Origin of the sequence: Georgenia subflava (assembly GCF_009193155.1) — a bacterium.
Lineage (GTDB): Bacteria > Actinomycetota > Actinomycetes > Actinomycetales > Actinomycetaceae > Georgenia > Georgenia subflava.
The window spans coordinates 284,444-340,304 of sequence record NZ_VUKD01000003.1 but is presented as its reverse complement, the minus strand read 5'-3'; the positions used below and the strand labels follow the sequence as shown (position 1 = coordinate 340,304).

The following is a 55,861-nucleotide window of genomic DNA, read 5'->3' as shown; positions in this document are numbered from 1 at the left end:
GGGCACGCGGGCGGCCGCGTTCGCACCGGTCAACGACCTCGGCCTGCTGGTCTGCTTCGACGACGGTGACGACCGGCTCGCCGAGCCGCGCACGCCGTATCCGCATGCGCGGCAGGTGCTCGCTCTGCGCGCCGAGCAGGAGAGCGCAGCGTTCCTGCTGGGTGGCTTCGCACGCTCGTCGGAGGGACAGCTCCTCGTCGAGGAGGGTTGGGCGCAGCCCGTCCAGGCATCCCGCGAGGTCGTCCGTCGAGCGACCCCACGCGTGAGCGCCCCGACGGAGGTCGACCTCGCCCGTGAGGGCGCCGCGGCGGCGGCGCGCATCCCGCGCCCCGCCTGGGAGCTCGCCCGCCGCGGACTCGAGTCCGGCCCGGTGCTGGTGCAGGTGGCTCGCGGTGGCTACCTGCCCATGGTGGCGTGCGCCAGATGCCGTGAACCCGCACGCTGCACGGCCTGCCACGGTCCGCTGCGCCTGGACCGGCGGGGGACCGCGCCGACGTGCTCGTGGTGCGGGCGCCATGCCGTGGACTGGTCCTGCCAGGTCTGCCGCCACACCGCCCTGCGGGCCGTCCGGGTGGGGTCCGGGCGCACGGCCGAAGAGCTCGGCCGCGCATTCCCGTCCGTGCCCGTCGTCGTGTCCGGAACGACCGCGAGCCACGGCGTGGTCGAGACGGTCGACCACCGTCCCCGTCTCGTCGTGGCCACCCCAGGGGCGGAGCCCGTGGCGAACGGTGGCTACGCCGCTGCGCTGCTGCTCGACGGTGCCGCTGCGACCTCCCGCCCGGAGCTCTGGGCCTCGGCGGAGGCGTTGCGACGCTGGCTCGGCGCCGCCGCCCTGGTGCGCGGTGCCGCCGACGGCGGACAGGTCATGCTGCTGGGTCAGCCCGCGCCGGTGCCGGCGCAGGCGCTTGTCCGTTGGGACCCGGCAGGGTTCGCTGCCCGTGAGCTCGCCGAGCGTGCCGACCTCGCCTTCCCGCCCGCGGTCCGGATGGCGTCCGCGCAGGGCGCGCCGACTGCTGTCCGGTCCCTCCTTGCGCACCTGGAACCACTGGACGGGCTCGAGATCCTCGGGCCGGTCGACGTCGAGGACGGCGATGTGCGGGCGCTCCTGCGGGTGGAGCGACGGCTCGGCGGGCTGCTGTCCCAACGGCTCGCGCACGCCAACGCCGCCCGGACGGCCCGCAAGGAGGAGGGAACGCTGCGCCTCCAGGTCGACCCGCCCGACCTGTGGTGAGGTACCCAGCACCAGCACCACGGGGGCTGCGACCGCGCCGACTGCACCTGCTGGACGGGGCGGGCAGCGTTCCGCTCCAGCAGGCACGATGGGCCGGTGACCACTGATCTGACTCTCGTCCTCGATCTCGGTCAGGTCGTCGTGGGCTGGGACCCGTACGGCGCCCTTGCCGACCGGCTGACCCGCGCCGAGTGGCAGGAGTTCTCGGACGCCATCGACTTCCCGGCGATCAACCTCGAGATGGACCGCGGCCTCACGCACGCCGAGGCGGTCGCCCGCGTCTCGGCGGCGCACCCGGAGCGTCCCGGGCACGCACAGATCCTGGCCCGGTACTGCGAGAACTTCGCCGCGAGCCTGACCGGGCCGATGCCGGGCACCGCCGAGATCATCGACGAGCTGGCCGCCGCGGACGTACGGCTCCTCGGTCTGACCAACTGGTCTGCCGAGACCTTCCGGCACGCCGCACCGGCGGCCCCGGCGATCCAGCTGCTCGACGACGTCGTCGTCTCCGGCGTGGAGGGCTACGTCAAGCCCGATCCTGAGATCTTCCGGATTCTCCTTGACCGCCACGCGCTCAAGGCCGAGAGCACCGTCTTCGTCGATGACTCCCCGGCCAATGTCAGCGGCGCCTCCGACGCGGGCCTGACCGCGCTGCAGTTCACAGACGCTCGGCGTCTCCGGGCCGACCTGCACGACCTCGGCTTCCCGATCCGGAGGGCCTGAGCTCGATCTCGCAACCACGGTGGCGAACCGCGGCCGCCGTCCACGTCTGCTCGACCTGGCCAGGTCGTTGCACCACGGCAGCTCAACAGGACATCTGCTGTCGCTTGACAGGTGGGCAGCTTGACCGGCGGGCCCGAGGGCTTCCGCCTCACCGATCCTTGGAATGGCCACATTACAAACGAACCAGCGAGGGGGGTCGGTATTCGACCGCCGCACAAAGGTCAACTTTCGGCCGCCGCTGACACTCCGATGCGTCGATGAGCCATCGACGTCAGAACGGCGGCTCGGGGGACTGCTCGAGCAGGGAGTCGTCCCAGAGCGTCGCGGCGGGCTCGCGCGTGAAGAGTGCACCAGCGTCAGGCACGCGATTCACCTCTGGTAGCGGCTCTTGCGCTGCCATCCCAGGATCGGCAGGCGCTGACCCCGCACGCAGGCTGGCAGCCGGTGACCCCACAGACGCACCGGCAGGCGTTGACCCCGCACGCGGGCCCGCAGGCGCTGACCCCCCACGCGCGTCGGCAAGGGCTGACCCAACAGGCGGACTGGCAAGGGCTGCTCCAACAGGCGGGTCGGAGAGCGCGGGCCTATCGGGCGGATCGCCTACACGGTTGCTCGAAATGGGCAGGGCTGTGCCGTCGGACCGGGTTGGTGGTGGCGTTTCGGGTGGGTGCCGTCCGTTGCTACTCACGACCTGTTGCCAGTCGCGCAGTAGCTGCTCGTGCTCGCCGGTGCTCGGCGGGGTGAGCTCGTCGGTGGCGGGGGCCTGGCCGGCGGTGCTGCCTCGATGGGGTCGGCGGGGTCGGCGGTGTGTGGTCCCGACCATGGTTCCGTCCGGGCGGTAGAACGCGAAGCCGTCCGCGAGCGGTACCACGCGGATGTGGTCTCGGTGGATGACGTGGTGGTGGTACGTGCAGGCACACATGCCGTTCTCGAGCGAGGTGGGGCCGTTGTGGGAGTACCAGATGACGTGATGGACCTCGGTCCAGGACGCCTTGATGGTGCAGCCGGGCCACTGGCAGTGGCGATCCCGCGTGGTCACGGCGCGGCGCAGCTCCTTGGTGTAGGTGCGCTGGGTCATGCCGACGTCCAGGGGGACGGAGTCGGCGTCCAGCACGATCCGGGTCATCTCGCAGTCGCACATGATCCGCTGAAGCTCACCGAGCGGGACAAGGGTGCCGTCCTCGAGCTCAGCCGGAGCCACATCGGGCAGCCGCGGCACAGCGGCCCGCCCGAACGCGGTGACCTCGCAGCCGCCCATGCCGCCCCGGGTGGTCCTCCCCGCCACGACACCCGTCGGGGGCACGGTGGCTCCGTCGGCGCCCGCGCCGGCCGGTCCACCGCACGGCCCGGCCGTGCGGTCGGCCTCGAGGTCGGCGACCCGCAGCGGCTGCCCGTCCGGGCCGAGGCCGAAGGCGGCACCGGTGCCGTGGGTGGCCTCGACCGCCGCGGCGACGGTGTCATCGACCTCGCCGAGGTGGCGCCGGGCCGCGGCCCAGGTCTCCTGATCGACCAGCAGCGCCAGGTGCGGGCGGACCTGGGCACCGTTGAGGTCGGCGCCCACCGTCAGGACCCGCGAGGACATGGTCACCAGCGCGTCGGCCATGCGCTCCCCGCGCGTGCGCTCATCATCCAGCGCGGGCTTGCCCATGATCGTCTCGAGCGCCGTCTCCACGACCCGGCCGGAGATCTCGTCCAGGACCCACTGCCCGGACCGTCCCCCGGCCGTCTTGCCCGTGGTCAGCGAACGCCTCCGCCAGGTGGCCTCGAAGGAGTCCTGGGCGGCCTGCGTGTCGATCGTGGCCGCGACCTGCTTGGCGGCCTTGGCCAGCTCCGGAGCAGTGAGGTCCTTGGCCTTGGCCCGCTCGATCAGCTCACCCGCCGCGCCGTTCTCCAACGCCTCCTTCACCTCTGCGGACGCGCCGGCCCGCAGCCGGGACAACGCCTTGGCGTGCTCCAGCGTGAGCTCACCGGCATCGACCGCCTCCGCGACCTCGGGCATCGCCTCGAGACCCTCGGCGACCATCAGCTCACCCATCGCGGAACCCCGCCCCGTCCCGCTGGTCCGGGCCCGCCAGTCCGTGAAGTCCCTATCCCGCGCCGAACCCCACCGCCCGTCCTCACGGTGCGCGAGAAGCACACCACCGCGATACCGCGTCAGCTCCTGGATCAGGCCGTCGAGCACAGCGATCACGGCCTCACGCTCAGCGTGCTGCCAACCGTTCGCCTCTGAGTGCGGAGCCCGACCGCGCAACGCCGTCGACGCCGTCCGCACCTCCTCGACCAGGGCGAGCGGCGACGACTGTTCCGCAACGCCCGAACGAACCGGCTTGCTCGGCTGTGCCATCGCACCCACCCCCTCCAGCACCTCGTTGGACTGTTGTTCGGACACTATCCGAGGGGTACGACATCCACTTCGTCCGGCGTCAAGGCTGTGGGAATCTCGCTCATGGTCCTGGGCTGGGGGCCGAAGCGTCGTCGCCGTCCGCACCTCCACGACCAGGGCGATCGGCGACGACTGTTCCGCAACGCCCGAACGAACCGGCTTGCTCGGCTGTGCCATCGCACCCACCCCCTCCAGCACCTCGTTGGACTGTTGTTCGGACACTATCCGAGGGGTACGACATCCACTTCGTCCGGCGTCAAGGCTGTGGGAATCTCGCTCATGGTCCTGGGCTGGGGGCCGAAGCGTCGACGCCTGACGGGCGTGGCCATAACATCGCCTGGGGCGAGGCGCGGAGCTCTCCAGCGTGCGGGCCTGCCGCCCACGACGCATCCGGTAGTAGCTCCTGGGCTACGTAGCTCGCAGGCCACAGTTCCGGCACGGCCTCCGCGGCAGGCACCGCATAGACTCGAGCACCATGCGTCTGCTCTTCGCCGGGACCCCCGAGGTGGCCCTGCCCACCCTCCAGGCCCTGCTCGCCTCCCAGCACGAGGTCGTCGCCGTACTCACCCGGCCCGACGCCCGGAGGGGACGCGGTCGCACCCTTCACCCGAGCCCGGTGGCAGAGCTCGCCCGCACCGAGGGGATCGAGGTCCTGACGCCGCGCAGTCTCCGTGAGGACGGAGTCGCCGAGCAGCTGGCCGCGCTGGAGATCGACGTCGCCCCGATCGTCGCGTACGGCGGTCTGGTCCCTGCTCACCTGCTCGAGCTGCCGACCCACGGCTGGGTCAACCTCCACTTCTCCCTGCTGCCCGCGTGGCGCGGCGCAGCGCCGGTCCAGCGCGCGGTCATCGCCGGCGACGAGATCACCGGGGCGAGCGTCTTCCAGCTCGAGGCCGGGCTGGACACCGGGCCCGTCTACGGCACCCTCACCGAAGCCGTCCGTCCCCGCGACACCTCCGGCGATCTGCTGGGCCGCCTGTCCGAGTCGGGCGCCGGGCTGATGATCGCCGTGCTCGACGCCATCGCCGAGGGGAGCGCCAGACCCCAGCCACAGGCTACGGAGGGAGTCAGTCTGGCGCCGAAGCTCGAGGTGGTGGACGCCGCCGTGCGGTGGGCCGACCCTGCCCTCGCGATCGACCGGCTCGTTCGCGGCTGCACCCCCGCGCCCGGCGCCTGGACCACTCTTCCCGACGGCGCCCGGCTGAAGCTTCGCCCGGTGACCGTGCGCAGCGAGGTCACGGACCTCGCTCCCGGTCAGGTGCGAGCCAGCAAGCACGAGGTGCTCGTCGGCACCGGTTCACACGCCGTCGTTCTCGGCGAGGTCGCCCCGGCCGGGAAGAGCTGGATGCCGGCCGAGGCCTGGGCCCGCGGCGCACGGCTCGACGACACCACGGTCCTGGGCACACAGTCGTGAGAGCGGAGCGCGGAGACGCACGCGGCCGTTCAGGTGACGGACGAGGGGGCGACGGCGGACGAGGCACCCGCAGCGGCGCACCACGACGCCGGCCGGGCTACCGGCCCCGCCGCGAGAAGCCGGACGCGCCACGAGAGGCGGCCTACGAGGTGCTCCGGCAGGTCGCCGCCTCCGACGCCTACGCCAACCTCGTCCTGCCCCCGCTCCTGCGCGAGCGCGGCATCGTCGGCCGAGACGCCGCCTTCGCCACCGAGCTCACCTACGGCACCCTGCGCCTGCGTGGACGGTACGACGCCGTGATCGCCCGGTGCACCAACGGCCGCCCGCTCGACCAGCTCGACCCCGAGGTGCTCGATCTCCTGCGCCTGGGCACTCATCAGCTCCTCGGCATGCGGGTGCCCACCCACGCCGCCGTGTCCGAGACCGTGAGCCTCGCGCGCTCCGTCACCGGGCAGGGCCCCTCCGGACTCGTCAACGCCGTCCTGCGGGCGGTGGCCCGGCGATCGCCCGAGCAGTGGCTCGAGGAGGTCGGCGGATCTGGGGACGACGTCGCCCGCCTCGCGGCCACCGCGTCCCACCCCGAGTGGATCGTCCGCGCTTTCCGGCAGTCGCTGCTCGCGAACGACCGCCCGGCCGCCGAGCTGCCCGACGTGCTGGCCGCGAACAACCTCGCTCCGAGGGTGACGCTCGTGGCCCGACCGGGACTGGTAGAACCCGCACGTCTCGCCACCGAGATCGAGAACGAGTCGGGCGAGCCGCCTGCGCGCGGTCGTTGGTCGCCCTACGCGCTGCTCACGGTCGGGGGCGACCCGGCACGGCTGCCGTCGGTGCGGCGCGCCGCGGCAGGAGTCCAGGACGAGGGCTCCCAGCTCGTCGCCCTTGCGCTCGCCGCCGCACTGCTCGGTCCTAGCGCGTCACGGCTCGGCCCCGAAGACATCGAGTCGCGAGGCGTCGACGACGGCGCACCGCTCCGTCGTGACGACGCCGCGCCGCTCGGACCCCACGACGCCGCTTCGGCGTCCCCAGACGCACGGTGGCTCGACCTGTGCGCCGGGCCTGGCGGCAAGGCTGCCCTGCTGGGTGCGCTGGCACACGAACGCGGCGCGCACCTCCTCGCCAACGAGGTCGCTCCGCACCGGGCCCGGTTGGTGCGCAGCTCCGTGGCGGCCGTCCCGGCGGGAACGGTCGAGGTCCGCACCGGCGACGGACGGGAGATCGCCGACGCGGGCCAGGGACCCTTCGACCGCGTCATGGTCGACGCGCCGTGCACCGGGCTGGGGGCGCTACGACGCCGGCCGGAGTCTCGTTGGCGGCGCAGCCTCGCCGACCTGGCGCAGCTCGGCCCGCTCCAGCGCGACCTCCTCGACGCCGCGCTGAGCGCCACCCGTGTCGGGGGAGTGGTCGCCTATGTCACCTGCTCCCCGCACGTCGCCGAGACACGAGCCGTGGTCGAGGACACGCTCCGGCACCGGGACGACGTCGAGCTGATCGACGCCGTCGCCGTCGTGAGCTCGCTGGCACTCGAACCCCCGCCAGGTCTCGGTGACGGCCCGTTCGTCCAGCTCTGGCCGCACCTGCACGGCACCGACGCGATGTTCCTGGCGCTGCTGCGCCGGACCAGCTCCTGACCACATCGGGTGGAGGCCGGAGCTCCCCTCGAGCGGGGCGCCCTGCGCTCGCCCAGCAAGGCTGCCGCCTCGCGACCAGCATGGCGGCCCGCCCCGTCCGCGACCAGCAAGGCGCTGCCCGCCCCGTCCGCGACCAGCAAGGCGCTGCCCGCCCCGTCCGCGACCCGCGGGACAGCCCGCCCCGTCCGTGACCAGCGGGACAGGCCGCCCCATACCCGACGAGCGGGTGACCCGCCTCGTCAGGCGCCCAGCGGGCGGCCCACCACCTTCGGAAACCCCAGGTCGTTGCGCCACCGGTGAGCCGCCGTCCCCGGGCAGGCGCACGTCGTCCCAGTAGGCTGGCGTGCGTGAGCATCGTCATCTCGCCCAGCATCCTCAACTCCGACTTCTCCGACCTGCGCGGGGAGCTGGCGAAGATTGCCGGCGCGGACTACGCGCACGTGGACGTCATGGACAACCACTTCGTGCCCAACCTGTCACTGGGTCTGCCCGTGGTGGAGTCGATCCTGCGGGTCAGCCCCGTGCCGGTCGACGCACACCTCATGATCGAGGATCCCGACCGTTGGGCCCCGGCCTACGCCGAGGCCGGATGTGCCTCGGTCACCTTCCACGCCGAGGCCGCCACGGCACCGGTCAAGCTGGCGCGCGACCTCCGAGCCCAGGGCTCGCGCGCGGGCCTCGCCCTGCGCCCCGCGACCCCCATCGAGCCGTACCTGGACCTCCTCCCCGAGTTCGACATGATCTTGGTGATGACCGTCGAGCCCGGCTTCGGTGGCCAGTCCTTCATCGATGGGACCTTGCCGAAGATCACGCGCACCCGCGAGGCGATCTCGGCCGCCGGGCTGGACGTGTGGCTCCAGGTGGACGGCGGGGTCTCCCGCGACACCGTCGAACGCGCCGCCGACGCCGGCGCCAACGTCTTCGTCGCCGGGTCCGCCGTCTACAAGGCGGACGACGCCGCGGCGGAGGTCGACGCTCTGCGAAGTCTCGCGACCGAGGCCCACAGGCACTGATCCCACACAGCCCCCGAGTCTGCTCGGCCCGTTCCGCGCTACCTGGAGCGGACTGAGCGCCACGGCTCGGCCCGCCCCGTAACGGACGATCGCTGTGGCCTGACGTTGCCGCTCCCAGAGCGCAGACCGTCGTGGCATGACCTCGCCGCCCCCGTCGCGGCATGACCACGCGGTCCCCGTCGCGGCATGACCTCGCCGCCCCCGTCGCGGCCCGACCCCGCCGCCCCTGAAGCGGACAGATCAGGCCGTTCCGGACGCGTGGAGTACCGTGCTGAGGATCCAGGCACCCTAGAGAACGGCACTCCCGTGAGCGACCAGGCGTTTAACATCCTCGCTCTGATCATCTACTTCGCCGCCATGTTGGGCATCGGCTGGTACTTCGTCAGGAAGAACAACTCGCTCGACGAGTACATGCTGGGCGGTCGCGGCCTCCCGCCAGCGGTCGCCGCGCTGAGCGCCGGAGCGTCGGACATGTCCGGCTGGCTCCTCATGGGCCTTCCCGGTGCGATCTACGCGACAGGTCTCGTGGAGGCCTGGATCGCCGTCGGCCTGACGATCGGCGCGTGGCTGAACTGGCTGTTCATCGCGCCGCGACTACGCGTCTACACCCAGGTCTCGGCGAACTCGATCACCATCCCCAGCTTCTTCGAGAACCGGCTGCGCGACAGGTCCCGGCTCCTGCGCATCGCGGCCGGGATCATCATCCTCGTCTTCTTCACGTTCTACGTCTCCTCCGGGATGGTCGCCGGCGGGGTGTTCGCCGAGAGCTCATTCGGGATGGACTACCGCACGGGCATGCTGATCGTCGCCGGCGTCACCGTCCTGTACAGCCTCGGCGGCGGGTTCCTCGCCGCGAGCTACACCGACTTCGTCCAGGGCACGATGATGTTCCTCGCCCTGATCGCCGTCCCGCTGGTCGGGGTCTTCGCCGTCGGTGGTCCCGGTGAGGCCGCGGCCACGATCCGCGACGTCGACCCGGCCCTCCTCCGGATGCTCGGTGCCGGTACGAGCGCGATCGTCGTCGTCTCCGCCCTCGCGTGGGGCCTGGGCTACTTCGGCCAGCCGCACATCATCGTGCGGTTCATGGCGCTGCGGTCCGTGGAGGAGGCCAAGTCTGCCCGCCGCATCGGCATCGGCTGGATGATCCTCGCGGTCGGCGGTGCGATCGCCACCGCTCTCGTCGGCATCGCCTACGTCCAGCAGAACGGGATCGCGCTCGAGGACCCGGAGACGATCTTCCTCGTCCTCGGCGAGATCCTCTTCCACCCCCTGATCGCCGGCTTCATCCTCGCCGCCGTCCTGGCCGCGATCATGAGCACGATCTCGTCACAGCTCATCGTCAGCGCGTCGGCTCTCGTGGAGGACCTCTTCAAGGCTGTTCTGAAGCGACGCGCGACGGACCGCCAGGAGGTCATGCTCGGCCGTGCCGCCGTGCTCGTCATCTCCCTCGTCGCCGGCGCGATGGCCTGGACGCAGAACGACACCATCCTGGGGCTCGTCGCCTTCGCCTGGGCCGGTTTCGGCGCCGCGTTCGGCCCGACCGTCATCCTCTCGCTCTACTGGCGTGGACTCAGCGCCGCTGGCGCCCTGACCGGCATGGTCGCCGGCGCCATCACCGTCGGTGTGTGGGGCAACATCGACGGCGGCATCTTCGACCTCTACGAGATCCTCCCCGGCTTCGTGGTCAACCTGGTCCTCGCCATCATCATCAGCAAGCTGACGCACCGGGCCAGCTCGGACGTCACCGCCGAGTTCGACGAGACGATGCGGATCATGACCTCGGGCAGCAAGAGCACCGCGGACGTCCCGCGCGGCTGACCCGAGCACAGGCGGTGGCTGCCCCCTGAGCAGCCGCGGTGGCTCACTGACCACAGCCGGTGGCCGACCTCACCGCCGGCCGCCCCGCCTCCGCACGCGCCGCGCGTTATGATGCCCGGGTAGCAAGCACGTGCTCCGGGGTCGGTGAGAGTCCGAACCGGCGGTGACAGTCCGCGAGCCGCGCACCGCAAGGTGCCGGTTGACCTGGTGGAACTCCAGGACCGACGGTAATAGTCCGGATGGGAGGAAGCACGCGGCGCGCACCCCTGCGGTGCGTCGCCGAGCGCGAGCCACGGCTTTTCGGCCGTGCCCGTCGCCCCCGGTCAGCGTGCCGACCGGGAGGGACGAGATGAGCACCGACGTCGAGCATCGTGACGCGACCGCGACGATGCTGCCCACCCCTGCGCCCAGCCGGCTGGCCCGGCCCCACCGCGCGCCCCGCCGGGTCGCCGCACCGCTGCTGCTCGGCCTCGTCGGGCTGATCGTCTGGGAGGTGGTCGCCCGCTCCGGTGCCGTCCCGGCGTTCTTCCTCCCCGCGCCGACGGCGGTAGCCGTGCGCCTGGGCGAAGACCTGGCGACCGGCGGCCTGCTCGGCTTCGTCCTGCCGACCCTCGTCGAGGCGGCCCTGGGCTGCCTCGTGGGGGCCGTCGTCGCCCTGCCCCTGGGCTATCTCGTCTTCCGCAGCCACCGCGCGTCCGCGGCGCTCGAGCCCTACATCGCAGCCTCGCAGGCCGTCCCGGCGGTCGCGCTCGCCCCGCTGCTCATGCTCTGGATCGGGTACGGCCTCGTCCCGATCGTCGTGCTGTGCGCTCTGCTCGTCTTCTTCCCGATCCTGCTCGCCACGGTCCTCGGCCTGCGGACCCTGGACCCCGACGTCGTCGACGCCGCCCGGCTCGACGGCGCGAGCGGCTGGGACCTCCTGCGCCACATCGAGCTCCCGCTAGCCCTGCCGAGCCTGCTGACCGGCCTGCGCAACGGCTTCACCCTCTCGGTCACCGGCGCCGTCGTCGGCGAGTTCGTCATGGGCGGGCAGGGCCTCGGGATGCTCGTGGCGACGCGCGCCGACTCCGCCGACACCACCGGCCTGTTCTCCGCCCTGGTCGTCCTGTGCGTCCTGGCCATGACCGTCTACGGCGTCCTGAACCTCATCGAGCGCCGCCTCGAGCAGCGCTGACCCTCGAAGGAGCACCATGTCCTACCTCCGCCGCCTCGCCGTCCTCTCGGCCGGTGTCCTCACCCTTGCCGCCTGCGCCGCCGGGTCCGAGGGCACCCCCACCACGGGTGCCACCGCCCCGGCCCCGGGAGACGGCACGACTGGCTCGGACCCGGGTCCGGAGGCGCCCGCGGCCGAGCTGACCATCGGCCTGACCTACACACCCGACATCCAGTTCGCCCCCTTCTACGTGGCCCTCGAGAAGGGCTACTACGACGACGCGGGCGTCGACGTCACCCTGCGTCACCACGGCGCCAGCGAGGGCCTGTTCACGGCCGTCGCCGGCGGCGAGGAGGACGTGGTCGTCGCCGGCGGCGACGAGATGCTGCAGGCCCGCTCCCAGGACGTCCCGCTGAAGTCAATCGCCACCCTCTACCAGGAGTACCCGGTGGCCCTGATCGTGCCGGCAGACTCCGACATCGAGGCCGCCGAGGACCTTGCCGGCCGCACCGTCGGCATCCCGGGGCCGTTCGGGGAGACCTACTTCGGGCTGCTCGCCCTCCTCGGCGACGCCGGTCTCACCGAGGACGACGTCCAGGTCGAGCACATCGGCTACACCCAGCAGGCAGCACTGACCGCCGGGCACGTCGACGCGGTGATGGGCTTCGTCAACAACGACGCCGTCCGCTTCGACGCCGCCGGCCTCGAGGTGCGCAGCATCCCGGTCGCCGACGGCGACGCGCCGCTGGTCGGCATCAGCCTCGGGGTACTCGACGGCACCGCGGAGGAGCAGCCCGACGCCGTCGCCGCGATGGTCGAGGCGACCCTGCGCGGCGTCCAGGACGTCGTCGACGACCCGCAGGCCGCCGTCGAGCTCTCCGCGGCGCACGTGCCCGACCTCGGCCGCGCGGACGCCCAGGCCGCCGCGCTGGCGACGTTGGAGGCCACCGTCCCCCTGTACGGCAGCGGCGCCGAGCTCGGGACCCACAGCCCCGACACCTGGACGGCGATGGTCGAGCTGCTGGACGAGCACGGCCTGCTCGAGGGCGACGTCGACCCGGCCAGCGCCTGGACCGACCAGTTCCTGCCCGCCGGGAACAACTAGGCTGGCCCGCGTGAAGTCGTTCGAGGAGCTCTTCGCCGAGCTGCAGCACAAGGCCGCCACCCGTCCCGAGGGTTCGGGCACTGTCGCACAGCTCGACGCGGGGATCCACGCCATCGGCAAGAAGGTCGTGGAGGAGGCCGCCGAGGTCTGGATGGCCGCCGAGCACGAGTCCGACGAGGCCGCGGCGGAGGAGATCAGCCAGCTCCTCTACCACCTGCAGGTGATGATGGTCGCGCGCGGGCTCACGCTCGAGGACGTCTACCGCCACCTGTGACCACCGCCGCTGTAGTACGCCCCGTCCCGTCCGACCCTGCCCCGCGCCCCAGGAGCTAGCAGTGCTGCGTATCGCCGTGCCCAACAAGGGCTCCCTGTCCGAGCCCGCCTCCCAGCTCCTCACCGAGGCGGGCTACCGCCAGCGCCGGGACAACCGCGAGCTCGTGCTCCCGGACCCCGCCAACGACGTCGAGTTCTTCTTCCTGCGTCCGCGGGACATCGCCGTCTACGTCGGCTCCGGAACCGTGGACGTCGGCATCACCGGCCGTGACCTGCTGCTGGACTCCGGGGTGGAGGCCGTCGAGCACCGCGGGCTCGGGTTCGCCCGCTCCACCTTCAGGTTCGCCGCCCCGGCCGGCCAGATCACCTCCGTCGACCAGATCGCCGGCAAGCGGGTCGCTACGAGCTACGACGTCCTGGTGGGCAGCTACCTCGCCGACCGGGGCATCGACGCCGAGGTGGTCCACCTCGACGGGGCGGTGGAGTCCTCCGTCCGCCTCGGCATCGCGGACCTCGTGGCCGACGTCGTCGAGACCGGCACCACGCTCCGGGCCGCTGGCCTGGAGACCTTCGGCGACCCGATCCTGCGTTCCGAGGCCGTGCTCATCCACTCCGCCGGGCACGAGGTGTCCAACGGCCTGAACGTCCTCGACCGGCGCGTCCAGGGCGTGCTCGTGGCCCGGCAGTACGTCCTCATGGACTACGACGTCCCGGTCACCCACGCCGAGCGCGCGATCGCCATCACCCCGGGTCTGGAGTCGCCGACGGTCTCCCCGCTGCACGACGGCAACTGGGTGGCGGTCCGGGCGATGGTCCGCCGCGAGGTCACGAACAAGGTCATGGACGAGCTCTACGACGTCGGCGCGCGGGCCATCCTCGTCACCTCCATCCACGCCTGCCGCCTCTGATGAGCGACTACCAGGACCTGCACGCCCCGTTCCGGCCCCGGTCGGCCCGGGCGGTGACGCTGGTCCTGGGCGTCCTCACCGTCGTCGGGGCGATCGTGATCGTCATCGCCGTGCCGCGGATGGCCAACGTCACGTTCGGCGCGGCAGACCAGCTCGGAACGGTCCTGATCGCCGCCGGCATCTGCTGGGGCCTGTGGCGCCAGGGCGGCGTCCGTGCCGTGCCGGGGGAGCGGGGGCTCGTCGTCCGCAACCTCGTGCACACCCGCGAGGTGGAGTGGGCCGAGATCGTCTCGGTGAACTTCGGCGACGGCTCGCCCTGGGTCCAGCTGGACCTCTCCGACGGCGGCACGCTCGCCGTGATGGCCGTCCAGCGGGCCGACGGCGCACGCGCGGCTGCCGAGGCGAGCCGCCTCGCCACCCTGGTCGCCCTCCACGAGGGCCCGTCGGCCTGAACCGGCGGGCAAAGGCCGGTCCGGCACCGCCGGGGGACGAACACGCATGTCGTGGACGAAACCGCATGCGGCAGCAGGCCGTCTCGTCCACGACAGGCCGTCTCACCCACGGCAGGCCGTCTCGTCCACGCCAGCCCATCTCCACGGCAGGCGTCCCGTCCCCGGCACGTGACGTCACCTGCGGCATGCGGCGTCACCACGGCACGCGGCCGCGCCCGTAGGAAAGGGCCCGGCACGGCTCCGCTCCTCGAACCGGCCCGCGGCTAGGCCGGCACGTTGCCGACCGGGCGGCCTGCGAGGCGGGCCGCGTGGACGCCGGCGGCGGCGGCCGCGAGGAACGCCGCGGGGTCCTGCTCCAGCCCGCGCCCCATCGTCGACAGCCGTACCGGCGAGCCCGCGAGCGCCTGCCCGAGGCCGGCGGTCGAGACCTCCACCAGGCGGTGGATGCCCGCCGGGGCGGCGAGCGCCCTAGCCTGCTCGGCGACCCGGTCGCCGAACCCGGGCGGGAGCGACGCCTCGAGCGCGTCGCCCGTGTCGTAGCGGGGCACGACGACGTCCGCCGGTGCCAGCGCGACCCGTCCGTAGGCCGTCAGCGAGTGGTGCGAGACGCCTCGGTGACGCTCGCGAGGATCGGCACCGGAGACTCGCAGGGAGGCCACGGGAGCACCGCCGAGCGTGGCGGCGGCGTTGACCGCCTCGCCGCACGCGGTGCCGGAGAACCCCCAGCGGGTGCCCGTGCCGAGGTTGCCCGGGCCCTGCGCGACGACGACGGCGTCCGCTCCGACAACCAGGCGGGCGGCGAGCAGCCCGGTGTGGACGTTGACCGCCTCGAGGTCGCCGCCGAAGGCCTGCCCGACCGTGACGGAGCCGACCAGCCAGTGCGCGTCACGCAGCCCGGCGAGCGACCGGGAGAACCACGCGGGGAGCGCCCCGCCGTCGGTCATCACGTAGGCGACCCGCAGCTCGGGGTCGACGCTCCGTATCCCGGCGAGAACGGCCGGCAGGGCGGAGTGGAGATCGGCGACGACGACGGGCATGCCGCCGAGGTCGTCGGCCTCACGGAGCACCTCGTGGTGCGCGGACTCCTGCTCGTCCACGCCCAGCACCATCGTCTGGAGCGGTGTGTACCGGGCCTTGACGAGGTGGCCCGGACCGGCTCCGGGGTCGGGCGGCAGCGCGTCGGGCAGCGCGACGACCATCGCGTAGCCGCCGGTGCCCAGCCCGCGGGCGAGCGCCGCGGCGGAGAGCGTGACCCGGTCGCCGACCGCAGGCTCGCCGACCAGGTGCGGATAGGCGAGCGCGCGGACCGCCGTGCCCGGCGACAGGGGAGTCGGGCCGCTGACCGCAGTGCCGGGCGACAGGGGAGACGGGGCGCCTGCCGCGCCGGGCGCAGGACCCGTGATCTCCACCTCGAGCTCGACCGCACCGTCCCAGGCGGCCCGCACACCACGCACCACGCCGTCGCGCCAGATCATCACGCCCGTCACGGTACCGGGCACGACGGGAGCGCAGCGGTGTGGCACGATGGCCGTAGAGCAGCACGTGCTCCGGGGTCGGTGTAATTCCGAGCCGGCGGTGACAGTCCGCGACCCGTTCGTCCGCAATGGATGGACGGTTGACCTGGTGGAACTCCGGGACCGACGGTGAAAGTCCGGATGGGAGGAAGCACGTGGCGCCGCCTGCGGACACCCGTCCGTCGTGTGGCGCCACTCGTCGTCGCCCCCTCCCGCCCGGCCGCCCGTGCCGAGAGGCAGGAGCAGCGAGAGATGACGGCCACCACCGCGGCCCGGCGCACGGCCATCGAGAACGACGCCATGGCGCGCGCCGTCGAGCTCGCCGAGACAGGCCCGCTCGCGGGCGGCAACCCGCGGGTCGGGTGCGTGCTCCTGGACTCCGACGGCCGGGTGCTCGCCGTGGGCCGCCACCGCGGCGCGGGCACCGTCCACGCCGAGGCCGACGCGCTCGCAAGGGTCCCGCCGGAGAGTCGCGGCGCGCTCGTCGGTGGCACCGCCGTCGTCACGCTCGAGCCGTGCCACCACACCGGCCGCACCCCGCCGTGCTCGCACGCCCTGCACGCCGCCGGGCTCGCCCGGGTCGTCCACGCCGTCGCCGACCCGGACCCGCGTGCCGCCGGCGGCGCCCAGTGGTTGCGCGCGGCGGGCGTCGACGTCTCGACCGCCGAGGAGGCGGGACTGGACCCCGTCGTCGTCGCCCGGGCGCGCGACGTGGCGGCGAGCTGGGCGACCGCCGTACGGCGCGGGCGGCCGTGGCTGGTCGCGAAGACTGCCACGACCCTCGACGGCCGGGTCGCTGCGACCTACGGCACCAGCCGCTGGATCACCTCCACGGAGTCCCGCGCGCACGCGCACACCGTTCGCGCCGACGTCGACGCCATCGTCGTCGGCACCGGCACGCTGCTCGCCGACGACCCCGCCCTCACCGCCCGCACGGCCTCCGGCCCGGCCGATCACCAGCCCCTCCGCGTAGTCGTCGGCGAGCGCCCCGTACCGCCCGACGCCCGGATCCGGCGCGGCCCGGGGGAGTGGCTCCACCGCCCCACCCGCGACCTGGCGGCCGTCCTGGCCGAGCTCCACGACCGCGGCGCCCGGCACGTGCTGCTCGAGGGCGGCCCGACCGTGCTCACGGCGGCCCTGCAGGTCGGCCTGGTCGACGAGCTGCACGCCTACGTCGCCCCGGTCCTGCTCGGCGCCGGCCCCGGCGCCGTGGGGGATCTCGGCATCCGCACGATCGCCGACGCGCTGCGCTGGCGGACCGTGCGCACCCAACGGCTGGGGGACGACCTGTTCCTCGCGTTACGTCCAGAAGGAGAGAGCTGATGTTCACCGGACTCGTCGAGGAGGTGGGCACCGTGCGCGACCGGGAGCAGGTCGACGGCGCCGTGCTGCTCCACGTGGCCGCGACCGCCGTGACGGTCGATCTCAGCGACGGCGACTCGGTCGCCGTGGCAGGGGTCTGCCTGACGGTCGTGGACCACCACGCCGGCGGGTTCACCGCCGACGTCATGCCCGAGTCGCTCGCCCGCACGACCCTCGGCGCTCTCGGGCCCGGCGCACCGGTCAACCTCGAGCGCGCCGTGCGCGCCGACGGCCGGCTGGGCGGCCACCTCGTGCAGGGACACGTCGACGGCGTCGGCACCGTGCTGCGGCGCACCCCGGGACCTCGCTGGGACGAGGTCGAGATCGCCGTACCCGCCACCCTCGCCCGGTACGTGGCGGAGAAGGGCTCGATCGCCGTCGAGGGTGTGTCGCTGACGGTCACGCACGTCACGCAGGACAGCTTCGGCGTCGCCCTGATCCCGACGACGCTCGCCGTCACCACCCTGGGGACCCTCGTCACCGGCGGCCTGGTCAACCTCGAGGTCGACGTGGTGGCGAAGTACCTCGAGCGGCTCACGGCGGGGGCGGTGAGATGACGACGACAGCCACGGCCACGCCCCTCGCCGACGCGCTGGCGGCGCTGCGCACCGGTCGGCCGGTCCTCGTCGCGGACTCGCGCGACCGCGAGGACGAGGTGGACGTCGTGCTCGCGGCAGCGACCGCCGACCAGCGGTGGGTCGCGTGGACGGTCCGCCACACCTCCGGCTACCTGTGCGCGCCGTTGCCCGGCGCCCGGGCGGACGCGCTGGACCTGCCGCTGATGGTGGCCGAGTCCCAGGACCCGCGCCGGACCGCGTACACGGTCAGCGTGGATGCCGCCGGCGGTGTGACGACGGGCATCTCGGCCGCCGACCGCGCCACGACGCTGCGCGCCCTGGCGGACCCGGCGACCGGGCCCGCCGACCTCGTCCGGCCGGGGCACGTGCTCCCGCTGCGAGCCGTGCCCGGCGGCGTGCTCGAAAGGCCGGGACACACGGAGGCCGCGGTGGACCTGTGCCGCCTGGCAGGTGCGGGCGAGGTGGCCGCGATCGCGGAGCTCGTCCACGACGACGGCACGATGGTGCGCCTCGACGCCGCCCGCGAGCTCGCCGGCCGGGAGGGGCTCGTGCTGCTGACCATCGACGAGCTGCGTGCCTGGAGAAGCGCCCACGACCCCGCGACCGACGTCCACCGGCGTCCCACGCGGGGGGACCGGCTCCCGGGGCGGTCCTCGACGCCGGACACCGCCGGCGACACCCGGGCCGACTCGGAGGAGACCGACAGATGAGCGGAGCCGGAGCACCGGCGCTGACCGTGGACGGGACCGGCCTGCGGGTCGTAGTCGTGGCGGCGCAGTGGCACACCCAGGTGATGGACGGCCTGCTGGACGGCGCCGCACGCGCGCTGGCGCGCGCCAAGGTCACCCCGACGGTCGTGCGCGTCCCCGGCTCGTTCGAGCTGCCGGTCGTCGCGGCGGCGGCCGCACGGGGCGGGGCGGACGCGGTGGTCGCGCTCGGCGTCGTCGTCCGGGGTGGCACGCCGCACTTCGACTTCGTCTGCCAGGCCGCGACGGCGGGGCTCACCGACGTCGCGGTGACCACCGGCGTGCCGGTCGGGTTCGGCCTCCTCACGACCGACGACGAGGCGCAGGCGCTCGACCGCGCCGGGCTGCCGGGGTCCGCGGAGGACAAGGGCGCCGAGGCGGCGGAGGCCGCCGTCGCGACCGCGCTCGCGCTGCGACGCCTGCGTGGCGCCACGAGCAGCGCCTGACGCCCGGTAGCGTGGGGACGTGGCACAGCGCGTACAGGCGGCCGAGCGGCTGCTCGACCTGGTGATCGCGCTCTCGCACACCCGCCGGTGGATGACCAAGCAGCAGGTGCGCGAGCGGGTCAACGGCTACACCGACGCCACCAGCGACGCGGCCTTCGAGCGGATGTTCGAGCGCGACAAGGACCTGCTCCGCGAGATGGGGGTGCCGCTCGTCGTCGAGCACGACCAGGTGCACGAGGACGACGTCGGGTACCGCATCGACACGGCCGGCTACACGTTGCCGGAGGTCGCGTTCACACCCGCCGAGGTGGGTGTGCTGTCGCTGGCCGCCGAGCTGTGGCAGGACGCCTCGTTGCGCTCGTCCGCGCGGCGTGGGATGACCAAGCTGCGGGCGGTGGGGCCGGCCGCGGAGCCGGCCGCGCACGCCGGCCTCGCGCTGCGGGTCCGCGGCCCCGAGGCCTCGTTCGCCCCGCTGCTCGAGGCGATCGACACCCGCCAGGTGGTGACCTTCACCTACCGCGCGGCGAGCACCGGGCAGCTCACCCGACGGCGGGTCGAGCCGTGGCGCCTGCTCAGCCAGGACCGCGGCTGGTACCTGGTCGGCCGGGACGTCGACCGGGCGGCCCCGCGCGCCTTCCGCCTCTCCCGCATCCAGGGCCGGGTGCGACCCACCGGCAGCGCCGAGGCCTTCGACGTGCCCGTGGACGTCGACGTCGCCGCGCTGGTCGGGGGCGCCCGCCCGGTGTCCGGCACCGCGCGGCTGGCCGTGCTGCCGGGCCGCGCCGCCGCCCTGCGCGCACGTGCGGGTTCGGAGCCCGACGGCGACGACGTGGCCGGGCTCCCCGGCCCGCTGGCCGACCGGGAGATCGTCGTGGTGCCGTTCTACGACCTGGAGGACCTCGCCGAGGAGATCGCCGCCTACGCCGAGGCCGTCCTCGTGCTCGAGCCCGCCGACCTGCGCACCGCGGTGCTGCGCCGGCTGCGGGCGGCGGCCACTCTCGACGGGAGCGGGTCGGATGGCTGAGAACACCGCCGAGCGGGTCACCCGGCTGCTGGCCCTGGTCGCCTACCTCAACGAGCACCCCGGGGCCCCGGTCGCCGACGTCGCCGAGCACTTCTCCGCGACCGAGGCCCAGGTGCTCGCGGACGTCAACCTCCTCTGGGTCTCCGGGACGCCCGGCTACCTCCCCGACGACCTGATCGACTTCTCGGCCGAGGCTCTCGACCACGGCCGGCTGACGCTGACCGACGCGCGCGGCATGGACCGGCCGCTGCGGCTGTCCAGCTCCGAGGCGCTGGCCCTGCTGCTGGCACTTCGCTCCCTGCGTGAGCTCGCCGAGCGCCAGCCGGGCCTCGACCCCGGCGCCGGCGCCCTGGAGTCGGCCCTGGGGAAGCTCACGGCCGCCACCGGCCGGGCTGCCGAGCAGGCCGCCTCGGTGGAGGTCCGCGTGCACGCCGAGGCCCCGGCCGCGACCCTCGCGACGCTGCAGGGCGCCGTGGAGGCACGACGGCGCGTGCACCTGCGGTACGTCTCCGCCGCGGACGTGGTCACCGAGCGCGACGTCGACCCGGTGGAGCTGCGCTCGGACGGTGTGACCTGGGCGCTGCGGGCGTGGTGCCACCGCGCCCAGGGAGCCCGTACCTTCCGGCTGGACCGGATCCTCGACCTGGCGGTCCTGGACGAGGGGGCGGCGGAGCACCCCGAGATCGTGAGCGGGCCGGCGACCGGCTGGGAGGGCGACGGACGGACCGTCACGCTCGAGCTCGCGTCGCAGGCGCGGTGGGTGGCCGAGCACGCGCCCGTGGAGTCCGTCACCGACCTGCCCGACGGCGACCTCCGGGTGGTGCTGCGGGCCGGCGACCCGGCCTGGGTCACCAACCTGCTGCTCTCCCTGGGGGAGTCGGTGCGCGCGGTGGCGCCCACGGAGCTCGCCCGCGACGTCGCCACCCGCGCGCGGCGCGCCCTCGACGCGTACGACCACCTATCCTGAGCCCGTGTGGTGGCTGATCTGGATCCTTCTCGTCCTCGGTGCGCTCGGCGCCGGGGCGCTGCTCGTGCTGCGGCTCTGGCGCCAGGTCAAGGCGCTGGGTCGCGAGGTGGCGGGCCTCGGCGAAGCTGCCGAGCGGCTCTCGAGCGCCGCTGACGAGGACCAGAGCACCGCCTCGCAGCGGTACGTCCCCGGCGCGCTGGGCGAGGACCGCACGCTGGAGACCGCCCGCCGCACCCGCGAGCGCGTGAAGGCCGCCCGCGCCCGGCAGCGCCAGGGACGTCTCGACCGCTCCGCGGCCCGCTGGCGCGCCGCGGGCCTGCTCCAGGAGACCTTCACCCCCGACGTGGCCGGGTAGCGCGGCGGACGCCGTACGGCCGCGCAACAACCTCGCCGGCCCAGCGCCGCACGGCAGCGCAACAACCCCGCCGGCCAGCACCGCACGGCCGCGCAACAACCCCGCCGGCCAGCACCGCACGGCCGCGCCACAACCCCGCCGGCCAGCACCGCACGGCCGCGCCACAACCCCGCCGGCCAGCACCGCACGGCCGCGCCACACCCCCGCCGGCTCTCATACCTGCGCGCACGCCGTCGCGAGCGTCACGGGCTGGTCATCCCCCGAGAGCCCCGGGGGGATCGAGCAGCCGGCCCGCCGCCCGCACCGCGCGGTCGGGATAGTCCGTGATCACGCCGTCGACGCCGGCGCCGACCACCAGCTCGAGGTCCGCCTCGTCGTTGACGGTCCACGGCACGACGGCCAGGCCGGCCGCGTGGGCCCGCTCGACGAAGGCGTGGTCGCTCACGAGCCGGAATCCCTCGGTGGTGCTGGTGGCGCCGTACGGGGTGGCCCAGGCAGGGGTGATCGCCCCGACGCCGAGAGCCGCGGCCGCCGAGACCAGGTCGCCGCCGTGGTCCTCGAACCGGATCTGCCCGAGCCACGGACTGCCGGGGGAGAAGGAGAGCCCGTCGACGGCCAGAGCCGCACGCGGCAGGTCCGGAGCCTGCCGGCCAGCCTCGGCCACCGCCCGCCAGTCGAAGGACTGCAGCACGACCCGGTGCTCGGCGCCGGCCGCGGTCACGGCGGCGAGAACGGCCCGAACCATCTCGGCCGGGCCGACGCCGAGCTCCGGGCGGGTGGGGTCGAGCTTGAGCTCGACGAGGAACCACACGTCGGGCGAGACCTCCCGCACCGTCCGCAGGACCTCGGTCAGCAGCGGGATGCGGGCACCTGGCCGTGCCTCCTGGAGCGGGAACTCGGCCTGGGTCCGGCTCCCGACGTCGACCGTGGAGAGCTGGTCCGTGGTGAGCTCGACCAGGTTGCGGCCGACGTACGCAAAGGCGGGGTCGGCGGGCACGGCCGGAGCGGTGTCGAGGCACTTGCCCGGCAGCAGCACCGGGTCGTGCCAGACGACGACCTGGTCGTCGGCGGTCACCTGCACGTCCAGCTCGAGCGTGGTCGCACCGAGCTCGACCGCACGCACGAACGAGGCGACGGTGTTCTCCACCACGTGACCGCGAGCGCCACGGTGGCCGGTCACCTCGAGCGCGCCCCGGTGCCACGGCCCGACCGCGCCCGAGCTGCTCATCCCGCCCCGACCGTGCTCGAGCCGCTCATCCCGCCCCGCCTCTTCTAACCGTCCGTCTCGCGCGAGCCGCTCATCCCGCCCCGCCTCTTCTAACCGTCCGTCTCGCGCAAGCCGACGGCCGCCGTCGCCCCACGGTTGTCGGTAAGGGCCTTCCCGTTGGGTATCCTCACCGTACGTCCTCCAACGACTGAAGGTGTCACCGATGTTCCGCAATGGCCTGCAGCCCTCGCACATCATCATCCTCGTACTGGTGATCATCCTGATCTTCGGAGCCTCGAAGCTTCCCGACATCGCCTCCAACATCGGCAAGTCGATGAAGGTCTTCAAGAAGGAGGTCAAGGAGCTGCGCGACGACGACGCCGACACCTCCTCGTACACCGCGACCGGTGGCCAGCCGCCCCAGCAGACCACCTACCCGCCCTACCCCGGCGCCCAGCAGCCGCCGACGCCCGGGTCCCAGAATCCGCCCGGACAGCAGCCCGGCCACGGCCAGTACGAGCCGCCCGTGCCACCACCCGCGCCCGGGCAGGGACAGAGCCCGGACCAGCCGGGCCAGCCCCGGGACGGCTCCGGGCAGCCGCCGCAGTCCTGACGCGTGCGCGCTGACAAAGGCGCACGCTCCCGCAAGAAGGACCCCGAGGGGCGGATGCCGCTGGGGGACCACCTCCGTGAGCTGCGCAGACGCCTCATGCTCGCCGCAGCGGGCATCCTCGTGGGTGCCGTCGGCGGGTGGTTCCTGTACGAGCCGCTCTTCGAGGAGATGGTCGCCCCGCTCGAGGCGATCGGCAGCCTCAACTTCACGACCGTCGGGCAGGCCTTCGACCTGCGGATCCAGGTCGCCATCTTCCTCGGGCTCTTCCTCACCAGCCCGTGGTGGATCGGGCAGCTGTGGATGTTCGTCACCCCGGGCCTGACCCGCAAGGAGCGGGTGTACTCGATCTCGTTCATCCTGGCCGGCGCCGCCCTCTTCGTCGGCGGCGGAGCCCTCGCCTGGTGGGTCCTGCCGCACGCGGTGCAGATCCTCACCTCCTTCACCCCCACCCAGGCGCTGAACCTGCTCGACGCGCGCACGTACTTCGCGTTCTTCATGCGCGTGATCCTCGTCTTCGGGATCGCGTTCCTGCTGCCGCTGGCGATGGTCGGCCTGAACTTCCTCGGCGTCGTCTCCGGCCGCACCTACCTCAAGGCGTGGCGGTGGGCGGTGCTCGCGGCGTTCGCCTTCACCGCGATCGCGAACCCGCTGCCCGACGCCTGGTCGATGGTCATCATGGGCGGCGCGATCTCTCTCCTCTTCTTCCTCGCGGTCGGCATCTGCTTCGTGCGGGACCGGCAGGTCGCCCGGCGCAGGGCCGCGCACGACGCCGCCCTCGGAATATGACGCTCCCGGGTTCGCACCGGCGCCCCACGGGCCGCGTTGGCCTGGTGGTCAACCCGACGGCCGGCACCGGACGCGGCGGCAAGGTCCGCGACCGGGTGCTGGGCGGCCTCGCCGCCGCCGGCCTGCGCGCGGTGGACCTCTCCGGCGCCGACCTGGACAGCGCCGTCGCGCGGGCGAGGTCCGGCCTCGCCCAGGGCCTGGACGCCCTCGTCGTCGTCGGCGGGGACGGCATGGCCCACCTGGGCGTCAACGTCGTGGCGGGCACCGGGGTGCCTCTGGGCATCGTCGCGGTGGGCTCGGGCAACGACGTCGCCCGCGACCTCGCTCTGCCGGTCCACGACGTCGACGCCTCGGTCGCGGTGATCCGCGACGGTCTGGCGGCCGCCGCCTGGTCGGCGTCCCCGACGCCCGGCGGCCCGCCCGCCGGGGCGGCCGGCACCCGGATGCTCGACGCCGTCGCCGTCTCCCGCCCCGGCGAGCTGCCCGACCACTGGTACCTCGCCGTCTTCTCGTGCGGGATCGACGCCGCCGTCAACGACCGCGCGAACCGGATGACCTGGCCACCCGGGGGCGGCCGGTACGTGCGGGCGCTGCTCGCCGAGCTGGGCTCGTTCGAGCCGTACGGGTACCGCGTGACGATGGACGGCGAGGTGTGGGAGGGCCCCGGGACGCTGGTCGCCGTGGCCAACATCCGACGGTTCGGGGGCGGCATGCACATCGCCCCCGACGCCGAGCCCGACGACGGCCTGCTGGACGTGGTCATCGCCGACGGGCTCACCCGGTCCGAGCTGCTCCGCATCTTCCCGCGGGTCTACCGCGGCACGCACCTGAGCCATCCGGCGGTGCACGTGCGCCGTGCGCGTTCGGTGCTCGTCGAGCCGCTGCCCTCCGCCGGCGGCGAGCCTCCGGTCGCCTTCGCCGACGGCGAGCGCCTGGACGCGCTGCCCCTGCAGTGCGACCTGCACCCGCGTGCGGTGGGCGTGCTGGCCCGTACGCTCGGAGGATGAGCTCCCCGGCCGAACGCTATGCCGCCGCACGCCGACGACAGCAGGCCGAGCGCAGCGCGCTGGGTGCCTTCCGCCGTCGTCTCGCCTTCGAGATGGACGACTTCCAGGTGCGCGCCTGCGAGGCGCTCGAGTCCGGGCACGGCGTGCTGGTGGCGGCGCCCACCGGCGCCGGCAAGACCGTCGTCGGCGAGTTCGCCGTGCACCTGGGGCTGGCCACGGGTCGCAAGGTCTTCTACACCACGCCGATCAAGGCGCTGAGCAACCAGAAGTACGTGGACCTGGTCGCCGTGCACGGCAAGGCAGCGGTCGGGCTGCTCACCGGCGACACGACGATCAACGGCAACGCCCCGGTCGTGGTGATGACCACCGAGGTGCTGCGGAACATGCTCTACGCCGGGTCGGACACCCTCGCCGGCCTGGGCTTCGTGATCATGGACGAGGTCCACTACCTCGCCGACCGCTTCCGCGGGCCGGTCTGGGAGGAGGTCATCATCCACCTGGACGCCGCCGTGCAGGTGGTCTCCCTGTCCGCGACGGTGTCCAACGCCGAGGAGTTCGGCGACTGGCTGACCATGGTGCGCGGCAACACCGAGGTCGTGGTCACCGAGCGGCGCCCGGTCCCGCTGTGGCAGCACATGATGGTCGGCAGCCGGCTGCTCGACCTGTACTCCGCGCACGTGGACCCCACCGACGTCGGCGTCGACCCGCCGCTGAACCCCCAGCTCGTCGAGGCGATCCGCCGCGCCCAGCGCACCGGCAGCGCCCGGGACCTGCCGGGCCGCGGCCGCGGGCACGCCGGGACGGGGCGCGGCTCGGGCCGGCGCGGCGGCGGTCGCGGGGGCCACGGCGGGCGCGGCCAGGACCGGCACCAGGGCGGTCGCGGCGGCTCGGGGCGCTTCCCGGCCCGGGTCCGGCCGGCGCCGCGCCCGGTCGTCGTCGAGCGACTCGACCGCGAGGGGCTGCTGCCGGCCATCGTCTTCATCTTCTCCCGCGCCGGCTGCGAGGCCGCCGTCCAGCAGACCCTCGCCGCCGGCACGCGGCTGACGACGGCGGCCGAGGCCGCGATCATCCGGGAGGTCGTCGAGGACGCCGGCGCCGGCATCCCGCCCGAGGACCTCGCCGTCCTCGGCTACGACACGTGGTCCCTGGCGCTCGAGCACGGCGTCGCCGCGCACCACGCCGGCCTGCTGCCGGTGTTCAAGGAGACCGTGGAGAGGCTCTTCACGGCGGGGCTCGTCAAGGTCGTCTACGCCACCGAGACCCTGGCGCTGGGTATCAACATGCCTGCCCGGTCCGTGGTGCTGGAGTCCTTGGTGAAGTGGAACGGCTCCGCGCACGTCCAGCTCACCCCGGGGGAGTACACCCAGCTGACCGGCCGGGCCGGGCGCCGCGGGATCGACGTCGAGGGCCACGCCGTCGTGCTGTACACCGACGAGGTCGACCCGGTCGGGGTGGCCGGTCTCGCCTCCCGGCGGACGTACCCGCTCCGCTCGGCCTTCCACCCGACGTACAACATGGCGGTCAACCTCCTGGGCACCATGCGCCAGGAGCAGGCGCGGGAGGTGCTCGAGACGTCGTTCGCCCAGTTCCAGGCGGACCGCGGCGTGGTCGGCCTCGCGCGGCAGGCGCGCAAGCACGCCGAGGCCGTAGCGGGCTACGCCGAGGCGATGACCTGCCACCTGGGCGACTTCACCGAGTACGCCGAGCTGCGCCGGCAGATCAAGAACCGCGAGGCCGACCTCTCCCGCGAGCGCTCCGCCGATCGACGACAGGCCGTGCGCCGCTCGCTCGAGGGACTGCGCCGCGGCCAGGTGGTGGCCTACCCGCGCGGGCGGCGCACCGCTCACGCCGTCGTGCTCGAGAGCCTCGACGGCGGTTTCGAGGGACCGTCGCTGCGCCTGCTCACCGACGAGCGGCAGGTCCGCACGATGGATCAGGCCGAGCTCCCGCACGGGGTGTCGGTGGTCGGCGGCGTCCGCGTGCCGAAGAACTTCAACCCGCGCAACCCGGCCCAGCGGCGCGACCTCGCCTCCTCGCTGCGCAACGCGCTCGCCGAGGGGCGCCTGGGCACCGAGCCGGCGGGGGAGCGGCGCACCGCGCGCCGTGGGACGCCGTCCGTCGCCGGCGGTGACGCCGAGCTGTCCCGCCTGCGCGAGGCGCTGCGGGCGCATCCCTGCCACGGCTGCGCCGAGCGCGAGGACCACGCCCGGTGGGCGGTGCGGTGGGAGCACGCCACGACCGAGCACGAGGAGCTCCTGGGCCGCATCCAGCGCCGCACCGGGACGATCGCCCAGGACTTCGACAAGGTCTGCGCGGTGCTGAACGAGCTGGGCTACCTCACCGGGGAGCCGGGCGCCGCGGAGGTGAGCGAGGACGGCCGCTGGCTGGCACGCCTGTACGCGGAGAAGGACCTGCTGCTGGCGGAGTGCCTGCGCTCGGGCGCCTGGGACCGGCTCAGCGCGGCCGAGCTCGCCGCCGTCGTCTCCACCACCGTCTACCAGGCGCGCAGCCCGGAGCCCGGCACGCTCGGTCCGCTGGCGGGCGGGCGGCACGGCCAGCTGGGCCAGGCTCTCGCGGCGACGACGAGCATCGGCGACGACCTCGCCGAGCTCGAGCGGCTGCACGGCGTGGCGCCCACCGAGCCGGTGGACCTCGGCCTCGTCTCCGCGGTCCACCTCTGGGCCGGCGGCGCGCCGCTGGCGGACGCGCTGCGTGCGGCAGACCTGGGCGCCGGCGACTTCGTGCGGTGGTGCAAGCAGGTCCTCGACGTCCTCGACCAGCTCGCGTCGGCCGCGCCGAGCGGGGCGCTCGCGGTGCGCGCCCACGAGGCGATGGGCCTGGTGCGGCGCGGCGTCGTGGCGTGGTCGAGCGTGTGAGGGGCGTCACACCCGCCCCACCAGCCCGACACACCCTCGCGACACGCCGGGAAAGTTTTGGGACATCTGGATTCGGTAATCGCGGCTGACCAGCAGGAACGCCGTTGACCTGCACAGTCAACGGCTTGTAAAGGTCCCCGGGGTGGCGCTAGGTTCGTGCCCTGTCCCCCGGCGAGCAGGCCACCCGTAGCGGCCCACCGCTGCGCGTCGACCGGCTCTCGGGATCACAGTGACCAGACCCGCGTACCCGATAGAAAACGGGCGGCGCCGCCCCGCGGCCCGTCCGGTCCGAAGGGTACGCGGGTCTGTCGCTGCAAGCGCTCTCGGCCGCGGGCCGGACCCGTGCGAGCCCCACCTAGACTGGGCAGGTGCCCCGCCCCTTCCCCTCACGCCGGTGGACCGTGCTCCTCGCCGTCGCCGGCGGGCTCGCCACGGAGACGGCGTTCCCGGCGAAGTCGTGGTGGCCGATGGCCTACGTCGGAATCGCGCTGATCCTCCTGGCCCTGCGGCGCGACTCGGTGCCGTGGGGGTGGTTCGCCGGCTTCCTGGCCGGTCTCGGCTTCTTCCTGCCCCACCTGTGGTGGGCCAACGAGGCGGTCGGGGAACCGATCGGCTGGATCGCCCTGTCGGTGGCCGAGGCAGCGATGGTCGGGGTGTTCGGCGCCGCCTGGGTGCTGGTGCGCCGCATCCCGGCGGTGGCACGGAGCCGAGTGCTCCAGGTGCTCGCCGTCGCGGTCCTCTGGGTGGCCGTCGAGCAGGTCCGGGCCCGGTGGCCCTTCGGCGGGTTCCCCTGGGGCACGCTGGCCTTCTCCCAGACCGACGCCCCGCTGCTGCGGCTGGCCTCGGTGGGCTCGACCGTGCTGGTCAGCGCCGCCGTCGTCGTCATCGGCGCGCTCCTCGCGCAGGCGCTGGTGCACCTGCGCGGCTGGCGCGTCGGGTCCGCCAGCGCGGTGCTGCTGCTCGCGGCCGCCCTGACCTTCGCCCCGTGGCTCGTGCCGCTGGGCACCCGCGCCGAGTCCGGCACGATCCGCGTCGGCGCCGTGCAGGGCAACGTGCCCGAGCAGGGGGCCGAGGCCGTGTCCCAGGCGCGCGCCGTCACGGCGAACCACGCGGCGGGGACCCAGGCGCTGCTGGACCACGTCGCCCCCGGCGAGCTCGACCTCGTCCTGTGGCCGGAGAGCGCCGCGGACATCGACCCGCGCACCGACGCCGAGGTCGCCGCCACGGTCGACGCCGCCGCCCAGAGCATCGGCGCCCCGATCCTGCTCGGCACCCAGCGTTACCTCACCGACCCGGAGGACCCCGACGTCCGCCAGCGGTACAACGAGATGATCCTGTGGGAGCCCGGCGCCGGCAGCCAGGTGAGCTACGCCAAGCAGCACCCCGTGCCGTTCGGCGAGTACATGCCGCACCGGGACTTCTTCCGCACGTTCACCTCCGCCGTCGACCTCATCACCGTCGACATGCTGGCCGGTACCGAGATGGGACTGGTACCCGTCCAGATCGAGCGCCTCGGCCGCACGGTCCCGATCGCCGTCGGGATCTGCTTCGAGGTCGCCTACGACGAGCTGATCCGCGAGTCGGTGGTCGCCGGGGGAGAGCTGATCGTCATCCCGACGAACAACGCCTCCTTCGGACTGACGCAGGAGTCCAGCCAGCAGCTGGCCATGTCCCGGTTCCGGGCGGTCGAGCACGGCCGCGCCGTCGTCCACGTCTCCACCGTCGGCGTGAGCGGCATCATCAGCCCCAACGGCGTGGTGATGGAGAGCACCGGGCACTACACCGCCGAGCAGATGATCGAGCGGCTGCCGCTGCGCACGTCCCTCACCGTGTCCGACCGGCTCGGCCAGTGGCCCGCCCTCGCCGTCGGTGTCCTCGCTGCCGCGGCCGTGCTGGCGGGCGTCGTCGCCTCCGTCGGGCGGGCCCGCGAGCGACGACGGGGCGCACGCCGGCCGAGGGGCAGGGGACGCCGATGAGGACGCTCGTCATCATCCCCACGTACAACGAGCGGGCGGCGCTCCCGCACGCCCTGCGTCGCACGCGGGAGGCGGTTCCCGACGCCGACATCCTCGTGGTCGACGACGCCAGCCCGGACGGCACCGGCGCCCTCGCCGACGACCGGGCCGCCCGCGACGCGTCCGTGCACGTGCTGCACCGCGCGGCCAAGGAGGGGCTGGGGCGCGCCTACGTGGCCGGCTTCGGGTGGGCGCTGGAGCGGGGCTACGACCTGGTCGTGGAGATGGACGCCGACGGCAGCCACCGCCCCGAGGACCTGCCGCGGCTGCTCGCCCGGGCCGCCGAGAGCGACGCGCCGGACCTCGTGCTGGGTTCTCGCTGGGTACCCGGCGGGGAGGTGGTGAACTGGCCCGCCCACCGCGAGCTGCTCTCCCGCGGCGGCAACGTGTGGGTGCGCCTCGCCCTCGGGGTCCCGGTGCGCGACGCCACCGGTGGCTTCCGGGTCTACCGGGCCGCGACGCTGCGGGCCCTGCCGCTGGCGGACATCGAGTCGCAGGGCTACTGCTTCCAGGTGGACATGACGTGGCGGGTGCACCGTGGCGGCGGCCGGATCGTCGAGGTCCCGATCAGCTTCGTCGAGCGGGCCGAGGGCCAGTCCAAGATGAGCCGGGCGATCGTGGTGGAGGCACTGTGGCGCACCACCGCGTGGGGCGCCGCGCACCGGGGCGCCCAGCTGGTCCGGGCCGTCCGCGGTCTGGCCCGCCGGCGTGGGCAGGCCGCCGGCCCCGGACGCACGACGGCCCGCCGGGTCCGAGGACCGGGCGGGCCGAGGTGAGCGGGCTCAGGCGCTGCGACGACGGAGCTCGCCGCTGCGGAGCAGCGTCAGGCGCTCGTCGAGCAGGACCTCCAGGTCCGCGATGCTGCGACGCTCGAGGAGCATGTCCCAGTGGGTACGCGGTGGCTTGACCGGCTTCTTGGGCTCGGGCCGGGTGGCGTCACGCAGCAGCGCCTCCTTGCCGCACCGGCACTCCCAGACGGCGGGGAGCTCGGCGTCGACCGAGAAGGGCAGCGTGAAGCTGTGCCCGTCCGGACAGGTGTACTCGGCCTTGATCCGGGGGGCGAAGTCAACGCCCTCGTCCGACTCCATGCTGTTGGCGCCGATCTTCATACCGCGTAGTGAGCGTTCTGCCATGAGCATCTCCCTCGCTCGTGAGTGGTCCGGTGGCTGGTGCGCGCCGCCCGGATAGTGGGGGCACGTGGGCCCACCACCCGCTGTGTTTCCACCCTGTCCAACGCCGGCGGGTGCGCCGGTGTTCCATCGAGGACGCGGCAGTTGTGTGACATGGGTCTACCGCAGGTGCGGCGTGCGTGCACCCCGGGTGTGCCGGGTGGGACCCGTGAGACGCCACGTAGGCCCGGCGCCGGTGATGCGGCATGCTGGGCACGCCGAACCACCGAAGGAGTGCAGATGACCGCCGTCGTCCCCCTGCCCGCACCGTCCGCCCGCGCCGTGCTCGCCGACATCCTGCCCGGCGCCCGCGTGCGCGACACCGCGCTCGTCCTCGGCGGCGCCGCGTTCGTCGCCGCCGTCGGGCAGGTCGCCGTGCCGCTGCCGTTCACCCCTGTCCCGCTGACGCTCGGGACGTTCGCCGTCCTCCTCGTCGGCGCCGCGCTCGGACCGGCGCGCGGCGCGCTGAGCATCCTGGTGCTCCTGGCGGCAGGGCTCCTCGGTGCCCCCGTCTTCGCCGGTGGGGCCAGCGGGTGGGCGATGGCCTCGTTCGGCTACGCGCTCGGCTACCTGCCCGGGGCGGTGCTGCTCGGGCATCTCGCCCGGCGCGGCGCGGACCGCTCGCCGTGGCGCACCGCCGTCGGGGCCCTGTTCGCGAGCGCCCTGGTGTACGTGGTCGGGGTGCCGTGGCTCATGGTGTTCCTGGGCGTGGGGCTGGTCGAGGCGCTGGTCCTCGGGGTGCTGCCCTTCCTCGTCGGGGACGCGATCAAGGCCGTCGCCGCCGCACTGCTGCTGCCCGGCACCTGGGCGCTGCTCGGCGGGCGCGGGACCGTCACCGGCGGGCGCTGAGCCGTGGCACTGGTCCGCTGCGACTTCTTCTCCGAGGTGCTCGGCGTCAGCACATCGATGACAGTGATCCTGCCCCAGGCGTCCGAGGGGCAGATCGGCATGGCCGGTGCGGGGCCGGCCGGCGACGCCCCGGTGCTGTACCTGCTGCACGGGCTGAGCGACGACTGCACGATCTGGCTGCGCCGCACCTCGGTCGAGCGGTATGTCGCCGACCTCGGCCTGGCCGTCGTCATGCCCCAGGTCGACCGCAGCATGTACGTCGACGAGCACCACGGGAACCGGTACGGCACCTTCCTCACCGAGGAGCTGCCCGAGATCGTGCAGGGCTTCTTCCGGGTCTCCCCGGCCCGGGAGGGCACGTTCGTGGCGGGGCTGTCGATGGGTGGCTACGGGGCGATGCGCTGGGCCCTGTCCCGGCCGGAGCGGTTCGCCGCCGCGGCGAGCCTGTCCGGGGTGCTCGACGTCGCCGCGCTGCACGAGTCGGGGGAGCGCGACGAGCTCTACCGCCGGGTGTACGGGCCCGACCCGGTCCGGGGCACCGAGAACGACCTGCTGGCCCTGCTCGAGCGGGCGGATCCGGCCGCGCTGCCGGCGCTGTACGCCTGCTGCGGCACCGAGGACCCGCTCTTCGACGGCAACCAGGTCTTCGCGCAGAAGGCCGAGCAGGTCGGGGCACCGCTGACCTACACCACCGGCCCGGGCGAGCACGAGTGGGGCTACTGGGACGAGAAGATCCAGGACGTGCTGGCCTGGCTCCCGCTCCGGCGAGGGAGCGGCGCATGAGTCACGTCGCCCTGGTCAACGTGCTCGTCCGCGACTACGACGAGGCGATCGCCTTCTACACCCGCGCCTTCGGCCTCGAGCTCCTCGAGGACAGCCCGCAGGGCGGCGGGAAGCGGTGGGTCGTCGTCGGCTCACGCAGCCGCGGCGCCGGGCTGCGCCTCGCCGTCGCGAAGCCCGGGCAGCGCGAGCTCGTGGGCCGCCAGAACGGGGACGGCGTCGGCTTCTTCCTGCACGTGACCGACCTCGACGCCGTGCTGGCCGCCGCCCTGGGCCACGGTGCGGTGGCCACCGAGGAGGTCCGCGAGGAGCCGCACGGGCGGGTGGTCATCCTCGAGGACCTCTACGGCAACAAGTGGGACGTCATCGAGCCGCCCACGGGGTGAGGGAGCTTGGCGCGCGAGAGGCGAGGGCAGCCCGATCCCGTGCTCCGCGCACCGTGGGACCAGACGCGCGGCCTCACCGGCGAACGCTCCCGGGCGGGCCGGACGGGACGTCGCTGCGCAGTCCGAGCTCGCCCGCCAGCACCTCGAGCGCGGGGAGCGGATCCTCGCGCGCCGGCAGCATCTGGACGCAGACGTGGTCCGCTCCCGCATCGAGATGTCCCTGCACGGCGGCGGCGAGGTCGGCCGCGGTGCCGTGGGGAGCGAACGCGTCGACCGCGGCGTCCGTGGCGCCGTCGTCGAGATCGGCGGCGGTGAACCCGTGGGACTCGAGCGTGCGTCGGTAGTTCGACAGCGAGAGATACCGGGAGAGGAAGGTGCGGGCCGCGTCGCGTGCGGCCGCGGCATCGGTGGTCGGGACGAGCCGCTGCTCGGGTGCCACGATCGGGCCGGGACCGAGGATGTCGCGGGCGAAGCGTGTGTGCCCGGGCGTGGTCATGTACGGGTGGGTGCCGGCGGCGCGCTCGGCGGCGAGTGCGAGGGTGCGCGGCCCGAGCGCCGAGATCACGCGGCGGTGCGCGGGAACGCCCTCGGCGTCCAGGGTGTCGAGGTAGGAGACGAGCGCGGAGTACGGCTTGCGGTACCGGTCCCCGAGCGACTCGCGGTGCCCGATGCCGACGCCGAGCAGGAACCGCCCCGGGTGGTTCCGCTCGACGCGGTGGAACGATGCAGCGACCTCTGCCGCCGGGGACTTCCAGATGTTCACGATGCCGGTGGCGATCGTGAGGTTCTCGGTCGCATCGAGGAGCTGCTCCGCGATGGTGAGATCGGCGTCGGGGGAGCCGCCGATCCAGATCGTCCCGTACTCGAGCCGTTCCACCTCGGCGGCCGTCTCGGGCGTGAGCAGCGTTCCGCCCCGCCAGAGCCCGAGGCGGCCGAGCTCCGGCGTGACAGGAGACGATGACGTGGACACAGGTGCTCCAACCGGTAGGCGACGACGGCGCACATCGCGCAGTACCGTCCCAGCATGACGCTGACCGTGCCCCACCGCTTCCGCGGCCCGACGACCTCGGGCAACGGGGGCTGGGTGGCGGGCCGTCTCGCCGCGCTGGTCGGTCCGGGCGTCGTCACCGTCACCCTGCGCCGACCACCTCCGCTCGAGGAGGAGCTGGCGACGAGCGGCGACGAGGGCGACGGCGTCACTCTCGTCCACGACGGCGCGACGGTCGCCGAGGCGCAGCGCACGCCGGAGGAGTCCTTGGTCCCGGTCGAACCGGTCGACCCGGGCCGCGCCGTGGAGGCTGCGGCCGCGTACGGCGGCCGCGAACGGCACCCCTTCCCGGAGTGCTTCGTCTGCGGTCCCGCCCGCCGACCCGGTGACGGGATGCGCCTGACGCCGGGACGACTCGGCGACGGGCGGACCGCCTGCCTCTGGGTGCCCGATCCGGACCTCGCCGGCCGTTCGGAGATGGTCTGGGCGGCGCTGGACTGCCCGGGCGGGTGGGCGGCGCCGATCGAGGGCCGGCCCATGGTGCTGGGCCGGATGACCGCTCACGTGCGGGCGACCCCGGCGGCAGGGGAGGAGTGCGTGGTGATGGGACAGGTGCTCGGCGGCGAGGGGCGCAAGGTCTTCACCGCCACGTCCGTCTACGGCGAGGACGGTCGGACGCTGGGCGTGGCCCGCGCCACCTGGATCGTGGTCCCGCAGGCAGCGGCCGACGGGGCCGCCGGATGACCGATGCACCGGCCGCCGCGGCCGAGCGACGCCCCGACCTGGTGGGGCGGCTGCGGGCCGCCGGCTGCGTGTTCGCCGAGGACGAGGCACTGCTGCTGGTGGCCGCCGCGCGCACTGCGGGCGAGCTGGACGCCCTGGTGGCGCGCCGGATCTCGGGCGTCCCGCTCGAGCAGGTGCTCGGATGGGCCGAGTTCGGCGGCCTCCGCATCGCCACGGCGCCGGGCGTGTTCGTGCCGCGCCGTCGCACCGAGCACGTCGTCGCTCTCGCGGCGGCCGTCGCCCGACCGGGGGCGGTCGTCCTCGACCTGTGCTGCGGCACCGGTGCCATCGGCGCTGCGGTCGCCGCGCGGGCCGCGGGCATCGAGCTGCACGCCGCGGACATCGACCCCGTGGCGGTGGTCTGTGCCCGGCAGAACGTCGAGCCGTTCGGTGGCGCGGTCTACCTCGGTGACCTCTTCGAGCCCGTTCCCGTGGCGCTGCGGGGTCGGGTCGACATCCTGGTCGTCAACGCCCCGTACGTCCCGACGGCGTCGATCGCCCTGATGCCTCCGGAGGCCCGGCTGCACGAGCCACGTGCCGCGCTCGACGGCGGACCGGACGGCCTCGACGTGCAGCGCCGGGTCCTGGCTACGGCGGGGGAGTGGCTGGCGCCGGGTGGGCACGTGCTGGTGGAGACGAGCGCGCAGCAGGCCCGACGGACGGTCGAGGCCGCTGCGCGCGGCGGGCTCGACGCCCGCATCGAGACCTCAGGGCACCTCGGCGCGACGGTCGTTGTCGCCAGGTCGCGGTGATCGGCCCGCCCGGTGAGGCGGTGCGCCCGGTCGGTGTGGCTGGTCGCGGGTGGTGGCCGGACGGGAGTGACCGGTAAGCCGGAGCGGCCGGTCGGAGGCGGAGCGACGACTCAGCGACGGGTCTGCCCCGGCGCCGGCTCGAGCAGCGCCTCGAGTGTCCGCCGAGCCGTCTGGGCCATGGGTGGGTTGGTGTGCTCGTAGTAGGGCAGCGCCACGACCGCCTGGGCCAGCGCCCATCCACGCCCTCGCTCCCACATGGCGTCGTCGGCGCCGAGCCGCTGCCGGAAGGTCTGCCGTGCGGCACCGCGGAGCAGGTTCCACGCCGGCATGAGGTCGACGGCCGGATCGCCGACACAGACGGTCTCGAGGTCGATGACAGCCGCCAGCCGCCCGTCCCGGACGAGGAGGTTGCCGGGCATGAGATCGGCGTGCAGCCAAGACTCGACCGTCGGGTGCGGCGCGGTGAGGCTGCTCTCCCAGACCCGTCGGAGGTGCGCGGCGTCCACCAGGTGGCCGCTCCGCGCGAGTGCCTTCCGGACGGCGGCGTCCATGGTCGCCAGCGGTCCACCCCGGCTGCGGCCGTCCCACCGGCGCCCGTCGGTCGCGATGCCGTGGAGGGTGTCGACCACGGCGGCGAGGTCGCGGGCGAAGTGACTGTCCGCACCGACGGCTCTGGGGTCGGCCGGCGCGCCGGGGAGCCAGCGGTAGGCCGTCCAGGGGCCGGGGTAGCCCGTGCCCGGGGCGCCGAGCCCGAGGGGCTCGGGCACCGCCACCGGCAGCAGGGCAGCGAGCCGCCGGGCGTGGTCCTGCTCGCGACGGAGCTCGTCGACCAGGTCGGGAGCCGGCCGGAGGGGGAACCGCAGCACGACGTCGTCGCCGAGGCGGAACAGGGCGTTGACCGTGCCGTCCGAGGCGACCGGCCGGACCGAGAGGCGGCGCCACCGCGGGAACTGCTCCGCGACGAGGCCGGCCACGACCTCGACCGGGACATCCACCTGGCCGGTGTGCATCAGCGCTCGGCTACTCCCCGGTCTGCCCGTCCACCGACTCCCGGAGGAGGTCGGCGTGCCCGTTGTGCCTGGCGTACTCCTCGATCATGTGGCACACGATCCACCGCACGCTCGGCACCCGACCGTCGGCCAGGGCGAGTGCGGCGGGACGGTCCATGCCGCCGTCGCCGAGGGCACGCACGACCAGCGAACGGGATCTGGCCACGGAGTCGCGCCAGAGCTGGCGGAGGTCGTCGGGGGAGTCCTCGTCCGCCGAGTGCCAGTCCCAGTCGGGGTCGGTCGTCCAGTCCACCGTGTCCCAGGGCGGCCGCGGGTCCTGCCCGAGCAGACGCACGGAGAACCATCTGTCCTCGACATAGGCCAGGTGCTTGAGCAGCCCGCCGAGAGTCATGGGCGACGGCCCGACCGTCGAGCGCAGCCCGGTCTCGTCGAGACCGGAGCACTTCCACTCGAGAGTGTCGCGGTGGTAGTCCAGGAAGCCGAGGAGGGTCGCCGCCTCGTCGGCCGCCGTCGGCGGGTCGGTGCGTCCGTGGTCGTCCATGTCAGGCACGGACGCCGACACTACAGAGCGCCGAACCGCCCTGCCCAGAGGAACGCGGCCGTCACCGGGGTCACGGGGCGCCGCAAGGCGTCCCGCTCGTGCGACGGCGACGGCGACGGCGACGGCGACGGCGACGCCCTCGCACGAGCGTCAGCCGATGCCGCTCGTGCGGTGCGCTACGGCAGCACCGGTTGTTCGGCCGGGGCGATGGCGAAGTTGTCCCGGAAGACGTTGTCGGGGTCGTGGCGTCGCTTGAGCTCACGGAGCCGCTCGAGGGTGCCGGCCGGGTAGGCCTCGTGGACTCGCTCCGGGCGGGTGTCGGTCTCGAAGCTGACGTACAGGCCCGAGAAGTGGGGCCGCAGCGCCTCCCAGGCCTGGTCGAGCCGGGCACGGCTGGCGCCCATCGCGGCCACCGAGAAGTTCGCGGTGCGGTGCGCGAAGGCGGTGGCGTCGGGGGCGACGTCCGCCGTGGCGCCGCCGAGCGAGCGGATCTGGAAGAAGTAGGTCGCGCCGCTCCTGATGAGGCGTTCGGCCGCGGCGGCGAACTCGGGCGTGATGTGCTCGAGCAGGCCGCTGCGGCTGACCGGCTCGCCCTGACTGGCGTGCAGCGCCTCCGGCGGGCTGACGACGGCGGCGTAGGGGGCGATCTGGACCTGCTGACCGACGAGCGGTCCGATCGCGGCGAACGGCTGCAGCTGCTGCAGGATCGTGTCGGCGTCGTCGGAGTCGATCATCGTCATGGTCTGGGCCACGACCTGCTCACCGCGGGGCCGGCCCATGATCAGGAAGCTCGTCAGGTCACGCGGCGCGGCCTCGACCGCCGCCCCCCACCCGTGCAGGAATTCGGCGGTGTCGCCGGCGTCGTAGGCGAGCTGGGCGAACCCGACGTCGCCGACCTCGTCGACGACGAACTCCAGCGCCGTGACGACGCCGAAGCTGAAACCCGCACCGCGGACGGCCCAGAAGAGGTCCGGGTTCTCCGTCGCGCTCGCCCGCACGGACGTGCCGTCGGCGAGGACCAGCTCGGCGGCCCGCAGGTGGTCGATGGTCAGGCCGTACTTGCGGCCGAGGAAGCCGATGCCGCCGGCCGTCGCGAGACCGCCGACCCCGACGCCGCCGTAGTCGCCCGAGCTCAGCGCCCACCCGTGGGGCTGCAGCGCGGCGGCGACCTCGCCCCAGCGGGCGCCGGGCTCGATGCGCACGAGCCGCGAGGGCTCGTCGAGGATCTCGATCCGGTTCATCCGGGAGACGTCGATGATGATGCCGCCGTCGTTGGTGGAGCGGCCGCTGATGCCGTGGCCGGCGCTGCGGATCGACAGGGGCACGGGCTGGGTGCGGGCGAAGGCGAGGGCGGTGGCGACCTCGGAGCTGTCGCGCACCTGGAGCACGAGGCCCGGGGAGCCGCCGCGCATGTAGCCGGACCGCACGGTGGGGTAGCGGGCGTCGCCGGGCTCGACGGCGCCGCGCCGCAGGGAGGCGGGGACCAGGTCGTAGTCGATCTGGTCCCGGCGTGCGGCCCTGATGCGGATGCTGGGGATCTCGGCGACGCGGGTGCCGCGGGCTCCCCGCTCGGCGTCGACGGCCTCGCGCAGCGCCGGGGCGACCTCGCCGGCGAACCGGCGGAGATCGTCCGCGTCGTCGGTGGCGAGGATGATCGTGCCGGCGCCGTCCTCGACGACCAGGGGCAGGAGCTGCTCCACCCACTGTGCGGGCGGCCCGGCGAGCGGGCCGCGGCCCGTGGCCGGTCCGCCCGACGGGTCGGCGAAGCGGCCGGCGACGTTGACGATGCGGCGGATCTCGCGCGGGTCGCGACCGGCGGCGGTGGCGGCGTCGTCGATCACGGCGTTGCCGGCCGCGAGCGCCTCCAGGCCCGCCGTGCCGCCCGGGACCACCCAGCCGTCGGCCTGGCTCCCGGTCAGCCCGAGCATGCGGGGCCTGCCGCCGCCGACCCAGATCCCGATGTTGTGCGCCGGCGCCGGTCCCGAGGCGGCTCCCCGCAGCTCGTGGTGCTCGCCGGGGACCGTGATGGTGCCGTCGGCGGCCCAGATGCCCCGGATGACGTCGATGGCCTCGCCGAGCGCGTCGACGGCCTCGCCCGGCCGGAGCCGCGGGACGCCCATCGCACCCATGGCGTCCCAGAACGCGCCGGCGCCGAGCGCGAGCTCGACCCGGCCCCCGGACATCAGGTCCAGGCTCGCCGCGGCCCGCGCGAGGACGGCGGGCGGGCGCATGGGGACGTTGACCACGTTGGGGGCGAGACGGATGCGGGACGTCTTCGCGGCGACCCAGCTCAGCAGCGTCCAGGTGTCGTGGAACCGCGGCTGGTAGGGGTGGTCCTGGAACGTGACGAGGTCGAGTCCGAGCTGCTCGCTCAGTACGGCGAGCTCGACCGGTGCCTGCGGCCGGTCGTTGGTCGGTGTGATGAAGGTGCCGAGCTGCAGGGGGTGTCCGTAGTCCACTGTCCGTCCCCCGCTCAGCTCGCGGTCGGGGAGGTGGACGCGACGGCGTCGGAGTCGCGTCGCCGGGTGTCGGCACCGCGCTTGTCGGCACCGCGCTCGGCAGCCACGAGCTCGCGCAGCGCGGGCGCGACCTCCTGACCGAGGAGGGCGAGGCTGGTGGGGTCGTCACCGGTGATGATGTAGCCGCTGAACCCGAACTGCAGCGTGAGCGCAGCGAGCTGCTCCACCCACTGCTCGGGCGGGCCGACGAGCAGCCGCCCGCTCGCGGTCTGGGTGAACTGTCCGCTGATGTTGAGCAGGCGTCGGACGTCGCCGGGGGAGCGGCCCGCCTTGGCGGCGGCGCCGTCGATGATCTCGTTGGCGTCCGCGAGCTCCTGAAGGCTCTTGACGTAACCGAGCGACGGGAGCCAGCCGTCCGCCTTCCGGCCGGTCAGACGCAGCATGCGGGGCTTGTAGGCCCCGAGCCAGATGCCGATGTCGTGCGCCGGGGCGGGGCCGCGCTTGGCGCCGTCGAGGCGGTAGTAGGTCCCGTCGACCACGAGGCGCTCGCGGGTCGAGGTGTCCCAGATGCCGCGGATGACGTCGATCGCCTCGCTGAGCGCGTCCACGCCCTGGCCGGGTGTGAGCCGGCGTCCGCCCATGGCCTCGATGGCGTCCCAGAACCCGCCGGCGCCGAGGCCCAGCTCGAGGCGGCCGGCGGAGAGCAGGTCGAGGCTCGCGGCGGCCCGGGCCAGGACCGCGGGCGGGCGCAGCGGGAGGTTGGTGACGTTGGGTGCCACGCGGATCCGCTCGGTGGACGCGGCGATCCAGCTCAGCAGGGTCCAGGTGTCGAGGAAGCCCGGCTGGTAGGGGTGGTCCTGGAAGGTCGCCAGGTCCAGGCCGACCTGCTCGCTCAGCTGCGCCAGACCGACCACCTTCTCCGGTGCGGCGTTCGTCGGGGTGATGAACGACCCGAACAGGAGGTCGTGTCCGTAGTCCGGCATGTTCCTTCTTCCTCAGCGCCACAGATACGTTGCAGGACAGACGATATGTTGCCCCGACCTGTTGGACAACCACGGGTTGGTGGCTAGCATTCCGGCATGGGTAGCACGACGGGCGAGCACACCGACCGCGGACCCGATGACCACGGGCGTGGGCCGGATGACCACCGGCATGAGCCGGACGACTTCGGATGGTCCCTCGGCGCCCTGTTCCGCAGCTACCAGGAATCGGTGGCGGCGGCCCTGGCGGACGTCCCGCACGCCCACCGGGGCTACCAGATCCTCAGCGCCGTGGCGCGCGGCGACCAACCGAGCCAGCTCTCTCTCGCCGGGCATCTCGGGATCGACCGGACCGTGATGACGTACCTCATCGACGACCTCGTCGGTGCCGGCCTCGTCGAACGTCGCCCCGACCCGGCCGACCGGCGCCGGCGGAGGGTCGTGCTGACCCCGGCCGGCGCGCAGACCCTGACGGCGCTCGAGCGGCGTGTCCAGGTCGCCGAGGACGCCGTGCTCGGGCCGCTGACGGCCGGCGAGCGCGAGACCCTCTGCACGCTCGTGCGCCGGGTCGCCCGGGAGGACGTCGCGGCCCCGCACGCCGAGGCTCGCGGCGTCGAGGCTCGCGACGTCGAGGCCGACCCGGACGTACGATCTCGGGTGTGAGCGAGCCCGCACCCACGGAGCGCCTGCGCGACCTCGCGCTCCTGCGCCGTGTCCGCGACCGGATCGACCGGGAGTATGCCCAGCCGCTCGACGTCGAGGCGCTCGCCCGCGGCGTCCACATGTCTGCCGGGCACCTCAGCCGCCAGTTCAAGCTCGCCTACGGGGAGTCGCCGTACGCGTACGTGATGACCCGCCGGGTCGAACGCGCGATGGCGCTGCTGCGCCGCGGCGACCTCAGCGTCACCGAGGTCTGCTTCGCCGTCGGCAGCTCCTCGCTGGGCACCTTCAGCACCCGCTTCTCCGAGCTCGTCGGCATGTCGCCGAGCGAGTACCGCCGTCGGGAGGCGGGCGCGGCCGCGGGGATGCCGCCGTGCGTCGCGAAGCAGGTGACCAGACCGATCAGGAATCGAGAAGCGCCTGTCGGAGAGCCGCAGCTAGCGTGACCGTCATGGACATCACCATTCACCAGAGCTACCTCCCGCACACCGACCACGAAGCGTCCCTGGCGTTCTACCGCGACACCCTGGGGTTCGAGGTCCGCAACGACGTGGAGTACCAGGGCCTGCACTGGCTCACCGTCGGCCCGGCCGGACAGCCCGACACGGCGATCGTCCTGACGCCGCCGGCCGCGGACCCCGGGATCACCGACGACGAGCGCCGGACCATCGCCGAGATGATGGCCAAGGGCACCTACGCGGGCATCAACCTGGCCACCCCGGACCTCGACGGCACGTTCGAGAAGCTCCAGGCCGGCGACGTCGAGATCGTCCAGGAGCCGACCGACCAGCCGTGGGGCGTGCGCGACTGCGCGCTGCGCGACCCGGCCGGGAACATGATCCGCATCTTCGAGGTGCGCTGACGGCGCACGCGGGGGTGACGAGCACGACCACCTCCTGACAACATCACGACCGGCGCCTCGACGACGAGGGCGCCGGCAGCCGGCAGATGGAGACACGCGCATGACCACGACGGAGACGAAGGCACCCTCGACGCACGTCGCCGACAGCCACGACCTGATCCGCGTGCAGGGCGCACGCGAGAACAACCTCAAGGACGTCACCGTCGACATCCCGAAACGTCGGCTCACGGTGTTCACCGGTGTCTCCGGCTCCGGGAAGAGCTCGCTGGTCTTCGACACGATCGCCGCGGAGAGCCAGCGGATGATCAACGAGACCTACAGCGCGTTCGTCCAGGGCTTCATGCCCAACCTGCCGCGGCCGGACGTCGACTTCCTGGACGGCCTGACGACGGCGATCATCGTCGACCAGGAGCGGATGGGCGCCAACCCGCGCTCCACGGTCGGCACGGCGACCGACGCCAACGCCCTGCTGCGGATCCTGTTCAGCCGGCTCGGGCAGCCGCACATCGGCTCGCCCAACGCCTACTCGTTCAACGTGCCCACGGTGAAGGCCAGCGGGGCGATCACCGTCGAACGAGGCAACAAGACCAAGGCCGAGAAGGCGACCTTCCACCAGCTCGGCGGCATGTGCCCGCGCTGCGAGGGCATGGGCCGGGTCAACGACTTCGACCTGACCGCGCTGTACGACGAGTCGAAGTCGCTGAGCGAGGGCGGCCTCACCGTCCCCGGCTACAGCATGGACGGCTGGTACGGCCGGATCTTCGCCGGCGCAGGTCTGCCCATGGACAAGCCGATCGGGAAGTTCACCGCGAAGGAGCAGCACAAGCTGCTCTACAGCGAGCCGGTCAAGATCAAGGTCGAGGGGGTCAACCTCACCTACGAGGGCATCATCCCCAAGATCCAGAAGTCGATGCTCTCCAAGGACCGCGAGGCGATGCAGCCGCACGTGCGCGCCTTCGTCGACCGGGCGGTGACCTTCACGACCTGTCCCGAGTGCGACGGCACCCGGCTCAGCCCCGAGGCCCGCTCGTCGACGATCAGGGGCAAGAGCATCGCCGACGTCTGCACCATGCAGATCAGCGACCTCGCCGCATGGGTCCGAGGTCTGGACGAGCCCTCGGTGGCGCCGCTCCTCAAAGGACTGCAGCACCTCCTCGACTCCTTCACCGAGATCGGGCTCGGCTACCTCTCCCTGGACCGCCCGGCCGGCACGCTGTCCGGGGGAGAGGCGCAGCGCACCAAGATGATCCGCCACCTCGGCTCATCGTTGACCGACGTGACATACGTGTTCGACGAGCCGACGATCGGTCTGCACCCCCACGACATCGAGCGGATGAACGACCTGCTGCTGCAGCTGCGCGACAAGGGCAACACGGTGCTCGTCGTCGAGCACAAGCCCGAGGCCATCGCCATCGCCGACCACGTCGTCGACCTCGGGCCGGGTGCCGGCACGGCGGGCGGGGACCTGGTGTTCGAGGGGACGGTCGAGGAGCTGCGCGCCTCCGGCACCGTCACCGGCAGGCACCTGGACGACCGCGCCTCGCTCAAGGAGAAGGCGCGGGAGGCCTCCGGCGTCATCGAGATCCGCGGCGCCGCCACGCACAACCTCAAGGACGTCGACGTCGACGTCCCGCTCGGGGTGCTCTGCGTGGTCACGGGGGTCGCCGGCTCCGGCAAGAGCTCGCTCATCCACGGCTCGCTCGCCCGTCGCGACGGCGTCGTGGTGATCGACCAGACCGGGATCCGCGGCTCCCGGCGGAGCAACCCCGCCACGTACACCGGGCTGCTCGACCCGATCCGCAAGGCGTTCGCGAAGGCGAACGGCGTCAAGCCCGCGCTGTTCAGCTCGAACTCCGAGGGCGCCTGCCCCACCTGCAACGGTGCGGGCGTCATCTACACCGAGCTCGGTGTCATGGCCACCGTCGAGTCCACCTGCGAGGAGTGCGAGGGGAAGCGGTTCCAGGCGGCGGTCCTTCAGTTCACGCTCGGCGGGAAGAACATCGCCGAGGTGCTCGCGATGCCCGTGAGCGAGGCGGAGGCATTCTTCGCCGAGGGCGAGGCCCGCATCCCGGCCGCGCACAAGATCCTCGCCCGGCTCGCCGACGTCGGGCTCGGCTACCTCACGCTGGGGCAGCCGCTCACCACGCTGTCCGGCGGTGAGCGGCAACGGCTCAAGCTGGCTGCGCAGATGGGGGAGAAGGGCGAGATCTACGTCCTCGACGAGCCGACCACCGGCCTGCACCTCGCCGACGTCGAGCAACTGCTCGGCCTGCTCGACCGGCTCGTGGACTCCGGCAGGTCGGTGATCGTCATCGAGCACCACCAGGCGGTCATGGCACACGGGGACTGGATCATCGACCTCGGTCCCGGCGCCGGCCACGACGGCGGACAGATCGTCTTCGAGGGCACGCCCGCCGATCTCGCCGCCACCGGTTCGACGCTCACGGGCAAGCACCTCGCGGCGTACGTCGGCTGACCTTCTCCCGCCGTCGCCCGACCTCCTCCCGCGACGCGACGAGGTCCGCGGGGAGACGCTCGCTCAGCCGTCGGCCGCCCGGGGCAACGGCTCACCGTCGCCGCCCGCTCCGACCAGCCCCGCCGGCTCCTCGGGCTCCCACCGGAGCAGGTCGCCGGGCTGGCAGTCCAGCACCTCGCACAGCGCGGCGAGAGTGGCGAACCGGACGGCCTTGGCGCGTCCGTTCTTGAGCACGGCAAGGTTCGCGGGGGTGATGCCGACCCGGTCGGCGAGCGTTCCGACCGCCATCTTGCGCCGGGCCAGCATCACGTCGATGTCCACCACGATCGCCATCAGATGACCTCGTCGAGCTGCGCCTGCAGGTCGTTCGCCTCGGCGTCGCGCGCGACCGCCTGGGCGAGGAGCATGCGCATCACGAAGACGATGAGCGCGACCCCGGCGACCATCACGGCCGCACCGCAGATGAGCAGGACGATGCCCGGGGCGACCCCTCCCGGCGCGAGGACGACGGCGATCCCGAGGACGAGCAACGATGCGGCACCGATCGCGCCGATCACGATGTCGACGTACCGGAAGGCGGCGTGGGAGAAGACCGTGCCGCGGCGCACCATGGTGAGCAGACGCCACACGCACACCACCGTGACCTGGACCGTCACCATGCCGAGGACGACGATCACGAGGAAGACGACAGCCAGCGGCGGCAGCTGGACGTCCCCGAGCGTGACTCCCTCCGAGCTCTGGAGGTCGAGCGCCAGCAGCGGCACGATCATCAGCTGGACGTACAGCGTGCCGGCGAGAATAAGCGCGAGCGCGATGCGCAGCGCGACGAGGGCGAGTCTGCCCATGACAACCCCTTGTGATCGATTGACGGCATGAATCTATGGTTCTTCGATCTGTTTCACAAGTAAGTCGATCCATCTGGCGCTGGCGCTCGGGCAGGTGGTTGCCTCGCACCGTCCGGCCGCAGTCAGCTCGTCGCGTTGAGCCGGGCGGCCTGCCGGGTCAGGTGGTCCCGTTCGGCGGCGTTGGAGGCGAGCCGGGCCGCCTCGGAGTAGAGCCGGGCGGCAACGACCGTGTCTCCGTCGCGTTCGTGCAGGTACGCCGCGACGGCGCTGTGGCGGGGGAGGGAGCCGTCGAGCTCCGCCAGGGCGGCCAGCCCGGCCCGTGGGCCGTCGGCCTCGCCCACCGCGACGGCACGGTTGAGGCGGGCGACCGGGCTGTCCGTGAGTCGCACGAGCTCGTCGTACCACTCGACGATCTGGACCCAGTCGGTCTCCGCGGCGGTCAGTGCGTCGGCGTGCAGCGCCGCGATGGCGGCCTGGGCCTGGAACTCACCGATCCGCTGCCGCGCGAGCGCGTGCTGGAGCACGTCGACCCCCTCGGCGATGATCTCCGTGTCCCACCGGGTGCGGTCCTGCTCGGCGAGCGGGACGAGGCTGCCGTCAGCGCGGGTGCGTGCCGGACGCCGTGCGTGGTGCAGCAGCATCAGCGCCAGGAGTCCGGCGACCTCCTCGTGGTCGGTCATCGTCGTCAGCTGGCGGGTCAGCCGGATCGCCTCGGCGGCGAGGTCGACGTCGCCGGAGTAGCCCTCGTTGAAGACGAGGTAGAGGACCCGCAGCACGGTGGCGACGTCGCCGGGCCGGTCGAGCCGGACGTCCGAGACGGTGCGCTTCGCCCGGCTGATGCGCTGGGCCATGGTCGCCTCCGGCACGAGGTAGGCCTGCGCGATCTGCCGCGTCGTCAGCCCGCCCACGGCGCGCAGGGTGAGCGCCACCGCCGAGGCCGGCGTGAGTGAGGGGTGGGCGCACAGGAAGTAGAGCGCGAGCGTGTCGTCCGCCTCCCGGCCGGGGGTGGGGGCCGGCCACTCCAGGACGCGTTCCTCGCGCTGACGCCGCGACGACTCGGCGCGTGCGCCGTCGAGGAACTTCCGCCACGCCACCGTGACGAGCCAGCCCTTGGGGTCTCGCGGGGGATCGTCCGGCCATGCCCGGAGCGCCTCGACCAGCGCGTCCTGGACGGCGTCCTCGGCCGCCGCGAAGCCCGCGCCGCGGCGGACGAGGACCCCGATGACGGCGGGCGTCAGCCTCCGTACGAGGCCCTCGTCCACCCCGGTCACTCCGTGACGGTCGGCGGCGCCGTCAGGAACGGACGCACCTCGAGCCACTCGCGCAGCGGCTCCCCGCCGGCGCCGGGCGCCGCCGACAGCTCGGCGGCCAGCTCCAGCGCACGGTCGTAGCTGTCGACGTCGATCACCATCCAGCCTGCGATGAGGTCCTTGGTCTCCGCGAACGGCCCGTCGGTGACGGGTGGGCGTCCCTCGCCGTCGTAACGGACGAAGGTGCCGTCGGGGGAGAGGGCCTGCCCGTCGACGTACTCGCCGGTGGTCTCGAGGCGGGCGGCGAAGTCGTCCATGTACTTCACGTGGGTGGAGATCTCCTCGGGTGTCCACCGGTCCATCGGCAGGTCGTACAGCGGGCGCGGTCCGCCGCGGTAGTGCTTGAGAAGCAGGTACTTGGCCATCGTTCTCTCCTTCCTCGGGTACGGCCCATTGTGGCCGTGCTCACTGCGGGGACGAAGCCGCGCAGGAGTTCTCGACATCCGCGGAGGTGACTCCCGGTCCAGGGTGATCCGCCGCGCCCGCACTCGCGGCGAATACGCTGGAGCATGGCGAGAGGTGAGGTCTTCCCGATCATCAACTGTGCCGATCTGGCCAGGACCCGGCACTGGTACGAGCGTGTGCTGGCCGGGGAGGTCGCGTACCAGTTCCCCGACGAGGGCGACGCCGACTACTTGACGCTGCGCATCGGATCGGGTCAGATCGCCCTCGGCCGGGGTACCGGACCCGCCATGTACGGCGAGACGCCCCTTCCGGCGACCGGGCACGCCGTCGACGTCTGCCTGTACGTGCCCGACCTCGACGCCGTCACCGCGGCGGCCGCCGCCGACGTCGTCGTACCACCGGCGGACATGCCGTGGGGTGAGCGGGTCGCCTACCTGCGGGACCCGGAGGGCACGATGCTCCTGGCCATCGAGGACGCCGACTGACACCCAGCTGTCCTCCGCCGTCGCCACGGCGGAGCGGGTGTCCTCCGCCGTCGCCACGGCGGAGCGGGTGTCCTCCGCCGTCTCCACGGCGGAACGCGGTTGTCCGGAACGTCACAGATGCACACGAAATAGCGTGCGTCGGCGCAGAGGTTCCCTGTTCATGACCACCACCGCACCCGGTCGCCGCACCGTCGGAATCGTCGTCGTGATCGCCGTCGCCGTGGCTGCCGCCGCCTTCTGGGCACTCAGGGCCGACGCTGACGACGCGCGCATCCCCGCCTCGGTCATCGATGCCGACACCCGGATGGGTGGTGTCGAGCTCGCCGTCGCGGACGTCGACGCCATGCGGTCCTTCTACACGAGCTCGCTGGGTCTGGAGGTGCTGAGCGAGAGCGACGGCGCGGTCGCCCTCGGCGCCGACGGGCAGGAGATCATCCGGCTCGTCGCCGCAGACGGGCCCTCCACCAGCCCTGCCGACGCCGGCCTCTACCACGCCGCGATCCTGTACCCGGACGGCCCCGCCCTCGCGCGAGCCCTGGTCGGCATGTTCAGCACCGCCGGACACCTGTACGGCGGGTCGGCCGACCACGCTGTGTCGGAGGCGTTCTACTTCTCCGACCCCGAGGGCAACGGCCTCGAGCTGTACATCGACACACCGCGGCAGGACTGGGTGTGGGACGACGGTCAGGTCCAGATGGGATCCGCACCGCTGGACCCGAATGCGTTCATCTCCGAGCACCTGTACGGCACGACGTCCGGGGAGGTCACGACCGGGCACGTGCATCTCAAGGTCGGTGACCTCGACGCCGCCCGCGACTTCTACGTCGACCTTCTCGGCTTCGCTGTCACCGCCGAGTCCGACGGGGCGCTCTTCATGGCGGCCGGCGGCTACCACCACCACCTGGCAGTGAACACGTGGACCTCGGCGGGAGCGGGGGAGCGGCCTGCCACCCTGGGACTGGGGTCGTTCACCGTCATGGTGCCGGCTCAGGCCGATATCCAGGATGCAGCGGCCCGCCTCGATGCGGCCGGGTACGAGTACATGACGGTCGATGGTGGCCTGGTGCTGGACGACCCCTGGGGGACCACCGTCCGCCTCAGGACCGAGGGGTAGCGGACGACTCCGTTCACCGGCTTGCGGGCTCCGCCCGGGCCGGAGAGGACGCTGTGCTCCCGATAATGAGGCGCGGCCCCGTGCCGTGCCGTGGTGTGATCGAGGCATGACGATCCTACTGAGGACGCCGGAGGCCGACGGGCTCCGGGAGCCCATAGATGCGCTGCGAGACTGGCAGTACGACGGCGCACCAATGCAGCTGCATCCGGGGGATCTGGGTTGGTTCTGGCGGTTCGGGGCAGAGGCGACGGCCGCGGCGGTCCGGACCTGGAGCCGGGACGGTGAGGTTCTCGCGGTCGGACTGCTCGACGGTCCCGGGCTGCTGCGGCTGACGATCGCGCCGGATGCCCGCCGTGACCCGGAACTGGCGCAGCAGGTGGTCGCCGACATGACCGAGCCGGAGCGTGGGGTCCTCCCGCCGGGGAAGGTGTACCTCGAGGCACCCACGGACGCCCTGGTCCACGAGCTGCTGCTCGCCGACGGCTGGGAGACCGACGAGCCGTGGACGCCGCTGCGCCGCGACCTCGCCGAGCCGGTGCAGGACCCGGGGGTGCGGATCGAGAAGATCGGTCCGGAGCGGATCCACGAGCGGTCCGCCGTCCAGCGGGCCGCGTTCGAGAGGTCGACGTTCACGGACGAGCGCTGGCACGCGATGGCCGGCGGACCGCTCTACCCGGACGCGCGGTGCCTGGTGGCCTACGACGACGAGGACCGCGCCGTCGCAACGGTCACCGTCTGGTCGGCCGGTCCGGGGCGGCCGGGGCTGCTGGAGCCGATGGGTGTACACCGTGACCATCGCGGTCACGGCTACGGCAAGGCGATCACCGTCGCGGCGGCGGCCGCACTCCAGGAGCTCGGCTCGTCGAGCGCGATCGTCGCCACCCCGAGCTCCAACGTCGGCGGGGTCGCGACCTACCGAGCGGCCGGCTTCGAGCCGCTCCCGGAGGTCCATGACCGACGGCGGGACGCCTCGCCTCAGCCCCACACGAGGTAGCCGCCCACGCGCTCGGTGTGGTGGTCAGCCGGCCCTCGGTGTGGTCGTGCCGATGAGTTTCCGCGCCGTATTTGTCTGTACGCCGAGCACCGACTCACGGGAGGCTGACCGCATGCGGAAGCTGACCTTTGGCATGAATGTGAGCCTGGACGGCTACATCGCCGCGCCGGGCGACGACATCGGCTGGAGCGTGCCGAGCGACGAGCTGTTCCAGTGGTGGTCCGACCGGGTGGGTGAGACGGGCCTGGCGCTGTACGGGCGCAAGCTGTGGGAGACGATGAGCTCGCACTGGCCGACCGCCGACCAGCAGCCTGGCGTCACACCGGCGGAGATCGAGTTCGCCCGCCGATGGCGGGACATGCCGAAGGTGGTGTTCTCCTCGACGACGAGCACGGTCGAGGGGAACACCCGGCTGGTCACCGGCGACGCGGTCACCGAGATCACCCGGCTCAAGGCCGAGGACGGCGGCCCCATGGACATCGGCGGCGCCACCCTCGCCGCGGCGGCCATGCGGGCCGGGCTGATCGACGAGTACGTGCTCGCCACCGCACCGGTCTTGGTGGGCGGCGGCACGCCGTTCTTCACGGAGCTGGACACCTGGGTGAACCTGAGCCTGGTGGAGACCCGGACGTTTCCCGAGGGCGTCGTCCTGACCAGGTACGAGGTCAAGCGCTGACCGCTCGACCGGCGGATCGGCAGGAGTGCAGAGCAGCTTGCCGTTCCGTCAAGCGGCGATGTCGATGTTCCCTCGCGCGGCGACGCCGATGTTCCTCCGCGGCGACGCCTATCTCGACGGAGATCCCGATCTCGACCCGGGACGGGGTTCGCGACCTGGTGCAGCTCTCGTGAGCCCCTGAGCTGCGACTGAGCCCCTGCCCTCCGATCCGATAATGTACATTATGTCATTCCGGTCGCGCTGGGTAGATCAATCCTTCTTAGCAGCAGACACGTCGACGCACACGACTCCCCGGTTGCCGTCCTGGTCGGCGATCACGGTGAGCGAGGGCGCGTTGCTGTCATCGACGACGGTCCCACCCGCGGCGAGGGCGGCGGCGATCCGTTGCTTGGCAACCTCAGGCGCCACATAGACCTCGATGTGGAACCGCTGGCGCGGGGTCTCGTGCTCATCGGCGTCCCCGAACCACAGGTTCGGTACCCGTCCCGTGGCGTCCCGGATCTCGTCGCTAGGCGACCCATGCCCCTGGGCCTCGGCGCTGCCGACCAGCAGGGCGGCCCACATGGGAGCGATGGTCGCGGAATGTGCCGTGTCGAGGCCGAGCTCGATGACGCTGACCGAGGCCGGATCGGCGTCGACCTTGTGGTCGGCGGCGATCTCGGTGATCCGTCGCGCGAGGTCGACGTCCTGCTGGGTCACCCATTCGACGACGTGTTCGGTTCCCGCGTCGTCGCGGTAGATGGCGTCGTCGCTGGTCAGCTTGAGGTCGACGCACCCGTTGCCGATCGACACGCTCGGGTGATGTCCGAGCGCGTCGCCCGCCTCCCCCACTGCGGCGACGAATCGTGCACCGGTGCTGAAGTCCTCAACCACGTAGCGGGCATGCAGTCCCTGGGCCAGCTTGCGCCAGTCGGTCAGGCCGGCCGCAGCGATCTGCTCGCCCGTCAGCATGTCCATGGACGGGAGCCTATATTCGATGCAGCCGCAGCGCTGTCAGAGAACCGCCGGCAGCGCAAGGACTCTCGGACCCAGCCGGCATCCGCGCGCGTCAGCTATTGGACTCGTCCTGGACGCACGCACCTCCTGCGCGCACGTGTTCAGACCGACACGCGGTGGCCGTGACGCCTGAGAACCAGGAGCCGACGGAAGGACTCCGACATCTCGTCCCACGCCATCATCGCCGGGGCGCCGTCCCGGTGACGCTCTTCCTCCCACTCCAGCCACACGAGGTACGCGGCCTCGGCGTAGGTGAGTGTGGACTGCTCGGTGGTCGTGGCCATCGCCGTCGGCCTCCTCGGGGTCGCGGTGGGCATCCTCGCCCTGCCTGGTCTGACTTCGTGCGCGCACTCCCCCGTATGTGCGTCACCACAGTACGGACGGGCCGACCCCGAATCACGCACCGCGCCCGGCGCGTCGCGGCGAGACCTCGCCGCCGCACGTCAATCGACGGCCGCCCGACCCGGTTCTCACCGGCTCGCGCTGCGGAGCGAGCGGATGTCGTGGCTGCGGACGACCACTGATAGCGTCGCCGACGCCAAGGGACTGCCCGACGCACGACGCGGAGCACGGTCGTGCACCACGCACGTCGGACCCCCGTGCTCGCCGTGTGCAGGGACGGGATGAGCGAGAAGCAACCGCGGAGCGCGGCGACGAGAGTCGGTCAGCGCCCGTCGCCGGGTGCGGCCCCCCGCTCCCCCGTCCTTCTGGTCGGCGCGTCGATCCTGCTGCTGTCGCTCACGCTGCGTGCGCCGACGACGGCGGTCGGGCCGGTGCTCACGGCCATCGAGGCGACGACGGGCCGGCACCCGACGGTGCTCGCCCTCCTCACGAGCGTGCCGCTGCTGTGCTTCGTGGTGATGGCCCCGACGGTCCCCTTCCTGCTCCGTCGGATCTCCCTCGGCACGCTCATCGCCTGCGCGCTCCTCGCGGCAGGTCTCGGCGTCCTCGTGCGATCCCTGCCGCAGCCCGGTCTGCTGTGGCTCGGAACCGTCCTCCTCGGGCTCGCCGTCGCGGTGGCCAGCGTGCTCGCGCCTGCCGTCGTCCGTGCTGCCCGGCCGGGGAGCTCGCGGGCGGTCTTGGCCCTGTACACGGCAGGGCTCAGTCTCGGGCCTGCCCTCGCGGCAGGTCTCACCCTCCCGCTGGGCGCACTGCTCGGCGGCGGTTGGCGCACCGCCCTCGCCACGTGGGCGGTGCTCCCGCTGCTGGCGCTCGCCTGCTGGCTGGGTGTCGCAGGGTCGAGGACAACGCACAGAGGCGCGGGCCCGTCCGCGAGACCTCACCCAGACGAAGACACGCCGGAGCCGACGACCGCTCCACGACCGGCGAGCGTCTGGCGGGACCCCGCCGCCTGGTTGCTCACCGCCTACCTCGGGCTCACCTCGTTGCTGTTCTACACGACGGCGGCCTGGCTCCCGACGATCCTGGAGGCGGGCGGCACAGCGGCCACCACCGCGGGGGCGGTGACCGCTCTCGCGGGGATCGTCGCGGTGCCGCTCTCGTTCCTCGCACCCCTCGCCACACGACGTCGAGCGACGACCCGCACGCTCGCCGTCCTCGCTCCGACCCCGATCGCCGCAGGTCTCGTCGTCGTCGCCCTCGTCCCGGACGCGCGCATCCTCGGCGCCGTCCTCATCGGCGCGGGGCAGGGCGCCTCGGTCGGCATCGCCTACGCGCTCGTCATCGTCAGCGCCCGCTCGACGCAGCATGCCGCCGCGCTGTCCTCGATGAGCCAGACGCTCGGCGTCACTCTTGCCGCGCTCGGACCGCTCACCCTCGCGGCGGGGCAGGAAGCACTGGGCTCGTGGGCGGGAGCCACGACCCTCCTCGCGTCCGTCCCCGTCCTCCAGGCAGTCATCGGCGCGGTGCTCGTTCGGTCGGGCAGCGACCGCGACAGCTCACGCCGGCGCCCAGAGCGACAGCCGCTGCACCTCTGACCTGCGCCTCAGGGGCTTCTGTGTCAGTGTGGCGACCGCGGAAGCGTCTCCCGGCGAGGGAGGCGACGAGTCGCCGGAGCGGCGGCTCGCGGTGGTCGACCTAACGCTTCGAGGGGTAGTGGTGCCGATGGGCAGGCCGGCGAGGGTCATCGCGCTTGCCCTGGTCGGCCTCCTGATCGCGGCGTGCGGCGGCGCCGGCCCGAGCAGCCAGGACCGCCTGGCGAACGGCACCCTCATCGTCGGGCTGTCCCAGGAACCGGCGATCATGAACCCGTGGGTCAGCGAGGGCAACCTGCAGGCCACCCACTCCCTCACGCTCCCCGTCCTGTACCCGCTCTGGCGGCTGACGCCCGAGTTCGAGTACGAGCCGCTGCTCCTGGATGGAGAGCCGGAGGTCACCGAGGACCCGTTCACCGTGACCTACCGCCTCAAGGAGGAGGCGACGTGGAGCGACGGGGTCCCCATCACCGCCGAGGACATCAGGTTCACCCTCGAGACATGCCTGAACGAGGACTTCGCGATCGCCGTGCGCGCGGGGTGCGAGAAGGTCGACATGGAGGCCTCCGAGGTCGTCGACGACAAGACCTTCCGGATGGTCTTCACCGAGCCGTACGCCCCGTGGCGCTCCCTGTTCAGCAATGCCGCCGGCTCCATCCTCCCAGCCCATGTGCTCGAGGGCGAGGACTTCGACGACGTCTGGGACGACGGGCTCACCGTCGCGAGCGGCCCCTACGAGTTCGAGTCCTGGAACCGGGGCCAGCAGATGACCCTCACCCGCAACGAGAACTTCTGGGGCGAGGAGACCCCCGGCTTCGACCGGGTCGTCCTGCGGTTCATCGAGGACTCCACCGTCCAGGTCCAGGCCCTGCGCGGCCGGGAGATCGACATGCTCAGCTCCCAGCCCCAGATCGACCTCGTGGACCAGGTCGGCGGGCTCGACGGCGTCGAGCACGAGGTCGTCGCCGGCGGGGTGTGGGAGTTCTTCGAGTTCAACCACGGCGTCGAGACGCTCGAGCACGACTTCGTGCGTGAGGCGATCGCCATGGGCATCGACCGCAACCAGCTCACCGACGTCCTCATCGGCCAGATGAACCCGGACGCGGAACCGCTGCAGAGCCTCGTCTACGTCAACAGCCAGCCGGAGTACGAGCCGGCCTTCGACCGGTGGGAGTTCGACCCGGAGGGGGCGCGCACGCTGCTCGAGGACAACGGCTGCGTCCAGGGCGACGACGGCATCTACTCCTGCGACGGCGTGCGGCTGTCAGTGGACTACGCCTACACCTCCGGCAACGAGCTGCGCGAGCTGCAGTTCGTCATCATCCAGTCCTACATGAAGGACATCGGCATCGAGCTGAACTCCCAGACCCAGGACGCCGCGACCTTCTTCGGCGACCTGTGGCCCAGCGGCGTGGACGGCGCGTGGGAGCTGTTCAACCAGGCCTGGCTCAACACCGCCGACCCCAACCCCTCGCTCGGGTTCTGGGAGTGCGAGGGGTCGATGAACTTCCGCTCGTACTGCAACGAGGAGGTCGACGAGCTCATCGCCGCGAGCCGGACCGAGCTCGACCCGGCCCGCCGGGCCGAGCTCCTCCACGAGGCCGACGACCTCATGGCCGCGGACCTGCCCGCCCTCCCCCTCTACCAGAGCCCGGTGTTCCTCGCCTGGTCCTCCCAGGTCGTCGGGCCGCAGACCAACCCGACCGACTGGGGCCCCTTCTGGAACATCGAGGAGTGGGGTCCGCGATGATCGGCTACGTCCTGCGGCGGGTGCTCAACAGCGTCCCGGTGATCATCGCGGCGAGCATCGTCGTCTTCTTCGGCATCTCCTCGATCGGCGACCCGCTGGCGCAGGTCCGGCGCTCGCCGAACGTGAGCGAGTCGACCATCCAGTCGATCGTCGAGGCAAAGCACCTCGACGAGCCGCTGCCGCTGCAGTACCTGTACTGGGTGCAGGACGCGGTCACCAACGCGTTCGGCACCACCACGTTCGGGCAGGAGATCTGGCCCGACCTCTCCCGGGCCGCCGTCAACACCCTCCAGCTCGTCATCGCCGCCGAGCTCATCGCCCTCGTCATCGCCGTCCCGATCGGCGTCATCTCGGCCCGCCGGCAGTACAGCTTCTTCGACTACGGCCTCACCGGCATCAGCTTCCTGGGGTACTCGATCCCGGTCTTCTGGTTCGCCCTCATGCTCCAGGTGATCTTCACCAACCTCTACCTCGAGACCGGCGTCCGGGTCTTCTACACGTCCGGGCTGAACTCCGTCGACCCGGGCACCGGTCTCGCCTTCCTGGTCGACCGGCTCCAGCACCTCGCGCTGCCGATCGTCGCGGTCGCCTACGTCAACGTCGCCGCCTACAGCCGCTACATGCGCAGCGAGATGCTCGAGGTCATGAACGCGCAGTACCTGCAGACCGCGCGCGCCAAGGGGGTCGCCGAGAAGCTCGTGATCCGGCGGCACGCGCTGCGCAACGCGCTCATCCCCATCGCCACAGTGGTCGGCCTGAACATCGGCCTCACCTTCGGCGGCTCCATCGTCGCCGAGACGGTGTTCAGCCTGGACGGGATGGGCCTGTTCTTCATCGAGGCGCTCAACTCGCGCGACGTCTACAGCGTCATGGCCTTCTTCATGGTCACCGCCGTGCTGGTGCTCATCGGCAACCTGCTGGCCGACCTCTCCTACGGGTACCTCGATCCCAGGAGCCGGACATGAGCCACGCCCCCCTGCCGGAGCAGGAGCACCCCGTCGGCGACGCCCCGCCGGGTGAGCCGGCGCAGCAGCGGCCGCCGCAGCAGGAGCCGCCGGCG

General features: G+C 73.0%; 55 protein-coding genes, 1 pseudogene and 2 riboswitches (2 of these 58 cut by a window edge). Of the genes and pseudogenes, 41 read left to right on the top strand and 15 right to left on the bottom strand.

Features of this window, described 5'->3' with window-relative positions; all coding sequences use genetic code 11:
• Window positions 1-1,231: the 3' portion of a primosomal protein N' gene (locus GD748_RS19945; protein ID WP_152195367.1), read on the top strand. 1,013 nt of this gene lie to the left of the window's left edge; the window shows 1,231 of its 2,244 coding nt (coding positions 1,014-2,244); its start codon lies off the left edge, out of view; its stop codon occupies window positions 1,229-1,231.
• A gap of 96 nt (window positions 1,232-1,327) precedes the next feature.
• Window positions 1,328-1,954, top strand: coding sequence for an HAD-IA family hydrolase (locus GD748_RS11625; RefSeq protein WP_152195366.1), 627 nt, complete (start codon window positions 1,328-1,330; stop codon window positions 1,952-1,954).
• Window positions 1,955-2,225: 271 nt separating this feature from the next.
• On the opposite strand, the gene GD748_RS11620 is transcribed toward GD748_RS11625, so the two are convergent.
• Window positions 2,226-3,989, bottom strand: a complete 1,764-nt coding sequence (locus GD748_RS11620; RefSeq protein ID WP_405002680.1) for a DUF222 domain-containing protein — start codon at window positions 3,987-3,989, stop codon at window positions 2,226-2,228.
• Between the two features lie 823 nt (window positions 3,990-4,812).
• Here GD748_RS11620 and fmt point away from each other — a divergent pair.
• From fmt to GD748_RS11575, 9 genes are all read left to right on the top strand, one after another.
• Window positions 4,813-5,751, top strand: coding sequence for a methionyl-tRNA formyltransferase (fmt, locus tag GD748_RS11615; RefSeq protein ID WP_152195364.1), 939 nt, complete (start codon window positions 4,813-4,815; stop codon window positions 5,749-5,751).
• Window positions 5,697-7,379 (top strand): RsmB/NOP family class I SAM-dependent RNA methyltransferase, encoded by a 1,683-nt coding sequence (locus tag GD748_RS11610; RefSeq protein WP_405002685.1) that lies wholly within the window; start codon window positions 5,697-5,699, stop codon window positions 7,377-7,379. Before fmt ends, GD748_RS11610 begins: the two co-directional genes overlap by 55 nt.
• Before the next feature lie 347 nt (window positions 7,380-7,726).
• On the top strand, window positions 7,727-8,392 hold the full coding sequence (rpe, locus tag GD748_RS11605; protein WP_152195362.1) for a ribulose-phosphate 3-epimerase: 666 nt from the start codon (window positions 7,727-7,729) through the stop codon (window positions 8,390-8,392).
• A 306-nt stretch (window positions 8,393-8,698) separates the two neighbouring features.
• On the top strand, window positions 8,699-10,210 hold the full coding sequence (gene putP / locus GD748_RS11600; protein WP_152195361.1) for a sodium/proline symporter PutP: 1,512 nt from the start codon (window positions 8,699-8,701) through the stop codon (window positions 10,208-10,210).
• A 127-nt stretch (window positions 10,211-10,337) separates the two neighbouring features.
• Window positions 10,338-10,466: riboswitch (FMN riboswitch) on the top strand.
• A gap of 93 nt (window positions 10,467-10,559) precedes the next feature.
• A complete protein-coding gene (locus GD748_RS11595; RefSeq protein WP_226921235.1) occupies window positions 10,560-11,384 on the top strand; it encodes an ABC transporter permease in 825 nt (274 codons plus the stop codon).
• A 16-nt stretch (window positions 11,385-11,400) separates the two neighbouring features.
• Window positions 11,401-12,468: an ABC transporter substrate-binding protein gene (locus GD748_RS11590; protein ID WP_152195360.1), complete on the top strand. Its 1,068-nt coding sequence runs from the start codon at window positions 11,401-11,403 to the stop codon at window positions 12,466-12,468.
• 10 nt (window positions 12,469-12,478) lie between these two features.
• Window positions 12,479-12,742, top strand: coding sequence for a phosphoribosyl-ATP diphosphatase (locus GD748_RS11585; protein ID WP_152195359.1), 264 nt, complete (start codon window positions 12,479-12,481; stop codon window positions 12,740-12,742).
• 61 nt (window positions 12,743-12,803) lie between these two features.
• On the top strand, window positions 12,804-13,649 hold the full coding sequence (gene hisG / locus GD748_RS11580; RefSeq protein ID WP_152195358.1) for an ATP phosphoribosyltransferase: 846 nt from the start codon (window positions 12,804-12,806) through the stop codon (window positions 13,647-13,649).
• The gene (locus GD748_RS11575) at window positions 13,649-14,101 is read left to right on the top strand and encodes a PH domain-containing protein (RefSeq protein ID WP_152195357.1); all 453 of its coding nucleotides are present in this window, start codon (window positions 13,649-13,651) and stop codon (window positions 14,099-14,101) included. Before hisG ends, GD748_RS11575 begins: the two co-directional genes overlap by 1 nt.
• A 263-nt stretch (window positions 14,102-14,364) precedes the next feature.
• Here the strand turns inward: GD748_RS11575 and GD748_RS11570 are convergent, their stop codons facing one another.
• On the bottom strand, window positions 14,365-15,579 hold the full coding sequence (locus GD748_RS11570; protein ID WP_152195356.1) for a DUF3866 family protein: 1,215 nt from the start codon (window positions 15,577-15,579) through the stop codon (window positions 14,365-14,367).
• Between the two features lie 60 nt (window positions 15,580-15,639).
• Window positions 15,640-15,774, top strand: a riboswitch (FMN riboswitch).
• 93 nt (window positions 15,775-15,867) lie between these two features.
• Between GD748_RS11570 and ribD the strand changes: the two genes are divergently transcribed.
• The 7 genes and pseudogenes from ribD to GD748_RS11535 all read left to right on the top strand — a co-directional run bounded on the left by ribD (window position 15,868) and on the right by GD748_RS11535 (window position 21,093).
• Entirely contained in the window at window positions 15,868-16,938 is a 1,071-nt protein-coding gene (gene ribD / locus GD748_RS11565) for a bifunctional diaminohydroxyphosphoribosylaminopyrimidine deaminase/5-amino-6-(5-phosphoribosylamino)uracil reductase RibD (RefSeq protein WP_226921233.1), read from the top strand.
• On the top strand, window positions 16,938-17,534 hold the full coding sequence (locus tag GD748_RS11560; RefSeq protein WP_152195355.1) for a riboflavin synthase: 597 nt from the start codon (window positions 16,938-16,940) through the stop codon (window positions 17,532-17,534). The genes ribD and GD748_RS11560 overlap by 1 nt, the downstream gene beginning before the upstream one ends.
• A pseudogene (gene ribB / locus GD748_RS11555) lies at window positions 17,531-18,187 on the top strand (3,4-dihydroxy-2-butanone-4-phosphate synthase); the annotation flags it as partial. The gene GD748_RS11560 and the pseudogene ribB, both read left to right, overlap by 4 nt.
• Window positions 18,188-18,261: 74 nt before the next feature.
• Window positions 18,262-18,747, top strand: a complete 486-nt coding sequence (gene ribH, locus GD748_RS11550) for a 6,7-dimethyl-8-ribityllumazine synthase (RefSeq protein ID WP_152195353.1) — start codon at window positions 18,262-18,264, stop codon at window positions 18,745-18,747.
• Window positions 18,748-18,766: 19 nt separating this feature from the next.
• The gene (locus GD748_RS11545) at window positions 18,767-19,771 is read left to right on the top strand and encodes a helix-turn-helix transcriptional regulator (protein ID WP_226921231.1); all 1,005 of its coding nucleotides are present in this window, start codon (window positions 18,767-18,769) and stop codon (window positions 19,769-19,771) included.
• Window positions 19,764-20,738 carry a helix-turn-helix transcriptional regulator gene (locus tag GD748_RS11540; protein WP_152195352.1) on the top strand — a complete coding sequence of 325 codons (975 nt, stop codon included), beginning with the start codon at window positions 19,764-19,766 and terminating at the stop codon, window positions 20,736-20,738. The genes GD748_RS11545 and GD748_RS11540 overlap by 8 nt, the downstream gene beginning before the upstream one ends.
• A gap of 4 nt (window positions 20,739-20,742) precedes the next feature.
• Window positions 20,743-21,093: a hypothetical protein gene (locus GD748_RS11535; RefSeq protein WP_152195351.1), complete on the top strand. Its 351-nt coding sequence runs from the start codon at window positions 20,743-20,745 to the stop codon at window positions 21,091-21,093.
• A gap of 253 nt (window positions 21,094-21,346) precedes the next feature.
• Here GD748_RS11535 and GD748_RS11530 read toward each other — a convergent pair whose 3' ends face one another.
• Complete coding sequence (locus GD748_RS11530; RefSeq protein WP_152195350.1) at window positions 21,347-22,321, bottom strand: glycerophosphodiester phosphodiesterase family protein; 975 nt, start codon at window positions 22,319-22,321, stop codon at window positions 21,347-21,349.
• Window positions 22,322-22,523: 202 nt separating this feature from the next.
• Between GD748_RS11530 and tatA the strand changes: the two genes are divergently transcribed.
• The 6 genes from tatA (at window position 22,524) to GD748_RS11500 (ending at window position 30,373) form a co-directional block, all read left to right on the top strand.
• On the top strand, window positions 22,524-22,913 hold the full coding sequence (tatA, locus tag GD748_RS20140; protein WP_152195349.1) for a Sec-independent protein translocase subunit TatA: 390 nt from the start codon (window positions 22,524-22,526) through the stop codon (window positions 22,911-22,913).
• Window positions 22,914-22,916: 3 nt separating this feature from the next.
• The gene (gene tatC, locus GD748_RS11520; protein WP_226921229.1) at window positions 22,917-23,699 is read left to right on the top strand and encodes a twin-arginine translocase subunit TatC; all 783 of its coding nucleotides are present in this window, start codon (window positions 22,917-22,919) and stop codon (window positions 23,697-23,699) included.
• Window positions 23,700-23,743: 44 nt separating this feature from the next.
• Entirely contained in the window at window positions 23,744-24,706 is a 963-nt protein-coding gene (locus GD748_RS11515) for a diacylglycerol/lipid kinase family protein (RefSeq protein ID WP_264372479.1), read from the top strand.
• Entirely contained in the window at window positions 24,703-27,582 is a 2,880-nt protein-coding gene (locus tag GD748_RS11510) for a DEAD/DEAH box helicase (RefSeq protein ID WP_152195347.1), read from the top strand. Before GD748_RS11515 ends, GD748_RS11510 begins: the two co-directional genes overlap by 4 nt.
• A 368-nt stretch (window positions 27,583-27,950) precedes the next feature.
• On the top strand, window positions 27,951-29,558 hold the full coding sequence (gene lnt, locus GD748_RS11505) for an apolipoprotein N-acyltransferase (protein ID WP_152195346.1): 1,608 nt from the start codon (window positions 27,951-27,953) through the stop codon (window positions 29,556-29,558).
• Window positions 29,555-30,373, top strand: coding sequence for a polyprenol monophosphomannose synthase (locus GD748_RS11500; RefSeq protein WP_152195345.1), 819 nt, complete (start codon window positions 29,555-29,557; stop codon window positions 30,371-30,373). The genes lnt and GD748_RS11500 overlap by 4 nt, the downstream gene beginning before the upstream one ends.
• A 6-nt stretch (window positions 30,374-30,379) precedes the next feature.
• Here GD748_RS11500 and GD748_RS11495 read toward each other — a convergent pair whose 3' ends face one another.
• Window positions 30,380-30,730, bottom strand: coding sequence for an RNA polymerase-binding protein RbpA (locus GD748_RS11495; RefSeq protein WP_152195344.1), 351 nt, complete (start codon window positions 30,728-30,730; stop codon window positions 30,380-30,382).
• Between the two features lie 276 nt (window positions 30,731-31,006).
• Between GD748_RS11495 and GD748_RS11490 the strand changes: the two genes are divergently transcribed.
• From GD748_RS11490 to GD748_RS11480, 3 genes are read left to right on the top strand one after another with little or no spacing between them, the layout of a single operon-like run.
• Window positions 31,007-31,615, top strand: a complete 609-nt coding sequence (locus GD748_RS11490) for a biotin transporter BioY (RefSeq protein ID WP_152195343.1) — start codon at window positions 31,007-31,009, stop codon at window positions 31,613-31,615.
• 3 nt (window positions 31,616-31,618) lie between these two features.
• Complete coding sequence (locus GD748_RS11485) at window positions 31,619-32,398, top strand: alpha/beta hydrolase (RefSeq protein ID WP_152195342.1); 780 nt, start codon at window positions 31,619-31,621, stop codon at window positions 32,396-32,398.
• Window positions 32,395-32,781 carry a VOC family protein gene (locus tag GD748_RS11480; protein WP_152195341.1) on the top strand — a complete coding sequence of 129 codons (387 nt, stop codon included), beginning with the start codon at window positions 32,395-32,397 and terminating at the stop codon, window positions 32,779-32,781. Before GD748_RS11485 ends, GD748_RS11480 begins: the two co-directional genes overlap by 4 nt.
• 73 nt (window positions 32,782-32,854) lie before the next feature.
• Here the strand turns inward: GD748_RS11480 and GD748_RS11475 are convergent, their stop codons facing one another.
• Window positions 32,855-33,751 carry a TIGR03620 family F420-dependent LLM class oxidoreductase gene (locus tag GD748_RS11475; RefSeq protein WP_152195340.1) on the bottom strand — a complete coding sequence of 299 codons (897 nt, stop codon included), beginning with the start codon at window positions 33,749-33,751 and terminating at the stop codon, window positions 32,855-32,857.
• A gap of 54 nt (window positions 33,752-33,805) precedes the next feature.
• On the opposite strand from GD748_RS11475, the gene GD748_RS11470 reads away from it, so the two are divergent.
• Together GD748_RS11470 and GD748_RS11465 are read left to right on the top strand one after the other, a co-directional pair.
• Window positions 33,806-34,513, top strand: a complete 708-nt coding sequence (locus GD748_RS11470; protein WP_226921227.1) for a hypothetical protein — start codon at window positions 33,806-33,808, stop codon at window positions 34,511-34,513.
• Window positions 34,510-35,304, top strand: a complete 795-nt coding sequence (locus GD748_RS11465) for a putative protein N(5)-glutamine methyltransferase (RefSeq protein ID WP_152195339.1) — start codon at window positions 34,510-34,512, stop codon at window positions 35,302-35,304. The genes GD748_RS11470 and GD748_RS11465 overlap by 4 nt, the downstream gene beginning before the upstream one ends.
• A gap of 110 nt (window positions 35,305-35,414) precedes the next feature.
• Here the strand turns inward: GD748_RS11465 and GD748_RS11460 are convergent, their stop codons facing one another.
• The 4 genes from GD748_RS11460 to GD748_RS11445 all read right to left on the bottom strand — a co-directional run bounded on the left by GD748_RS11460 (window position 35,415) and on the right by GD748_RS11445 (window position 40,297).
• A complete protein-coding gene (locus GD748_RS11460) occupies window positions 35,415-36,314 on the bottom strand; it encodes an aminoglycoside phosphotransferase family protein (RefSeq protein ID WP_152195338.1) in 900 nt (299 codons plus the stop codon).
• A gap of 10 nt (window positions 36,315-36,324) precedes the next feature.
• The gene (locus GD748_RS11455; protein ID WP_152195337.1) at window positions 36,325-36,864 is read right to left on the bottom strand and encodes a DinB family protein; all 540 of its coding nucleotides are present in this window, start codon (window positions 36,862-36,864) and stop codon (window positions 36,325-36,327) included.
• 167 nt (window positions 36,865-37,031) lie between these two features.
• Entirely contained in the window at window positions 37,032-39,314 is a 2,283-nt protein-coding gene (locus GD748_RS11450; RefSeq protein WP_152195336.1) for an LLM class flavin-dependent oxidoreductase, read from the bottom strand.
• A 14-nt stretch (window positions 39,315-39,328) separates the two neighbouring features.
• On the bottom strand, window positions 39,329-40,297 hold the full coding sequence (locus GD748_RS11445) for an LLM class flavin-dependent oxidoreductase (RefSeq protein ID WP_152195335.1): 969 nt from the start codon (window positions 40,295-40,297) through the stop codon (window positions 39,329-39,331).
• A 96-nt stretch (window positions 40,298-40,393) separates the two neighbouring features.
• Here GD748_RS11445 and GD748_RS11440 point away from each other — a divergent pair, with 96 nt between their 5' ends.
• The 4 genes from GD748_RS11440 (at window position 40,394) to GD748_RS11425 (ending at window position 44,292) form a co-directional block, all read left to right on the top strand.
• Complete coding sequence (locus GD748_RS11440; protein WP_152195334.1) at window positions 40,394-40,957, top strand: MarR family winged helix-turn-helix transcriptional regulator; 564 nt, start codon at window positions 40,394-40,396, stop codon at window positions 40,955-40,957.
• Entirely contained in the window at window positions 40,954-41,400 is a 447-nt protein-coding gene (locus GD748_RS11435) for a helix-turn-helix transcriptional regulator (protein ID WP_152195333.1), read from the top strand. The genes GD748_RS11440 and GD748_RS11435 overlap by 4 nt, the downstream gene beginning before the upstream one ends.
• Entirely contained in the window at window positions 41,397-41,816 is a 420-nt protein-coding gene (locus GD748_RS11430) for a VOC family protein (protein WP_152195332.1), read from the top strand. Before GD748_RS11435 ends, GD748_RS11430 begins: the two co-directional genes overlap by 4 nt.
• Before the next feature lie 100 nt (window positions 41,817-41,916).
• Window positions 41,917-44,292 carry an ATP-binding cassette domain-containing protein gene (locus GD748_RS11425; RefSeq protein WP_152195331.1) on the top strand — a complete coding sequence of 792 codons (2,376 nt, stop codon included), beginning with the start codon at window positions 41,917-41,919 and terminating at the stop codon, window positions 44,290-44,292.
• 63 nt (window positions 44,293-44,355) lie between these two features.
• On the opposite strand, the gene GD748_RS11420 is transcribed toward GD748_RS11425, so the two are convergent.
• The 4 genes from GD748_RS11420 to GD748_RS11405 form a co-directional block, all read right to left on the bottom strand.
• The gene (locus GD748_RS11420; RefSeq protein WP_152195330.1) at window positions 44,356-44,625 is read right to left on the bottom strand and encodes a helix-turn-helix domain-containing protein; all 270 of its coding nucleotides are present in this window, start codon (window positions 44,623-44,625) and stop codon (window positions 44,356-44,358) included.
• Window positions 44,625-45,137 carry a DUF2975 domain-containing protein gene (locus tag GD748_RS11415; RefSeq protein WP_152195329.1) on the bottom strand — a complete coding sequence of 171 codons (513 nt, stop codon included), beginning with the start codon at window positions 45,135-45,137 and terminating at the stop codon, window positions 44,625-44,627. The genes GD748_RS11420 and GD748_RS11415 overlap by 1 nt, the downstream gene beginning before the upstream one ends.
• Window positions 45,138-45,259: 122 nt before the next feature.
• Window positions 45,260-46,399, bottom strand: a complete 1,140-nt coding sequence (locus GD748_RS11410) for an RNA polymerase sigma factor (protein WP_152195328.1) — start codon at window positions 46,397-46,399, stop codon at window positions 45,260-45,262.
• Between the two features lie 5 nt (window positions 46,400-46,404).
• Entirely contained in the window at window positions 46,405-46,812 is a 408-nt protein-coding gene (locus tag GD748_RS11405; RefSeq protein ID WP_152195327.1) for a YciI family protein, read from the bottom strand.
• Between the two features lie 144 nt (window positions 46,813-46,956).
• Between GD748_RS11405 and GD748_RS11400 the strand changes: the two genes are divergently transcribed.
• From GD748_RS11400 to GD748_RS11385, 4 genes are all read left to right on the top strand, one after another.
• Window positions 46,957-47,337, top strand: a complete 381-nt coding sequence (locus tag GD748_RS11400) for a VOC family protein (RefSeq protein WP_152195326.1) — start codon at window positions 46,957-46,959, stop codon at window positions 47,335-47,337.
• A gap of 160 nt (window positions 47,338-47,497) precedes the next feature.
• On the top strand, window positions 47,498-48,451 hold the full coding sequence (locus tag GD748_RS11395; protein ID WP_152195325.1) for a VOC family protein: 954 nt from the start codon (window positions 47,498-47,500) through the stop codon (window positions 48,449-48,451).
• 106 nt (window positions 48,452-48,557) lie between these two features.
• Window positions 48,558-49,445: a GNAT family N-acetyltransferase gene (locus GD748_RS11390; protein WP_152195324.1), complete on the top strand. Its 888-nt coding sequence runs from the start codon at window positions 48,558-48,560 to the stop codon at window positions 49,443-49,445.
• Window positions 49,446-49,557: 112 nt separating this feature from the next.
• Complete coding sequence (locus tag GD748_RS11385) at window positions 49,558-50,121, top strand: dihydrofolate reductase family protein (protein ID WP_152195323.1); 564 nt, start codon at window positions 49,558-49,560, stop codon at window positions 50,119-50,121.
• 249 nt (window positions 50,122-50,370) lie between these two features.
• On the opposite strand, the gene GD748_RS11380 is transcribed toward GD748_RS11385, so the two are convergent.
• Window positions 50,371-51,078, bottom strand: a complete 708-nt coding sequence (locus GD748_RS11380; protein ID WP_152195322.1) for a VOC family protein — start codon at window positions 51,076-51,078, stop codon at window positions 50,371-50,373.
• Window positions 51,079-51,218: 140 nt separating this feature from the next.
• On the bottom strand, window positions 51,219-51,401 hold the full coding sequence (locus GD748_RS11375) for a hypothetical protein (RefSeq protein ID WP_152195321.1): 183 nt from the start codon (window positions 51,399-51,401) through the stop codon (window positions 51,219-51,221).
• 339 nt (window positions 51,402-51,740) lie between these two features.
• On the opposite strand from GD748_RS11375, the gene GD748_RS11370 reads away from it, so the two are divergent.
• From GD748_RS11370 to GD748_RS11355, 4 genes are all read left to right on the top strand, one after another.
• Window positions 51,741-53,054 carry an MFS transporter gene (locus GD748_RS11370; protein ID WP_152195320.1) on the top strand — a complete coding sequence of 438 codons (1,314 nt, stop codon included), beginning with the start codon at window positions 51,741-51,743 and terminating at the stop codon, window positions 53,052-53,054.
• 127 nt (window positions 53,055-53,181) lie between these two features.
• On the top strand, window positions 53,182-54,801 hold the full coding sequence (locus GD748_RS11365) for an ABC transporter substrate-binding protein (protein WP_226921329.1): 1,620 nt from the start codon (window positions 53,182-53,184) through the stop codon (window positions 54,799-54,801).
• Window positions 54,798-55,766, top strand: a complete 969-nt coding sequence (locus tag GD748_RS11360) for an ABC transporter permease (protein ID WP_152195318.1) — start codon at window positions 54,798-54,800, stop codon at window positions 55,764-55,766. Before GD748_RS11365 ends, GD748_RS11360 begins: the two co-directional genes overlap by 4 nt.
• Window positions 55,763-55,861: the 5' portion of an ABC transporter permease gene (locus tag GD748_RS11355; protein ID WP_152195317.1), read on the top strand. Its footprint extends 882 nt past the window's final position; only the first 99 of its 981 coding nucleotides appear in the window; the start codon lies at window positions 55,763-55,765; its stop codon lies beyond the right edge, outside the window. Before GD748_RS11360 ends, GD748_RS11355 begins: the two co-directional genes overlap by 4 nt.

Excerpts from the sequence above, each read along its gene's own strand:
- tatA (WP_152195349.1), top strand. The coding sequence starts at position 22,524 with ATGTTCCGCAATGGCCTGCAGCCCTCGCACATCATCATCCTCGTACTG.
- GD748_RS11360 (WP_152195318.1), top strand. The coding sequence starts at position 54,798 with ATGATCGGCTACGTCCTGCGGCGGGTGCTCAACAGCGTCCCGGTGATC.
- GD748_RS11590 (WP_152195360.1), top strand. The coding sequence starts at position 11,401 with ATGTCCTACCTCCGCCGCCTCGCCGTCCTCTCGGCCGGTGTCCTCACC.
- GD748_RS11470 (WP_226921227.1), top strand. The coding sequence starts at position 33,806 with ATGACGCTGACCGTGCCCCACCGCTTCCGCGGCCCGACGACCTCGGGC.
- GD748_RS11480 (WP_152195341.1), top strand. The coding sequence starts at position 32,395 with ATGAGTCACGTCGCCCTGGTCAACGTGCTCGTCCGCGACTACGACGAG.
- GD748_RS11395 (WP_152195325.1), top strand. The coding sequence starts at position 47,498 with ATGACCACCACCGCACCCGGTCGCCGCACCGTCGGAATCGTCGTCGTG.
- ribD (WP_226921233.1), top strand. The coding sequence starts at position 15,868 with ATGACGGCCACCACCGCGGCCCGGCGCACGGCCATCGAGAACGACGCC.
- GD748_RS11540 (WP_152195352.1), top strand. The coding sequence starts at position 19,764 with ATGGCTGAGAACACCGCCGAGCGGGTCACCCGGCTGCTGGCCCTGGTC.
- GD748_RS11405 (WP_152195327.1), bottom strand. The coding sequence starts at position 46,812 with ATGGCCAAGTACCTGCTTCTCAAGCACTACCGCGGCGGACCGCGCCCG.
- GD748_RS11560 (WP_152195355.1), top strand. The coding sequence starts at position 16,938 with ATGTTCACCGGACTCGTCGAGGAGGTGGGCACCGTGCGCGACCGGGAG.
- fmt (WP_152195364.1), top strand. The coding sequence starts at position 4,813 with ATGCGTCTGCTCTTCGCCGGGACCCCCGAGGTGGCCCTGCCCACCCTC.
- GD748_RS11460 (WP_152195338.1), bottom strand. The coding sequence starts at position 36,314 with ATGCACACCGGCCAGGTGGATGTCCCGGTCGAGGTCGTGGCCGGCCTC.
- GD748_RS11385 (WP_152195323.1), top strand. The coding sequence starts at position 49,558 with ATGCGGAAGCTGACCTTTGGCATGAATGTGAGCCTGGACGGCTACATC.
- GD748_RS11390 (WP_152195324.1), top strand. The coding sequence starts at position 48,558 with ATGACGATCCTACTGAGGACGCCGGAGGCCGACGGGCTCCGGGAGCCC.
- GD748_RS11465 (WP_152195339.1), top strand. The coding sequence starts at position 34,510 with ATGACCGATGCACCGGCCGCCGCGGCCGAGCGACGCCCCGACCTGGTG.
- GD748_RS11595 (WP_226921235.1), top strand. The coding sequence starts at position 10,560 with ATGAGCACCGACGTCGAGCATCGTGACGCGACCGCGACGATGCTGCCC.
- GD748_RS11380 (WP_152195322.1), bottom strand. The coding sequence starts at position 51,078 with ATGGACATGCTGACGGGCGAGCAGATCGCTGCGGCCGGCCTGACCGAC.
- GD748_RS11500 (WP_152195345.1), top strand. The coding sequence starts at position 29,555 with ATGAGGACGCTCGTCATCATCCCCACGTACAACGAGCGGGCGGCGCTC.
- GD748_RS11495 (WP_152195344.1), bottom strand. The coding sequence starts at position 30,730 with ATGGCAGAACGCTCACTACGCGGTATGAAGATCGGCGCCAACAGCATG.
- GD748_RS11415 (WP_152195329.1), bottom strand. The coding sequence starts at position 45,137 with ATGGGCAGACTCGCCCTCGTCGCGCTGCGCATCGCGCTCGCGCTTATT.
- GD748_RS11370 (WP_152195320.1), top strand. The coding sequence starts at position 51,741 with ATGAGCGAGAAGCAACCGCGGAGCGCGGCGACGAGAGTCGGTCAGCGC.
- GD748_RS11375 (WP_152195321.1), bottom strand. The coding sequence starts at position 51,401 with ATGGCCACGACCACCGAGCAGTCCACACTCACCTACGCCGAGGCCGCG.
- GD748_RS11530 (WP_152195350.1), bottom strand. The coding sequence starts at position 22,321 with ATGAGCAGCTCGGGCGCGGTCGGGCCGTGGCACCGGGGCGCGCTCGAG.
- ribH (WP_152195353.1), top strand. The coding sequence starts at position 18,262 with ATGAGCGGAGCCGGAGCACCGGCGCTGACCGTGGACGGGACCGGCCTG.
- GD748_RS11490 (WP_152195343.1), top strand. The coding sequence starts at position 31,007 with ATGACCGCCGTCGTCCCCCTGCCCGCACCGTCCGCCCGCGCCGTGCTC.
- GD748_RS11420 (WP_152195330.1), bottom strand. The coding sequence starts at position 44,625 with ATGGCGATCGTGGTGGACATCGACGTGATGCTGGCCCGGCGCAAGATG.
- GD748_RS11425 (WP_152195331.1), top strand. The coding sequence starts at position 41,917 with ATGACCACGACGGAGACGAAGGCACCCTCGACGCACGTCGCCGACAGC.
- GD748_RS11440 (WP_152195334.1), top strand. The coding sequence starts at position 40,394 with ATGGGTAGCACGACGGGCGAGCACACCGACCGCGGACCCGATGACCAC.
- GD748_RS11620 (WP_405002680.1), bottom strand. The coding sequence starts at position 3,989 with ATGGGTGAGCTGATGGTCGCCGAGGGTCTCGAGGCGATGCCCGAGGTC.
- GD748_RS11365 (WP_226921329.1), top strand. The coding sequence starts at position 53,182 with ATGGGCAGGCCGGCGAGGGTCATCGCGCTTGCCCTGGTCGGCCTCCTG.
- GD748_RS11510 (WP_152195347.1), top strand. The coding sequence starts at position 24,703 with ATGAGCTCCCCGGCCGAACGCTATGCCGCCGCACGCCGACGACAGCAG.
- GD748_RS11445 (WP_152195335.1), bottom strand. The coding sequence starts at position 40,297 with ATGCCGGACTACGGACACGACCTCCTGTTCGGGTCGTTCATCACCCCG.
- GD748_RS11575 (WP_152195357.1), top strand. The coding sequence starts at position 13,649 with ATGAGCGACTACCAGGACCTGCACGCCCCGTTCCGGCCCCGGTCGGCC.
- GD748_RS11400 (WP_152195326.1), top strand. The coding sequence starts at position 46,957 with ATGGCGAGAGGTGAGGTCTTCCCGATCATCAACTGTGCCGATCTGGCC.